At 70.8% G+C, this 55,984-nt stretch carries 52 protein-coding genes (2 of these 52 running past the window's edge); 27 read left to right on the top strand and 25 right to left on the bottom strand.

Going from position 1 to position 55,984, the window contains the following annotated elements; all coding sequences use genetic code 11:
- The 4 genes from ACIRRY_RS27170 to ACIRRY_RS27155 all read left to right on the top strand — a co-directional run.
- A protein-coding gene (locus tag ACIRRY_RS27170; RefSeq protein WP_403977281.1) for a Pls/PosA family non-ribosomal peptide synthetase crosses the window boundary here: on the top strand, positions 1–3,483 show its 3' portion. 381 nt of this gene lie to the left of the window's left edge; only the last 3,483 of its 3,864 coding nucleotides appear in the window; its start codon lies off the left edge, out of view; the stop codon is at positions 3,481–3,483.
- Positions 3,484–3,563: 80 nt separating this feature from the next.
- Positions 3,564–4,907 (top strand): M1 family metallopeptidase, encoded by a 1,344-nt coding sequence (locus ACIRRY_RS27165; RefSeq protein ID WP_403977279.1) that lies wholly within the window; start codon positions 3,564–3,566, stop codon positions 4,905–4,907.
- A 64-nt stretch (positions 4,908–4,971) separates the two neighbouring features.
- Positions 4,972–5,706 carry a hypothetical protein gene (locus ACIRRY_RS27160; RefSeq protein ID WP_403977277.1) on the top strand — a complete coding sequence of 245 codons (735 nt, stop codon included), beginning with the start codon at positions 4,972–4,974 and terminating at the stop codon, positions 5,704–5,706.
- 19 nt (positions 5,707–5,725) lie between these two features.
- A complete protein-coding gene (locus ACIRRY_RS27155; RefSeq protein WP_403977275.1) occupies positions 5,726–6,106 on the top strand; it encodes a YchJ family protein in 381 nt (126 codons plus the stop codon).
- A 5-nt stretch (positions 6,107–6,111) separates the two neighbouring features.
- Here ACIRRY_RS27155 and ACIRRY_RS27150 read toward each other — a convergent pair whose 3' ends face one another.
- Complete coding sequence (locus ACIRRY_RS27150; protein WP_403977273.1) at positions 6,112–6,813, bottom strand: FadR/GntR family transcriptional regulator; 702 nt, start codon at positions 6,811–6,813, stop codon at positions 6,112–6,114.
- A gap of 133 nt (positions 6,814–6,946) precedes the next feature.
- Between ACIRRY_RS27150 and ACIRRY_RS27145 the strand changes: the two genes are divergently transcribed.
- The 4 genes from ACIRRY_RS27145 to ACIRRY_RS27130 all read left to right on the top strand — a co-directional run bounded on the left by ACIRRY_RS27145 (position 6,947) and on the right by ACIRRY_RS27130 (position 10,764).
- Positions 6,947–7,474, top strand: a complete 528-nt coding sequence (locus ACIRRY_RS27145; protein WP_403977271.1) for a gluconokinase — start codon at positions 6,947–6,949, stop codon at positions 7,472–7,474.
- A gap of 80 nt (positions 7,475–7,554) precedes the next feature.
- The gene (locus ACIRRY_RS27140) at positions 7,555–8,952 is read left to right on the top strand and encodes a gluconate:H+ symporter (RefSeq protein ID WP_403977269.1); all 1,398 of its coding nucleotides are present in this window, start codon (positions 7,555–7,557) and stop codon (positions 8,950–8,952) included.
- 10 nt (positions 8,953–8,962) lie between these two features.
- Positions 8,963–9,721 carry an SDR family oxidoreductase gene (locus ACIRRY_RS27135; protein WP_403977267.1) on the top strand — a complete coding sequence of 253 codons (759 nt, stop codon included), beginning with the start codon at positions 8,963–8,965 and terminating at the stop codon, positions 9,719–9,721.
- 17 nt (positions 9,722–9,738) lie between these two features.
- Positions 9,739–10,764, top strand: a complete 1,026-nt coding sequence (locus ACIRRY_RS27130) for an L-idonate 5-dehydrogenase (RefSeq protein ID WP_403977265.1) — start codon at positions 9,739–9,741, stop codon at positions 10,762–10,764.
- Positions 10,765–10,789: 25 nt separating this feature from the next.
- Here the strand turns inward: ACIRRY_RS27130 and ACIRRY_RS27125 are convergent, their stop codons facing one another.
- The 4 genes from ACIRRY_RS27125 to ACIRRY_RS27110 form a co-directional block, all read right to left on the bottom strand.
- Positions 10,790–11,425 carry a cytochrome b/b6 domain-containing protein gene (locus ACIRRY_RS27125; RefSeq protein ID WP_403977263.1) on the bottom strand — a complete coding sequence of 212 codons (636 nt, stop codon included), beginning with the start codon at positions 11,423–11,425 and terminating at the stop codon, positions 10,790–10,792.
- Positions 11,409–12,152, bottom strand: coding sequence for a molybdopterin-dependent oxidoreductase (locus ACIRRY_RS27120; protein WP_403977261.1), 744 nt, complete (start codon positions 12,150–12,152; stop codon positions 11,409–11,411). Before ACIRRY_RS27120 ends, ACIRRY_RS27125 begins: the two co-directional genes overlap by 17 nt.
- 136 nt (positions 12,153–12,288) lie before the next feature.
- Positions 12,289–13,842 carry an APC family permease gene (locus ACIRRY_RS27115; RefSeq protein ID WP_403977259.1) on the bottom strand — a complete coding sequence of 518 codons (1,554 nt, stop codon included), beginning with the start codon at positions 13,840–13,842 and terminating at the stop codon, positions 12,289–12,291.
- 115 nt (positions 13,843–13,957) lie between these two features.
- On the bottom strand, positions 13,958–14,908 hold the full coding sequence (locus tag ACIRRY_RS27110) for a hypothetical protein (protein WP_403977257.1): 951 nt from the start codon (positions 14,906–14,908) through the stop codon (positions 13,958–13,960).
- A 353-nt stretch (positions 14,909–15,261) separates the two neighbouring features.
- Here ACIRRY_RS27110 and ACIRRY_RS27105 point away from each other — a divergent pair, with 353 nt between their 5' ends.
- The 7 genes from ACIRRY_RS27105 (at position 15,262) to ACIRRY_RS27075 (ending at position 20,456) form a co-directional block, all read left to right on the top strand.
- On the top strand, positions 15,262–16,155 hold the full coding sequence (locus ACIRRY_RS27105; protein ID WP_403977255.1) for a DMT family transporter: 894 nt from the start codon (positions 15,262–15,264) through the stop codon (positions 16,153–16,155).
- Between the two features lie 26 nt (positions 16,156–16,181).
- Positions 16,182–16,721, top strand: coding sequence for an NUDIX hydrolase (locus ACIRRY_RS27100; RefSeq protein ID WP_403977253.1), 540 nt, complete (start codon positions 16,182–16,184; stop codon positions 16,719–16,721).
- A gap of 10 nt (positions 16,722–16,731) precedes the next feature.
- A complete protein-coding gene (locus ACIRRY_RS27095; protein WP_403977251.1) occupies positions 16,732–17,124 on the top strand; it encodes a YidH family protein in 393 nt (130 codons plus the stop codon).
- Positions 17,121–17,444, top strand: a complete 324-nt coding sequence (locus ACIRRY_RS27090) for a DUF202 domain-containing protein (RefSeq protein ID WP_403977249.1) — start codon at positions 17,121–17,123, stop codon at positions 17,442–17,444. Before ACIRRY_RS27095 ends, ACIRRY_RS27090 begins: the two co-directional genes overlap by 4 nt.
- A 267-nt stretch (positions 17,445–17,711) precedes the next feature.
- On the top strand, positions 17,712–18,008 hold the full coding sequence (locus tag ACIRRY_RS27085; RefSeq protein ID WP_403977247.1) for a hypothetical protein: 297 nt from the start codon (positions 17,712–17,714) through the stop codon (positions 18,006–18,008).
- 186 nt (positions 18,009–18,194) lie between these two features.
- A complete protein-coding gene (locus tag ACIRRY_RS27080; RefSeq protein ID WP_403977245.1) occupies positions 18,195–19,226 on the top strand; it encodes a phosphotransferase family protein in 1,032 nt (343 codons plus the stop codon).
- A gap of 6 nt (positions 19,227–19,232) precedes the next feature.
- Complete coding sequence (locus ACIRRY_RS27075; RefSeq protein WP_403977243.1) at positions 19,233–20,456, top strand: acyl-CoA dehydrogenase family protein; 1,224 nt, start codon at positions 19,233–19,235, stop codon at positions 20,454–20,456.
- Between the two features lie 78 nt (positions 20,457–20,534).
- Here ACIRRY_RS27075 and ACIRRY_RS27070 read toward each other — a convergent pair whose 3' ends face one another.
- The gene (locus ACIRRY_RS27070; RefSeq protein WP_403977241.1) at positions 20,535–21,101 is read right to left on the bottom strand and encodes an LGFP repeat-containing protein; all 567 of its coding nucleotides are present in this window, start codon (positions 21,099–21,101) and stop codon (positions 20,535–20,537) included.
- A gap of 185 nt (positions 21,102–21,286) precedes the next feature.
- On the opposite strand from ACIRRY_RS27070, the gene ACIRRY_RS27065 reads away from it, so the two are divergent.
- Positions 21,287–23,281 carry a sensor histidine kinase gene (locus tag ACIRRY_RS27065; protein ID WP_403977239.1) on the top strand — a complete coding sequence of 665 codons (1,995 nt, stop codon included), beginning with the start codon at positions 21,287–21,289 and terminating at the stop codon, positions 23,279–23,281.
- Positions 23,278–23,982, top strand: coding sequence for a response regulator (locus ACIRRY_RS27060; protein ID WP_403977237.1), 705 nt, complete (start codon positions 23,278–23,280; stop codon positions 23,980–23,982). Before ACIRRY_RS27065 ends, ACIRRY_RS27060 begins: the two co-directional genes overlap by 4 nt.
- 44 nt (positions 23,983–24,026) lie before the next feature.
- Here the strand turns inward: ACIRRY_RS27060 and ACIRRY_RS27055 are convergent, their stop codons facing one another.
- From ACIRRY_RS27055 to ACIRRY_RS27045, 3 genes are read right to left on the bottom strand one after another with little or no spacing between them, the layout of a single operon-like run.
- A complete protein-coding gene (locus tag ACIRRY_RS27055) occupies positions 24,027–24,620 on the bottom strand; it encodes a TetR/AcrR family transcriptional regulator (RefSeq protein WP_329246618.1) in 594 nt (197 codons plus the stop codon).
- Positions 24,621–24,646: 26 nt separating this feature from the next.
- Complete coding sequence (locus tag ACIRRY_RS27050) at positions 24,647–26,314, bottom strand: class I adenylate-forming enzyme family protein (RefSeq protein WP_403977235.1); 1,668 nt, start codon at positions 26,312–26,314, stop codon at positions 24,647–24,649.
- Positions 26,311–27,075, bottom strand: a complete 765-nt coding sequence (locus tag ACIRRY_RS27045; RefSeq protein WP_403977233.1) for an SDR family oxidoreductase — start codon at positions 27,073–27,075, stop codon at positions 26,311–26,313. Before ACIRRY_RS27045 ends, ACIRRY_RS27050 begins: the two co-directional genes overlap by 4 nt.
- A 164-nt stretch (positions 27,076–27,239) precedes the next feature.
- Between ACIRRY_RS27045 and ACIRRY_RS27040 the strand changes: the two genes are divergently transcribed.
- Together ACIRRY_RS27040 and ACIRRY_RS27035 are read left to right on the top strand one after the other, a co-directional pair.
- A complete protein-coding gene (locus ACIRRY_RS27040; protein ID WP_403977231.1) occupies positions 27,240–28,460 on the top strand; it encodes an exo-beta-N-acetylmuramidase NamZ domain-containing protein in 1,221 nt (406 codons plus the stop codon).
- A gap of 81 nt (positions 28,461–28,541) precedes the next feature.
- Entirely contained in the window at positions 28,542–29,903 is a 1,362-nt protein-coding gene (locus ACIRRY_RS27035; RefSeq protein WP_403977229.1) for a serine-threonine protein kinase, read from the top strand.
- Here ACIRRY_RS27035 and ACIRRY_RS27030 read toward each other — a convergent pair.
- Positions 29,892–32,675 (bottom strand): penicillin acylase family protein, encoded by a 2,784-nt coding sequence (locus ACIRRY_RS27030; RefSeq protein ID WP_403977227.1) that lies wholly within the window; start codon positions 32,673–32,675, stop codon positions 29,892–29,894. The genes ACIRRY_RS27035 and ACIRRY_RS27030 overlap by 12 nt on opposite strands.
- 221 nt (positions 32,676–32,896) lie before the next feature.
- Here ACIRRY_RS27030 and ACIRRY_RS27025 point away from each other — a divergent pair, with 221 nt between their 5' ends.
- Positions 32,897–33,499, top strand: a complete 603-nt coding sequence (locus tag ACIRRY_RS27025; RefSeq protein ID WP_262058384.1) for a hypothetical protein — start codon at positions 32,897–32,899, stop codon at positions 33,497–33,499.
- 154 nt (positions 33,500–33,653) lie between these two features.
- Here ACIRRY_RS27025 and ACIRRY_RS27020 read toward each other — a convergent pair whose 3' ends face one another.
- On the bottom strand, positions 33,654–34,445 hold the full coding sequence (locus ACIRRY_RS27020; protein ID WP_403977225.1) for a G1 family glutamic endopeptidase: 792 nt from the start codon (positions 34,443–34,445) through the stop codon (positions 33,654–33,656).
- 259 nt (positions 34,446–34,704) lie between these two features.
- Here ACIRRY_RS27020 and ACIRRY_RS27015 point away from each other — a divergent pair, with 259 nt between their 5' ends.
- Positions 34,705–35,622: a hypothetical protein gene (locus ACIRRY_RS27015; RefSeq protein ID WP_403977223.1), complete on the top strand. Its 918-nt coding sequence runs from the start codon at positions 34,705–34,707 to the stop codon at positions 35,620–35,622.
- Between the two features lie 36 nt (positions 35,623–35,658).
- Complete coding sequence (locus ACIRRY_RS27010) at positions 35,659–36,387, top strand: 3-keto-5-aminohexanoate cleavage protein (RefSeq protein WP_403977221.1); 729 nt, start codon at positions 35,659–35,661, stop codon at positions 36,385–36,387.
- Here the strand turns inward: ACIRRY_RS27010 and ACIRRY_RS27005 are convergent.
- Entirely contained in the window at positions 36,333–37,067 is a 735-nt protein-coding gene (locus ACIRRY_RS27005; RefSeq protein ID WP_403977219.1) for a hypothetical protein, read from the bottom strand. The genes ACIRRY_RS27010 and ACIRRY_RS27005 overlap by 55 nt on opposite strands.
- 148 nt (positions 37,068–37,215) lie before the next feature.
- Here ACIRRY_RS27005 and ACIRRY_RS27000 point away from each other — a divergent pair, with 148 nt between their 5' ends.
- Entirely contained in the window at positions 37,216–38,301 is a 1,086-nt protein-coding gene (locus ACIRRY_RS27000) for an RNA ligase (ATP) (protein ID WP_403977217.1), read from the top strand.
- A gap of 374 nt (positions 38,302–38,675) precedes the next feature.
- Here the strand turns inward: ACIRRY_RS27000 and soxR are convergent, their stop codons facing one another.
- Entirely contained in the window at positions 38,676–39,158 is a 483-nt protein-coding gene (gene soxR, locus ACIRRY_RS26995; RefSeq protein ID WP_403977215.1) for a redox-sensitive transcriptional activator SoxR, read from the bottom strand.
- 124 nt (positions 39,159–39,282) lie between these two features.
- On the opposite strand from soxR, the gene ACIRRY_RS26990 reads away from it, so the two are divergent.
- Positions 39,283–39,744, top strand: a complete 462-nt coding sequence (locus tag ACIRRY_RS26990) for a MaoC family dehydratase (RefSeq protein WP_403977213.1) — start codon at positions 39,283–39,285, stop codon at positions 39,742–39,744.
- A 36-nt stretch (positions 39,745–39,780) separates the two neighbouring features.
- Here ACIRRY_RS26990 and ACIRRY_RS26985 read toward each other — a convergent pair whose 3' ends face one another.
- The 3 genes from ACIRRY_RS26985 to ACIRRY_RS26975 form a co-directional block, all read right to left on the bottom strand.
- Entirely contained in the window at positions 39,781–40,404 is a 624-nt protein-coding gene (locus ACIRRY_RS26985; protein WP_403977211.1) for a TetR family transcriptional regulator, read from the bottom strand.
- 94 nt (positions 40,405–40,498) lie between these two features.
- Positions 40,499–40,744 (bottom strand): YiaA/YiaB family inner membrane protein, encoded by a 246-nt coding sequence (locus ACIRRY_RS26980; protein ID WP_200690211.1) that lies wholly within the window; start codon positions 40,742–40,744, stop codon positions 40,499–40,501.
- Positions 40,745–40,835: 91 nt separating this feature from the next.
- On the bottom strand, positions 40,836–41,987 hold the full coding sequence (locus tag ACIRRY_RS26975) for an acyl-CoA dehydrogenase family protein (protein ID WP_403977209.1): 1,152 nt from the start codon (positions 41,985–41,987) through the stop codon (positions 40,836–40,838).
- A gap of 87 nt (positions 41,988–42,074) precedes the next feature.
- Between ACIRRY_RS26975 and ACIRRY_RS26970 the strand changes: the two genes are divergently transcribed.
- Both ACIRRY_RS26970 and ACIRRY_RS26965 read left to right on the top strand, forming a co-directional pair.
- Positions 42,075–42,713 (top strand): TetR/AcrR family transcriptional regulator, encoded by a 639-nt coding sequence (locus tag ACIRRY_RS26970; RefSeq protein ID WP_403977207.1) that lies wholly within the window; start codon positions 42,075–42,077, stop codon positions 42,711–42,713.
- A 267-nt stretch (positions 42,714–42,980) separates the two neighbouring features.
- Entirely contained in the window at positions 42,981–43,940 is a 960-nt protein-coding gene (locus ACIRRY_RS26965; protein WP_403977205.1) for a DMT family transporter, read from the top strand.
- A 73-nt stretch (positions 43,941–44,013) separates the two neighbouring features.
- On the opposite strand, the gene ACIRRY_RS26960 is transcribed toward ACIRRY_RS26965, so the two are convergent.
- From ACIRRY_RS26960 to ACIRRY_RS26920, 9 genes are all read right to left on the bottom strand, one after another.
- Positions 44,014–45,096, bottom strand: coding sequence for a Zn-dependent alcohol dehydrogenase (locus ACIRRY_RS26960; RefSeq protein ID WP_403977203.1), 1,083 nt, complete (start codon positions 45,094–45,096; stop codon positions 44,014–44,016).
- Positions 45,097–45,123: 27 nt separating this feature from the next.
- The gene (locus ACIRRY_RS26955; RefSeq protein ID WP_403977201.1) at positions 45,124–46,512 is read right to left on the bottom strand and encodes an aldehyde dehydrogenase family protein; all 1,389 of its coding nucleotides are present in this window, start codon (positions 46,510–46,512) and stop codon (positions 45,124–45,126) included.
- Between the two features lie 51 nt (positions 46,513–46,563).
- Complete coding sequence (locus tag ACIRRY_RS26950) at positions 46,564–46,734, bottom strand: DUF3574 domain-containing protein (RefSeq protein WP_403977199.1); 171 nt, start codon at positions 46,732–46,734, stop codon at positions 46,564–46,566.
- 16 nt (positions 46,735–46,750) lie between these two features.
- The gene (locus ACIRRY_RS26945) at positions 46,751–48,085 is read right to left on the bottom strand and encodes an ABC transporter ATP-binding protein (protein ID WP_403977197.1); all 1,335 of its coding nucleotides are present in this window, start codon (positions 48,083–48,085) and stop codon (positions 46,751–46,753) included.
- Between the two features lie 156 nt (positions 48,086–48,241).
- On the bottom strand, positions 48,242–49,468 hold the full coding sequence (locus ACIRRY_RS26940) for an MFS transporter (RefSeq protein WP_403977195.1): 1,227 nt from the start codon (positions 49,466–49,468) through the stop codon (positions 48,242–48,244).
- A gap of 23 nt (positions 49,469–49,491) precedes the next feature.
- A complete protein-coding gene (locus ACIRRY_RS26935) occupies positions 49,492–50,916 on the bottom strand; it encodes a CitMHS family transporter (protein ID WP_403977193.1) in 1,425 nt (474 codons plus the stop codon).
- 122 nt (positions 50,917–51,038) lie between these two features.
- Positions 51,039–53,279, bottom strand: coding sequence for a molybdopterin oxidoreductase family protein (locus ACIRRY_RS26930; RefSeq protein ID WP_403977191.1), 2,241 nt, complete (start codon positions 53,277–53,279; stop codon positions 51,039–51,041).
- Positions 53,280–53,454: 175 nt separating this feature from the next.
- Positions 53,455–54,075 (bottom strand): TetR family transcriptional regulator, encoded by a 621-nt coding sequence (locus ACIRRY_RS26925; RefSeq protein ID WP_403977189.1) that lies wholly within the window; start codon positions 54,073–54,075, stop codon positions 53,455–53,457.
- 64 nt (positions 54,076–54,139) lie between these two features.
- Positions 54,140–54,703, bottom strand: a complete 564-nt coding sequence (locus tag ACIRRY_RS26920) for a hypothetical protein (protein WP_403977187.1) — start codon at positions 54,701–54,703, stop codon at positions 54,140–54,142.
- 168 nt (positions 54,704–54,871) lie between these two features.
- On the opposite strand from ACIRRY_RS26920, the gene hmgA reads away from it, so the two are divergent.
- A protein-coding gene (gene hmgA / locus ACIRRY_RS26915) for a homogentisate 1,2-dioxygenase (RefSeq protein WP_403977185.1) crosses the window boundary here: on the top strand, positions 54,872–55,984 show its 5' portion. The gene runs 213 nt beyond the window's last position; only the first 1,113 of its 1,326 coding nucleotides appear in the window; it begins with the start codon at positions 54,872–54,874; the stop codon falls past the right edge of the window.

Genomic DNA, 55,984 nt, shown 5'->3' with positions numbered 1-55,984 from the left:
GTGTTCGGCGAGGCCGACGTGCGGGCCGTCATCGGCGCCGAGCACGCGCTGACCGTGCTCGGGCACAGTGACGTCCCGGCCGCACGGCCCGGTGTCGAGCAGGACGCGTGGATCATCTTCACCTCCGGCTCCACCGGCAAGCCCAAGGGCGTCGCCGTCACCCACCGCAGCGCGGCGGCCTTCGTGGACGCCGAGGCGGCCCTGTTCCTCACCGACGACCCCATCGGTCCGGGTGACAGGGTCATGGCGGGGCTGTCCGTCGCCTTCGACGCGTCCTGCGAGGAGATGTGGCTCGCCTGGCGCTACGGCGCCTGCCTGGTGCCCGTCCCCCGCTCCCAGGTCCGCAGCGGCGCCGACCTCGGCCCCTGGCTGGTGGACCAGGACATCAGCGTCGTCTCGACCGTGCCGACCCTGGCCTCCCTCTGGGAGCCGGAGGCGCTCAACGACGTACGCCTGCTGATCTTCGGCGGTGAGGCCTGCCCGCCCGAGCTGGTGCAGCGCCTCGTCACCGAGGGCCGCGAGGTCTGGAACACCTACGGGCCGACCGAGGCGACCGTCGTGGCCTGCGCCTCCCTGATGACCGGCGACGAGCCGATCCGTATCGGACTCCCCCTGAACGGCTGGGAGTTGGCCGTCGTCGACGAGGCCGGGGTGCCCGTACCGATGGGCGGCAGCGGCCAGTTGGTGATCGGCGGGGTCGGTCTCGCTCGCTATCTCGACCCCGAGAAGGACGCGGAGAAGTACGCGCCTCTCGAGTCGTTGGGATGGGAACGGGCTTACCGCAGCGGTGACTTGGTCAAGGCCGAGCCCGAGGGCCTGATTTTCCTCGGCCGTGCCGACGAGCAGATCAAGCTCGGCGGACGCCGGATCGAACTCGGCGAGGTCGACGCGGCCCTCCAGGCCCTGCCCGGAGTCGCGGGCGCGGCTGCCGCCGTACGAACTGCCCGCAGCGGCAACCAACTTCTCGTCGGCTACGTCGTCACGCAGGAGGGCTGGGACCAGGCCGCCGCCGTCGAGAAGCTGCGGGCCGAACTGCCCGCCGCCCTCGTGCCGTTGATCGCGCCGGTCGAGGACCTCCCGACCCGCACCTCCGGCAAGGTGGACCGCAACGCACTGCCCTGGCCGCTCGAAGGCCTGGAGACCGGTGGCGCCAAGGAGCAGCTCTACGGCACGGAGGCCTGGCTCGCCGAGCAGTGGGCCGAGGTGCTGGGCATCCCCGTGAGCACCGCCTCCGACGACTTCTTCGCGATCGGCGGCGGCAGCCTGGCCGCCGCCCAGCTCACCACCCGGCTGCGCACCCGCTACCCGAGCGCGGCCGTCCTCGACATCTACCAGCAGCCGACCCTGCGCAAGCTGGCCCGGCATCTGGAGGACTCGGCGCAGGGCGACGGCACGGCACGCGTGATCGCGCCGGTCCCGACCCGCGCCAAGGTGATCCAACTCCTCGCGCTGGTCCCCCTGTTCACCCTGGTCGGCCTGCGCTGGACGGTGGCACTGGCCGCCCTCGGCAACGTACTCGGCGGCTACGCCTGGCTGCCCACCGCCTCCTGGTGGCTGGTCGCCGCCGGGGCCCTGCTGCTCTTCAGCCCGCCCGGCCGACTCGCGATCTCCGCGGGCGGCGCACGCCTGCTGCTGCGTGGCGTGAAGCCGGGACGCTACGACCGTGGTGGCAGCGTCCACCTGCGGCTGTGGGCGGCGGAGCGGCTGGCGGAGTTCAGCGGGGCGACCGCGCTGACGGGCTCCTGGCTGGAGCGGTACGCACGTGCGCTGGGCGCCAAGGTCGGCCCGGACGTCGACCTGCACTCGCTCCCGCCGGTCACCGGCATGCTCAAGCTGGGCCGCGGTGCCGCCGTCGAGTCCGAGGTGGACCTGTCCGGCTACTGGCTGGACGGCGACCGTCTGGAGATCGGCCCGACCAAGGTCGGCGCGCACGCCGTCGTCGGCACGCGCAGCATGCTGTTCCCCGGCGCCCGGGTGGGCAAGCGGGCCGAGGTGGCACCGGGTTCGGCCGTCACCGGCACGGTCCCGACCGGCCAGCGCTGGGCGGGCGCGCCCGCCGTCAAGCTCGGCAAGGCCAAGCACAACTGGCCCAAACAGCGCCCGCAGCGGGGCACGTACTGGCGCGTGATGTACGGCCTGACGGGCTTCGCGCTCACCATGCTGCCGGTGGTCGCGGGCGCCGTCGCGCTCCTGGTGACCAGCCTGTTCGTGGCATCGGGCGACGGTCTCGGCGAGGCCCTGCGGGGCGCGTCCCTGGCCCTGGTCCCGGCGACGCTCGCCTTCGGGCTGACGTACGCGCTGCTGATCCTGATCGGTGTACGGCTGCTCAGCCTGGGACTGCGCGAGGGTACGCACCCCACGCACAGCCGCATCGGCTGGCAGGCGTGGACCGTGACACAGCTGATGGACCTCTCCCGCGAGACCCTGTTCCCGCTGTACGCCGGGCTGGCCACGCCGGTGTGGCTGCGGTTGCTCGGGATGCGGATCGGGCGCGGCGCCGAGGTGTCGACCGTGCTCGCGCTGCCGAGCCTGACCACGGTCGGTGAGGGCGCGTTCCTGGCCGACGACACGTTGACCGCGCCGTACGAACTCGGTGGCGGCTGGATGCGGATCGGGCGGGCCGAGATCGGTCGGCGGGCGTTCCTCGGGAACTCCGGGATGACCGCGCCCGGGCGGAGCGTGCCGGACGGCGGGCTCGTCGGGGTGCTGTCGGCGACGCCGAAGAAGGCGAAGAAGGGCACGTCGTACCTGGGGCTGCCGCCGGTGAAGCTGCCGCGCAGCACGAGCGGCGGCGACCAGAGCCGGACGTACGACCCGCCGGCCCGGCTGCTGTGGGCGCGCGGGCTGGTGGAGCTGTGCCGGATCGTGCCGGTGTTCTGCTCGGCGGCGCTGGCCGTGCTGACGGTGGCCGCGCTGTGTGCGCTGGGTGCGTGGGCGCCGCTGCTGTCGGGGCTCGTGCTGCTGTCGGTGGGTGCGCTCGCCGGGCTGGTCTCGATCGTGGCCAAGTGGCTGCTCGTGGGGCGGCACCGGGGTGCCGAGCACCCGCTGTGGAGCGGATACGTGTGGCGCAACGAGCTGGCGGACACCTTCGTCGAGGTCGTCGCGGTGCCGTGGCTGGCCGGGTCGGTGCCGGGTACTCCGGTGCTGACGGCCTGGCTGCGCGGGCTCGGTGCGCACATCGGCAAGGGTGTCTGGGTGGAGAGCTACTGGCTGCCCGAGACCGACCTGGTGACCTTGGAGGACGCCTCCACGGTGAACCGCGGCTGTGTGCTCCAGACCCACCTCTTCCACGACCGGATCTTGCGGACGGATACTGTGGTCCTCCGTGAGGGCGCGACGCTGGGTCCTGGCGGAATCGTCCTGCCCGGCAGTGAGGTCGGGGCGCGCACCACTCTGGGCCCCGCATCGCTGGTGATGGCGGCGGAGTCCGTCCCGGACGACACCCGCTGGCTGGGCAATCCGATCGAGTCATGGCGATCCTGAACACAGGTCACGCGGCGTCGGCTTCGGAGGGCGGTGCACGGGTACGAGATACGAGCACAGCGCAGGGAGCAGACGCAGCAGTGACCGTTCAGCAGGCGGCAGGTCCGGACCCGTATTTCCCGGCAAACGGCGATGCCCGCTACCGGGTGCACCGCTATGAGCTGGCGCTGGACTACCGCCCCGGCCCGAACCGTCTCTCCGGCACGGCCCGTATCAACGCCATAGCGGGCCGTGCGCCGCTGCCCGAATTCCAGCTGAACCTGGGTGACTTCAAGATCGGCCGGATCCGCGTGGACGGTCGCCAGCCGCACTACACGCACCGCGGCGGCCGACTCCGCGTCCGGCCCGCGAAGCCGCTGCGGGCCGGAGCCGCGTTCACCGTCGAGGTGCACTGGTCGGGCAACCCCAAGCCGGTCGCCAGTCCCTGGGGCGGGCTCGGCTGGGAGGAGTTGACCGACGGGGCGCTGGTGGCGAGCCAGCCGATCGGGGCGCCGTCCTGGTACCCGTGCAACGACCGGCCCGCGGACAAGGCGTCGTACCAGATCTCGATCACCACGCCGTCCGCGTACGCGGTGGTGGCGGGCGGCAGGCTCCTGACCCGAACGACCAAGGCTTCCACGACCACTTGGGTGTACGAGCAGTCGGCGCCGACGTCGAGTTATCTGGTCGGCCTGTCGATCGGCAAGTACCAGACGGTGCTGCTGGGCGACCCCGGACTCGGCGGCGTCCCGCAGCACGGGCACATCCCGTCGGACCTACTCCCTGAGTTCTCAAGGGACTTCGCGCGACAGCCCGCGATGATGGACCTCTTCCAGGACCTGTTCGGGCCGTACCCCTTCGACGAGTACGCGGTCGTGGTGACGGAGGAGGAACTCGATGTCCCTGTCGAGGCACAGGGGTTGTCGCTGTTCGGCGCCAACCACGTTGACGGGGCCCGGGGTTCGGAGCGACTGGTCGCACACGAACTGGCCCACCAGTGGTTCGGCAACAGCGTGTCCATCGCGGACTGGCGGCACATCTGGCTGAACGAGGGCTTCGCCAAGTACGCGGAGTGGCTGTGGTCCGAGCGCTCCGGCGGCCGTACGGCCCACCAACACGCCGCCGCCGCGCACCGGTTGCTCGCCACGCTCCCGCAGGACCTGCGGCTCGCCGACCCCGGCCGCAAGTCGATGTTCGACGACCGCCTCTACGAACGCGGCGGCGTCACCGTCCACGCGGTGCGCTGCGCGCTGGGCGACATCGCGTTCTTCCGTATGCTGCGCGGCTGGGCCAACCAGCACCGCAACGGCACGGTGACGACGGCTACGTTCACGTCCCATGCGTCCCGGTTCACTTCCGAGCCGTTGGATCAGCTCTTCGACGCGTGGGTCTATGGGACACGGTTGCCTCCTATGCCTTCGGCGGAGACGGGGATCGCGGTCTGAGTTGTCGGCTCCGTTGCGCGTGGGGAACTGACGGAGTATCAAGTGGCTTCACGGGGGTGAGGTCATGGGAGCCGCATGGAGCCGGGGTCTCGCGGAGACGGGTGAGTGGCTGGAGGTCTACGGGGAGACCGAGCCGCGGTCCATCCCGCTGGAGCGGATCCTCGCCACGGACTCGGATGAGGCGCACCCCTTCACGGCCTATCTGTACGTCTGGACGCTCGGGTACTCGAGGGACGCCCGGCGCATGGAGGTCACCCTGCTGTTCCCGGCCGAGGGCGACTGGCGAGTGAAGGATCTCCAGGCCGTCGTGTACCACCTGCCGCCGGTGCAGGAGGAGCGGGCGTGGCGGGACACGCTGGCCAGGGACCTGCAGGTGGCCGGACCCATATTGGGGGCCGTTACAGCTGGCCTGACCGGCTCTCCCGCCTTTCCGGACCTCAACGCGGTGGCGTCCATAGGCGCCCATCTGAACGCACGCAGCGCACCCCAGATACAGAACGACGAGTGGTACGTCAGGAGAGTCCACGACACCGTCGACGAGACCCTGTACCAGGGAGTCGAGTGGACACTCCCGCCCAGCTTCGTGAACCAGATCGGCACCCGCGTCACCGGTGCCCTTCTCGTCCAGTTCATCGGCGCCGCGCACACGCACACAGCTCCTGCCGAACTCCCGACAGCACCACTCCTGGCCCACGCGATGCTCACGCACGGGAAGGAAACCACCCGTCTCCCCGATCCTCGGGCGGACGCCCACGTCCGGTTGCCACTCCGGGTCACCCCCGAGGAACCGCTCACCTAACCCCGGCACAATGGTCCGCATGACCCCACCCACCCCCTGCCCCTGCGGCCTCCCCACCCCCTACGACAACTGCTGCGGCCGCTACCACTCAGGCACCGCCGCCGCCCCCACCGCCGAGGCCCTGATGCGCTCCCGCTACAGCGCCTTCGTGCGGCTCGACGCGCCCTGTCTGCTGCGGACCTGGCATCCGCGGACCCGGCCCGCCGAACCGCTCGACCTCGACCCGGGGATGCGGTGGACGGGGCTGGAGATCCTGGAGACGGGTGGCGGGTCGGCGTTCCACCAGGCGGGGACCGTGACGTTCCGGGCCTCGTACCGGGGTGGGGCGATCCATGAGCGGAGCCGGTTCGAGCGGGTCGACGGGGCGTGGGTGTACGTCGACGGGGAGTTTCTCGACTAGCCCGACTACGGGGCCAGGATGTCCAGTTCCTGAAGAGCGCCGACCGTGATCTCCCGGGTCAGGGTCTCCGCGCGGAGGGCGTCGCCCTCGCGGACCGCCTCCGCGACCTGGACGTGCAGGGTGACGGCGGCCGGGTCGGGGTCCTCGAACATGACCTCGTGATGGGTGCGGCCCGCGAGGACCTCGGTGACGACATCGCCGAGGCGGGCGAACATCTCGTTGCCGGAGGCGGCCAGGATCACCCGGTGGAAGGCCACGTCGTGGACGAGGTAGGCCTCCAGTTTGTGGCCGCGTGAGTTGGCCACCATGCCGATCGCGCACTCGGTGAGTTCCGCGCACTGCTCCGCCGTGGCGAACTTGGCCGCCAGGCCCGCCGCGATCGGCTCGACGGCGGAGCGCAGCACCGTGAGTGAGCGCAGTTGCCGCGGGCGGTCGGCGCCGGCCAGCCGCCAGCGGATGACCTGCGGGTCGTAGACGTTCCACTCGGCCTTGGGCCGTACGGTCACGCCGACCCGGCGGCGGGACTCGACCAGGTGCATGGATTCGAGGACGCGGACCGCCTCGCGCATCACGGAGCGGGAGACCTCGAAGTCCTTGGCGAGCTCGTCGGTGCGCAGGACGCTGCCCGGTGGGTACTCGCCCGCGGTGATGGCGGGACCGAGGGAGTCGAGTACGCGGCCGTGCAACCCGCGGCCCGGAGTGGTCATGCACTCAGCGTACGGGTCGTATCACGGAACCAAAAAGTCAGACTTATATGTCACAGACTCTTGAATTAGTCGTACCTAATCGGTTTCAGTGGGATCGACAACAGGTGTCGTCGACGGAGACAGTGAGGCAGCGATGCGTACCCCCCATGTCGTCGTGGTGATGGGCGTAGCGGGCACCGGGAAGACCACCATCGGTCCCCTGCTCGCGGCCCGGCTCGGCGTTCCGTACGCCGAGGGCGACGACTTCCACCCGCAGGCCAACATCGTCAAGATGTCGGCCGGGCACCCGCTGACGGACGAGGACCGGTGGCCCTGGCTGGACGCCATCGGCTCCTGGGCGCACGGGCGCGCGGGGCTCGGCGGGGTCGTCAGCAGCTCGGCCCTGAAGCGGTCGTACCGCGATCGCCTGCGGGCCGCCGCTCCCGGGGTCGTCTTCGTGCACCTGACCGGTGACCGCGCGCTCATCGAGGACCGGATGGCGCACCGGCACGGCCACTTCATGCCGACCGCGCTGCTCGACTCCCAGTTCGCGACGCTCCAGCCGCTGGAGGCCGACGAGGCGGGTGTCGCCGTGGACGTCAGCGGCAGCCCGGAGCAGATCACCGAGCGGGCGACGACCGCGCTGGAGCAGGTCCCCGAACCGACCGCCCAGCACCCGTAGTCCCACCGTATCCGTAGCCCCCGGTACCCGTACTACCTGGCACCTCTCCCCCTCCCCTCCGTATCCGCAAGGAATCCACCGTGACCAGACTCAGCGTCGAGATGCTGGCAGCGGACCCCGTCGAGCCCATCACCTCGGCCGGCCACGCTCAGCTGGGCATCGCCGTACTGGCGGGCATCGCCGTCATCGTCCTGCTCATCACCAAGTTCAAGATGCACGCCTTCCTGGCGCTGACCATCGGCTCGCTCGCGCTCGGCGCGTTCGCCGGGGCGCCGCTGGACAAGGCCATCGTCAGCTTCACCACCGGACTCGGCTCGACCGTCGCCGGTGTGGGCGTGCTGATCGCGCTGGGCGCGATCCTCGGCAAGCTGCTCGCCGACTCCGGCGGCGCGGACCAGATCGTCGACACGATCCTCGCGAAGGCGAGCCCCCGGTCGATGCCGTGGGCGATGGTCCTGATCGCCTCGGTGATCGGGCTGCCGCTGTTCTTCGAGGTCGGCATCGTGCTGCTGATCCCGGTCGTGCTGATGGTCGCCAAGCGCGGCAACTACTCGCTCATGCGCATCGGCATCCCGGCTCTCGCAGGTCTGTCGGTCATGCACGGGCTGATCCCGCCGCACCCCGGTCCGCTGGTCGCCGTCGACGCGGTCAAGGCCAACCTCGGTCTGACCCTCGCGCTCGGCGTGCTGGTCGCGATCCCGACCGTGATCATCGCGGGCCCGCTGTTCTCGAAGGTCGCCGCCCGCTGGGTGGACGTCCAGGCGCCCGAGCGCATGACCCCTGCCCGCCCCTCCGAGGACCTTGAGAAGCGTCCCGGCTTCGGCGCGACCCTCGCCACGATCCTGCTGCCGGTCGTGCTGATGCTCTCCAAGGCGCTCGTCGACATCATCGTGGACGACCCCGAGCACACCGTTCAGCGGGTCTTCGACGTCATCGGCTCGCCGCTCATCGCGCTGCTCGCGGCCGTGATCGTCGGGATGTTCACGCTGGGCCGCCCGGCCGGCTTCACCAAGGAACGGCTCTCCTCGACCGTCGAGAAGGGTCTGATGCCGATCGCGGGCATCCTCCTCATCGTCGGCGCGGGCGGCGGCTTCAAGCAGACGCTGATCGACTCCGGTGTCGGCCAGATGATCCTGGACATCTCCAAGGACTGGTCGATCCCGGCGCTGCTGCTGGCCTGGCTGATCGCTGTGGCGATCCGGCTGGCGACCGGTTCGGCGACGGTGGCCACGATCTCGGCGGCCGGTCTGGTCGCGCCACTGGCCGCCGACATGTCGTCGGCCCACACCGCCCTCCTCGTGCTGGCCATCGGCGCGGGCTCACTCTTCTTCAGCCATGTCAACGACGCCGGATTCTGGCTGGTGAAGGAGTACTTCGGCCTGAGCGTCGGCCAGACCCTCAAGACCTGGTCCGTCATGGAGACGATCATCTCCGTGGTCGCCGGCGGACTGGTCCTCCTCCTCTCGCTCGTGATCTAGGGGTACGGGAATGAGTCATCCTCTCTTCGACATCAGTGGCCGTACGGCCCTGGTCACCGGTTCCAGCCGGGGCATCGGACTCGCCCTCGCGCAGGGCCTGTTGGAGGCCGGCTGCACGGTCGTCCTGAACGGACGGGACGGTGAACGGCTCACCAAGGCCACCGTCGAACTGTCCGGCGACGTCCACACCGCCGCCTTCGACGTGACCGACGGTCCGTCAGTAGCCGCCGGGATCAGAGACATCGAAGACCGGGTCGGGCCGCTGGACATCCTGGTCAACAACGCGGGCATGCAACTGCGCGCCCCACTCCTTGAGTTCACCGACTCCGACTGGCACCGCATCATCGACACCAACCTCACCAGCGCGTTCCTGGTCGGCCGTGAGGCGGCCCGGCGGATGACGGAACGCGGCCACGGGAAGATCATCAACATCTGCTCGCTCCAGAGCGAGGTGGTCCGCCCCGGCATCGCGCCCTACGCGGCCACCAAGGGCGCGTTGAAGATGCTCACCAAGGGCATGTGCGCGGACTGGGGCCCGTCCGGCGTCCAGGTCAACGGCCTGGGCCCGGGCTACATCGAGACGGAACTGACCCAACCCCTCGTCCAGGACGAGGAGTTCAGCACCTGGGTCCGGAAGCGCACCCCCGCCGGCCGCTGGGGCACCACACGGGACCTGGTCGGCGGGGTGCTGTTCCTGGCGTCGCCCGCCGCGGACTTCGTGAGCGGACAGGTGCTGTACGTCGACGGCGGCATGACGAGCGTGCTGTAGAGAACGGGAGTCCAGACATGCTGGGTTGTGTGATTCATGGTCAGGACGACCTGCGGGTCGAGGAGTTGACGGTCCCGGAGCCCGGCCCCGGCCAGGCCCTGGTCGCCGTCCGCTACGGCGGCGTCTGCGGCTCCGACCTCCACTACTGGCGCCACGGAGGCGTCGGCGACTTCCGCCTCGAGGAACCGATGCTGCTCGGCCACGAGGTGGTCGGCACGGTCGTGTCCTACGGCCCCGGAGGCTCAGGTCCCGCCCCCGGTACGGCGGTTGCCGTGCACCCGGCGACTCCGTGCGGGGTGTGCCCCGAGTGCGCGGACGGTCGGCGCAACGTGTGCCGGGACACCGCGTATCTGGGCAGCGCGGCCCGCTTCCCGCACGTACAGGGCGGCTTCGCGGCCCAAGTCACCGTCCCCGCGGACCAGTTGAGGGCGATCCCGGCAGGCCTGGAGCTGCGCCGGGCCGCCCTCGCCGAGCCGCTCTCCGTCGCGCTGCACGCCGTACGCCGGGCCGGGGACGTGACCGGACGCCGGGTGCTGGTGACCGGCGCGGGCCCGATCGGCTGCCTGGTCGTCGCGGCGGCGAAGGCGGCCGGCGCGGCACACGTCACGGTCACCGATCTCCTCCCGGCGGCGCTGGGGTACGCCACCGCGGCCGGTGCCGACACCGTCGTACGGGCCGATGACCCGGACGACTCCGGGTGGCCGTCGGAGGTCGACGTGGCCATCGAGGCGTCCGGGGTGGTGGCGGGACTCGACACCTGCCTGCGGCTCGTGCGGCGGGGCGGGGTGGTCGTCCAGCTCGGGATGCTGCCGCCGGGGCAGAGCCCCTTCGCCGGGAACCTCGTCGTCAGCCGCGAGATCGAACTCCGGGGCGCGTTCCGCTTCGACACGGAGTTCGACGACGCGCTCCAACTCCTGGCCGTGGAGCCCGCGTTCGACGGTCTGGTCAGTGCGGTGGTGCCGGTACGCGAGGCGGAGTCGGCGTTCGAGTTGGCGGCGGACCGAAGCCGGTCGTGCAAGGTGTTGTTGGACTTCGGGGGCTGAGGGGATAAGCCGGGGGTGGCGGCAACTACGGTTTCCAGAGCGGGTGTTCCCGCTTCGCCCACTCCCGACTGACCGACCCCGTACGCAACCCCGCCCGCGCCTCCGGATCCCCCAGTGCCATCCCGATGTGGCCGCCCAGCACGATGCCGATCGTCAGGGCGAGCCAGTCGTGGACGAAGGTCGCGCTGGTGCGCCACATGATCGGGGTGAGGTGGGTGAACCACATCATCAGGCCCGTGCCGAGCATCACCAGGCTGGCGCCGGCGATCCAGTTGGCGTAGATCTTCTGGCCGGCGTTGAACTTGCCCGCCGGGCGGGCCGATCGGCGTTTGTCGCGCAGCAGGGCGCCGCGCAGCCAGACGCGGTCGTGCGAACCGAAGCGGTTGAGGAAGCCGAGGTTGATGCGGAAGCCTCGGGAGAACAGGCCGAAGAGGACCGGTACGGGGAGCGCCACTCCGGCCAACTCGTGGATGCGGACGACCAGTTCGCGGCGGCCGACGAGTTCCGCGAACTCCGGGATGTACAGGCAGGCAGCCGTGGCGACACAGATGCCCATCAGCGCGGCCGTCGCCCGGTGCACCCAGCGCTCGGTGCGGCCGAAGCGGCGGACGCGGGACGACGGCTCCGTCTCGGGGGCGTGGGCTTCAGCTCGTAGGGTCATCGTCGCGTCCGTTCGACTTGCCGACCCAGGCGTCGACGTCGTAGCCCCGATCCTCCCAGTAGCCGGGCTTCACATGCTCGGTGACCGTGATGCCGGAGAGCCACTTCGCGGACTTGTAGAAGTACATGGGGGCGACGTAGAGGCGGACCGGGCCGCCGTGGTCGTGGCCGAGGTCCTTGTCCTGCATGCGCAGCGCGACCAGGATGTCCGAGCGCCGGGCCTGGTCGAGGGTGAGGCTCTCCGTGTAGGCGCCGTCGAAGCAGGTGAAGCGCACCGCCCCGGCCTTGGCACGCACTCCCGCCGCGTCCAGGAGCCGGGACAGCCGCACCCCCTCGAAGGGGGTCCCGGGGACCCGCCAGCCGGTGACGCACTGGACGTCCTTGACCAGCCGGGTCTGCGGCAGCGCGCGCAGGTCGGCCAGGGTGTAGGACGCCGGCTTGTCGACCAGGCCGTCGACGGTCAGCCGGTAGTTCTGGGCGTTCTTGTTCGGCACGGACGCGGTGACCGAGTAGTAGCGGAAGCCGCCGCCGTTCGGGAGCAGTCCGGTCAGTCCCGTGGGGTCCTTGCCGGAGACGGCGCCGAGGAAGCCCTCCATGCCGTTCTGCAGGGCGGGCGCGATGACGACGCCGAGGGCGCCCAGGCCGAGGGTGCCGAGGAGGACCCGCCGGCCGATCGGCCGGCCCTCCGCCTTCTCCGCACCCTCGGGCTCGGGCTGTTCAGGTTTCACGGATTCATTCGAACACCCGCGACCCCGGCGCGGCCAGGGATCGCGGGTGCCCGTCAGACTTCCGTAACCACTTCTTACGTGCTTCTCAGAGAGTCACTCGTGCTTCTCGGAGAGCCGCCCGAAGAACGTGGATCCGCTACGGCGTCTCCGTCGCCGCCTTGTCGAGCTGGAACGCCTCGTTGCCGAGCCCGATGCGGGCGTGCGCCTCGGGGTTGCGGGAACGCAGCAGCAGGCCCTGGGCCAGGCCGACGAGCACCGCGAGAAGGATGATGCCGGGCAGGATCCAGCTCAGGGACGACTCGGGGCCCGCGCCGACCAGGACGTCGAAGTCCTTGACGGTGTAGACGGCGATGACGACGAGCGCGATGCCGGACAGCGCGGAGGTGACCAGCCGCCAGGCCTGGGCGCCGGCCGCGCCGCGCCGGGCGAAGAAGACGATCACCGAGAGGGAGGCGGCGGCCATCAGCACGATCACGCCGAGGGCGCCGATGTTGCCGAACCAGGTGAACAGGTGCAGGACGGGTGCGGTGGGGTCGCCGGTGGGCTTGTCGTCGGCGATCGCGAAGACGATCACGATCACGGCGGACACGGCGGTCTGGAGCAGCGAGCCGGTGCCGGGGGCGCCGCTCGCGCTCGTCGTGCGGCCGAAGGCGGACGGCAGCAGGCCCTCGCGGCCCATGGCGAAGGCGTACCGGGCGACGACGTTGTGGAAGCTGAGCATGGCCGCGAACATGCCGGTGACGAACAGGATGTGGAGCACGTCGGTGAAGGTGCCGCCGAGCCGGGAGTCGGTGAGGTAGAAGAGCAGGCCCGCGCTCTGCTTCTGGGAGACACCGACGATCTGGGAGGGGCCGGTCGCGACGGTGAGCGCCCAGCAGCTCAGCGCGAAGAAGACGGCGACGCCGCCGACGGCGAGGAACATCACGCGGGGCACCAGGATGTGCGGGCGGCTGGTCTCCTCGGCGTACACCGGGGCCTGTTCGAAGCCGAGGAACGCGGCGATGCAGAAGCACAGGGCGGTGCCGACACCGGCGCCGCTGAGGGTGTCCGGGTTGAAGGCGTGCAGGGACAGGCCCTCCTTGGCCGGGTCGGCGACGGCCGCGATGTCGAAGATGACGACGAGCGCGACCTCGATGATCAGCAGGACGCCGAGCACGCGCGCGTTGACGTCGATCTTCAGCCAGCCGAGCGCGCCGACACCGAGGACGGCCACCAGCGCCGGTATCCACCAGGCGACGTCGACGTGGGCGTAGGTGGAGAACAGCCCGGATACCTCGAAGCCGAAGATGCCGTAGATGCCGACCTGGAGGGCGTTGTACGCGACGAGCGCCACCAGGGCCGCGCTCGCGCCGGCGGTGCCGCCGAGGCCGCGGGAGATGTACGCGTAGAAGGCGCCCGCGTTGTGGACATGCCGGCTCATCTCGGCGTAGCCGACGCTGAAGAGGACGAGAACGACGCCGAGGAGGACGAAGAGCAGCGGCTGCCCTTCGATGCCCATCACCGCGAATGTGGTGGGCATGACACCCGCGACCACCATGAGGGGCGCGGTCGCGGCGAGCACGGAGAGCAGCAGGCCTCCGGTGCCGAGGCGGTCGGCACGCAGGGCGCGCTCCTGCCCTCTGAACGTGCTGATGCCGCTGCCACCGTCGTCCGCGGTGGCGCTGCTCGTGCTGGGTCTGCCCGTCGTCATGGCGGGAACATCCTTTCGGGGTCGCTACAGGAGCGTTGCTACGGTCGCGTTACTTCGCTACGGCGGCGTCGCAACGGGTGCGTCACGACGCTGCCGAGTCGTTGGTACGGGGGCGTTACGACGTACCGAGCGCGCTGTCGCGCGCGGCACGGAAGGCGGTGAGCGGGTCGCGGTCCGGGTAGGACCACGGGGCCGGGGTCGGATGCTCCCCGATGCGGTGGAACAGGGCGGCAGCCTCGGCGCCGCGCCCCTCGCAGGACTTGGCGTGGGCGAGGAAGTTGAGGTCGACCAGGCGGCGCGGATGCCCTTCGTGCTCCCACTCCAGCCACCAGTCGAACGCGGCCTTCATCACCTGCCGCGCCCGGCGTCCGGTCCAGTGCCCGGAGTCGGCCGGGTCGGCGGGTTCCAGGCCGGCGGCGGCCAGCACGCGGTAGCGCTCGGCGTGCGCGATGACCGGCAGGATGGCGAGCGGGGAGTCGGCGGGGGCCTGTTCGGCGGCCCAGTAGGCGAAGTCGTAGACCTCGTGCAACGGATCGACGCCCGCGTCGGCGCGGCGCTCCGCGAGCCGGGCCACCATCAGATGGTGGGCGTGGTGATGGTCGGCGTAGCGGTGGCGGACCTCGTCGAAGAGCTGGACGACGCCCTCGTCGGTGCCGAGGGTGTGCTCCAGGAGGAGCAGTCCGAGCCAGGGCGTCGGATCGTCGGGCAGCCGGGTCGCCGCCGTACGGCAGGCCTCGCGGGCGCGGACCGGCTTCTCCTTGCCCGCGAGCACGCGCTGGACCAGGGCCACGGCGAGCAGGACGGACGCGTCGGCGGACTCGGGTTCGGCGAGGAGCCAGTCGCGGGCCCAGGCGGCGGTGTAGGACTCCAGGGCGAGGACGGTCACCCGGTGGGCGCGGAGGTCCCACTCGTCGCCCGTCTGGGCGAGCAGTCCGCGCGCCGCCTGCCAGCGTCCCTGCGCCAACGCGGCGCGGGCGGCGACGAGTTGATCGTCGTCGAGCGCGGCGTCGAATGCCTGGGACGCCCGCTTGTGACGACGTCCGAGGGGTGGCGGGGGTGGGGACACCCGGGAATTCCTCACGATCCTCACGCGACACTGCGGGATATCGGCACGCTATCGGCCGAACACGCACAGCAAACCCTCCACCAATACTTCACGTCAAGTGCCGTACTGCTGTTACAGGTGTCAACTTCCGTTGCGTGTGCGGCACTTGTGGCGCGGGCCCTTACCCGGGACGGTACGCTCCCAACCGTCCGCGAGTCATCGATGTGGCGTACGCCATGGCGCTCCGGCGCGCGGCGACGGACCATGGCAGAACGGTCCCGCATCCGGGTACTCCCAAAGGCAAGCCGGACCCTGGGGCGCTACAGTCGCCCCAACGCACCCCGTAACCCGGCCTGACGATCGAGGTACGCAGCGTGTCCCCTCTGGTTCTGATGCTCGCCGTGAGCGCGGCCTGTTGCCTCGGCTTCGGGTTCGTGCTCCAGCAGAACGCGGCCCAGCAGGCACCCCTGAGCGACTTCCTCTCCCCGAGGATCCTCCTCGACCTGATGCGGGTGCCGCGCTGGCTCGGCGGCATCGGCCTGATGGTCGCGGGCATGGTGCTCGGCGCGATCGCGCTCGGCAAGGGCGAGGTCTCCCTCGTCGAACCGCTCCTCGCCACGAACCTCCTCTTCGCGCTCGCCCTCTCCCGCAAGCAGACGAGACAACCCCTGGGCCGCCAGGGCTGGGCGGGCCTCGCGCTCCTCGCGGGCGGCGTCACGACCTTCATCGTCGCGGGCGAGCCGCACAGCGGAACCCCGGTCACCGACCCCTTCCGCCACTGGCTGATCATCGGCGTCATGGTGGGCCTCGCCCTCCTCCTCACGACATACGCCAAACGCTCCCGCCTCAGCTCGGGCCCGGTCCTGCTGGCCCTGGCGGCCGGCCTGCTCTACGGCGTGCAGGACGCCCTCACCCGGGTCAGCGGCCAGCGCTTCACCGAGGGCGGCCTGGGCGAACTGCTCACGGGCTGGCAGCCGTACGGCGTCCTCGCACTCGGGGTGACCGGCCTGGTCCTGGTGCAGAGCGCGTTCGAGACCGCCCCCCTCCGCATGTCGCTCCCCGCCCTGACCGCGGCCCAGCCGCTGGCCGGGATCATCTGTGGGGTGGGCTTCCTGGGCGACCGGTTGCGCGCCGACACGGGCGCCCTGGCCTGGGAGGCGGTGGGCCTCGCCGGAATCGTCGTGGGCATCCTGCTCCTGGGCCTGCACCCCGCGATGCCACGCGGCACGACGAGGCCGAAGCCGGCACCGGCCCTCCAGCCGCACTGACCACCGGCCCCTGTTTTGATGAGGGCATGAACCCAGCTGACGAAATCCTCGACATCGTCGACGAACACGACCGGGTCATCAGCCAGTCCCCCCGCGGTGAGGCCTACGCCCAGGGCCTCCGCCATCGCGCGGTCTTCATCCAGACCCGGGACGCACAGGGCCGCGTCTTCGTCCACCGCCGCACCCCCACAAAACTCGTCTTCCCCTCCCTCCACGACATGTTCGTCGGCGGGGTGGTAGGCGCGGGCGAGTCCTACGACGACGCGGCGCTGCGCGAGGCCGAGGAGGAACTGGGCGTCGACGGGCTGCCCCACCCCACCTTCCTCTTCAAGTTCCTGTACGACGACGGAGCCGGGAACACCTGGTGGTCGGCGGTGTACGAGGTGCGCTGCGAACTACCGCCGAGCCCGCAGGTCGAGGAGGTCGCCTGGCACGACTTCCTGACGGAAGGGGAGATCGAGCGACGGCTGACGGAGTGGGAGTGGGTACCGGACGGACTCGCGGCCTACGAACGACTCAAGGAGCACCGGAAGGCACCGGCGCACCGCTCGGAACCGGCCGGATAGGGTCCTGCTCGTGATCGATTTCGCACGGAACGTCCGGCTGTGGTTCGCACCCCAGGAGATCAGCGAGGAAGGGACCACACCCGACTACCGGTTCTCGCTGGCGAACGAACGCACCTTCCTGGCCTGGCTGCGCACCGCGCTCGCGCTGATCGGCGGGGGCTTCGCGGTGGACCAGTTCCTGCCGGACCTGCCCTGGGCCTGGCGGGTCGGCCTGGCCCTCGCACTCCTCGCGGCGGGCGTCCTGTGCGCGCTGCGCGCGGTCAATCACTGGGTGCGCTGCGAGCGGGCGATGCGCCGCGGCGAGGATCTGCCGGTGTCCCGGTTTCCGGCTCTGCTGAGCATCGCCGTGGCGATCGTGGCCGTGGTGATGGTCGTAGTAGTCCTCGCCGGATGGGAAGGATGACCAGACCCCCGACCCCGGACCGCGACCCCGGCCTGCAACCCGAGCGCACCCGCCTGGCCTGGCGCCGTACGACCCTGTCGAGCACGGTCGCCGCCGTCCTCGCCGCGAAGGCCGCACTGCACGACGGAATCCACCCGCAAGGGATCATCATCAGCGCCCTGTGCTGCGCACTCTGGCTGGCCTTCCTCACCATCGCCCACCGCCGCATCACCACCCTCGCAGCCGGCGGCACACCCCCGCCCCTGGTCCCCCGACACGCCACCGCGGCGGTGCTGTGCACGGTGGCCATGGCGGTATGCGCGGTGGCACTCGTGTACTGAAGGGGCTGGACCACGCACCCGCACCCGCCGACGAGACGGAAGCGGGTCGTGGCGGTGCGGTGCGGCGCAGCCCGCCGCGTACCCGGCACCGACCCGTTCGGCCATGTCGACAGACAGCGGGGCCCGACCGGCGGCGGGCTCGCCGTACCGCCACGACCCCGGCCCCACCCACCGACAGCGGCGCCACGCACCCCGGATGCCCCGATATGGGCGATCCCCATGCCACCCTGTCCGACGTCAAGTCCCGCACTTCCGAAGGTGAGCACCATGACCACCCTTCACCTGGAGCACTCCTCCCACACCCACGCGCACGGCCCGGACTGCGGCCACTCCGCGGTGCCGCACGGTGACCATGTCGACTACGCGCACGACGGCCATCTGCACCGCGAGCACGGCGGCCACTGGGACGAGTGCGAGCCGGGCGGCCATGTCTCCCACCAGGAGCACGCGCACCGCCACGGCCAGGACTGCGGGCACGAGAGCGTGCTGCACGGCGACCACGTCGACTACGTCCACGACGGTCACCGGCACGCCCTGCACGACGGCCACTGGGACGACCACTGAGCCGACCCCCACAGCCCGGAACGGCCTGAACGCGTCACCCCACAGCTCCCCGCCGCCCCGGCGCGGGGAGCTGTCGGCTTATCGTGGCCCCGGTCACGTTTCGCTCCCCTACTGGACGACATACCGACCGGTCGGCATGATGGAACGAGTCAGCCGAGTCCCGCCATCCGTTCGTAGGAGTGATGTATGAGCCCCGACCACCCTCCCGGACTCGATCTCGACCGGCTGCGCGGTCTGCTCGACCGCGAGCGGCCCGGTCTGGTGACCGGCCCGTTGTCCGGCCGGCTGATCGAGGGCGGACGGTCGAACCTCACCTACGCGCTCACCGACGGCGAGGCGAAGTGGGTCGTACGGCGCCCCCCGCTCGGCCACGTCCTGGCCACCGCGCACGACATGAAGCGCGAGCACCGCGTGATCAGCGCCCTGCACCCGACGAACGTCCCGGTGCCGAGGCCGGTGCTGCTGTGGGAGGACGACGAGGTGCTCGGGGCGCCGTTCTACGTCATGGAGTTCGTCGAGGGCACCCCGTACCGCACCGCCGAGGAGCTCGCCCCGCTGGGCCCGGAGCGCACCCGGAGCGCGGTCATCGAACTGGTCGACACGCTGGTCGAGTTGCACGCGGTGGACCCCGCCGAGGTGGGCCTGGCGGACTTCGGCCGCCCCGAGGGCTTCCTGGACCGCCAACTGCGGCGCTGGGGCAAGCAGTTGGACGCCTCCCGCAACCGCGAGCTGGCCGGCGTCGAGGAGTTGCACGCGGCCCTGGGCCGCCGCCTGCCCACCTCCCCCGCACCCGCGGTCGTGCACGGCGACTACCGCCTCGACAACGTCCTCATCGGCACAGAGGACGGCGTCGACAGGATCAGGGCGATCCTCGACTGGGAGATGTCCACACTCGGCGACCCGCTCACCGACCTGGGCCTGCTGGTGATGTACAGCATCCCGCTGGAGCTGCCCAACTCCCCCATTTCCACCACCGCTTCGGCCCCCGGCCACCCCGCACCGGCCGAGCTGATCGAGCGGTACGCCGCGCGCTCGGGGCGCGACGTGTCGGCGGTCGCCTGGTACACGGCGTTCGCGTGGTTCAAGCTCGCCGTGATCCTGGAGGGCATCCACTACCGCTACACCCTGGGCCAGACGGTCGGCCGCGGCTTCGACCGCATCGGCGAACTGGTACCCGTCTTCATCGAGCACGGCCTGACCACCCTTCAGGAAGGCTGATCCACCATGGACTTCGCGTTCGACGCACACACCGAGGAACTGCGCGCCAAGCTCCTGGCCTTCATGGACGAGTACGTCTACCCGGCCGAGCCAGTCGCCGAGGAGCAGCGCGCCCGGCTCGCCTCGCCCTGGGAAACCCCTGCCGTGGTCGGGGAGTTGAAGGCGGAGGCCCGCAGGCGGGGCCTGTGGAACCTCTTCCTGCCGGACGCCGAGTACGGCGGCGGCCTCACCAACCTCCAGTACGCCCCGCTGGCCGAAATCACCGGCCGCTCCCCGCACTTGGCACCCACCGCGCTGAACTGCGCGGCGCCGGACACCGGCAACATGGAGGTGCTGTACCAGTTCGGCGACGAGCAGCAGAAGAAGCAGTGGCTGGAGCCGCTGCTGGCCGGCGAGATCCGCTCGGCGTTCGCGATGACCGAGCCCGAGGTGGCCTCCTCGGACGCCACGAACATCACGACACTCATCGAGCGAGCCTCCGACGGTACGGACGACTACGTCATCACCGGCCGCAAGTGGTACATCTCCGGAGCGATGAACCCGGACTGCAAGATCTTCATCGTGATGGGCAAGACGGACCCGGACGGCGCCGACATCCGCCGCCAGCAGTCCATGATTCTCGTCCCCCGCGACACCCCCGGCGTCACCGTCAAGCGGGCGATGCAGGTCTTCGGCTACGAGGACCACTCGCACGGCGGCCACGCCGAGGTCGTCTTCGACCACGCGCGGGTGCCGGTGACGAACCTGATCGGCGAGGAGGGCGGCGGCTTCGCCATCGCCCAGGCGCGGCTCGGCCCGGGCCGTATCCACCACTGCATGCGGCTCATCGGCATGGCCGAGCGGGCCATCGAGCTGATGTGTCAACGGGCCGTCTCCCGCGTCGCGTTCGGCAAGGCGCTGGCCCAACAGGGCGTCGTCCACAACTGGATCGCGGACGCGCGGGTCGCCGTCGAGCAACTGCGGCTGCTGGTCCTGAAGACGGCCTGGATGATGGACACCGTGGGCAACAAGGGTGCTCACGCGGAGATCCAGGCCATCAAGATCGCCACCCCGCGCACGGTCGTCGGCATCCTCGACAAGGCGATCCAGCTGCACGGCGCGGGCGGCGTGAGCCAGGACTTCCCGCTGGCCGAGCTGTACGCGAGCGCCCGCACCCTGATGCTGGCCGACGGCCCGGACGAGGTGCACCAACGGTCGCTGGCGCGGCGGGAGTTGAAGAAGTACCTGTAGCACGACGACGGGGCCGGAAGACGAAGGGGCTGGAAGGGGTGCGGCACCCCCTCCAGCCCATTTCCCCCGAGGTGTCGGTCAGTTGGGCGTGCTCGCCTTCAGCGTCCAGCCCTGCCGGCAGGTGTGGCCGAAGGTGCCGATGTCGCAGCCCTCGACCGTGAAGACGTAGGCGCCGGTGTTCCGCTCCTGCACCCGGATCCGGCCGGCCGTCCCGCCACCGAACTCCCGCTGGGTGCCACCGGGGTCGGAGGCGCTCGTCCAGCGGACCAGGAACGAGTCGTAGCGGTGCTCCGGGGCCGTCGTACCCCAGTTGAAGTAGGCGTAGCCGCGGTCCTCCCACGCGGCGACGACCATGTTCGAGCCCTGGCGCGGCGACCAGGTGGCGGTGCCGTAGGTGAAGTACTGGCGCTTCCCCGCGTAGGCGCCGTTCAGGTACACGTCCCGGGTGCCGGTGGTCGGGCAGCCGAGCCAGCCGCTCGCTCCGCCGAGCGCGCTCCAACGCTGGTAGATGTGCGGCTCGTTGACCGCGATTCCGCACACGGCCCGCGCCGGTGTCTGCGCGGCGGCCGGCACCGCGGCCGTACCGCCGAGAGCGAGCAGGGAGCCCAGGACAACGCCGGTCAGGCGCCGCTTCGTTGACAGCATGGTGTTTCCCCCGTTGGTTCCTGTCGTACGTCCGGCGGTGGGCCCGCCGTTCCGCTGCTCCGAGCATCACGGCTGCAGGGGCCGGGAGTTGAGGGGAAGCACTCGGGCGACACCGGGGACCTCTCCCGGGTGGACCGGGAAGCGTTCCCAGGACACCCGGGCGCCGCACCCCCACGATGGGACGCATGGACGACCGCGACGGGCGCACCCGGCCACCTGCGGCGACGGCGTACGTGCTGCTGGGACTGGCCGCACTCCAAGTGGCGGCCGGGGTGGTCGCGTTGGTGGCGGCGGAGGTCTCCGCCGCGGACCTGGTCCACTACGACATGGTCGTCGATCTGGCGGTCGGGCTCGCCTACCCGGTCTGCGGCACGGTGATCGCGCTGCACCGGCCGCGCAATCCCATCGGCTGGCTGCTGATCGCCTACGGGGTGGGCCACGCGTTCACGGGCATGTCGATCGGACTGGCCGTCGAGGGACTGCGGTTGGGCTGGCCGCCGGACGTCCTGCACGCGGTCACGACCGTCGGCCGCCACACCTGGATCGCCGGCAGCTCCACGGCGTTCGTGCTCGTGTTCTTCCTGTTCCCCGACGGCCGGCTGCCCGACCGCCGCTGGCGCTGGGCCCTGGCCGCCCAACTCCTGTCCTCCCCACTGGACTTCGCGATCTGGGCACGGGACGACTGGGGCCTGTTCCGCGGCACGTCCGCCCAGCCCTCCTACCTCCCGGTGCCGGACGGCTGGATGCCCGCCCTTCGGGACGTCGAGACCGCCAAGGCCTGTCTGGTGCTGACCGCCGTGTTCGCCGTCATGGCCGTGCGCTACCGACGCGGCGGCGAGCAGGACCGCCGCCGGCTGCTGTGGCTGATCGCGGGAATCCTGCCGCTGGCGGTCAGCGTGGCCCTGCAGATCCTCGGCTTCCCGGCGGTCTACACGTCCTGCTGCACCCTCTTCCTGCCGGTCGCCATCATGATCGCCGTGGTCCGCGAGGAACTCCTCGACATCCGCCTCGTCGTCTCCCGCAGCCTGCTCTACGGCGCGCTCACGGTCGGCGTGGTGGTCACCTACGTCGGCCTCGTCACCTCGGTCCAGTCCCTCCTGAACCCCGACCCCGCGCTGCTCGGCCCGGCCCTGATCACCGTCACCCTCGCCGTCGTCTTCGAACCCGCCCGCCGCCTGGTACAACGCCTGGTCGGCCACGCCCTCTACGGCGACCGACACGACCCGGTGCGCGCGGTCTCCCGCATCGGCGAACGGCTGGCCGGCACCGGCGTCGACGCGGTACCGGAGGCGGTCGGCGAGGCGCTGCGGCTGCCGTATGTGTGCGTGGAGTCGAAGTCCGGGGTGACGGACGGGAGTTGGGGCGAGGCGGGCGAGCGCATCCACGCCATACCCCTCGACTACGACGGCCGGACCGTCGGCGCGCTGGTGATCGGACTGCGCCCCGGCGAACAGCAGCCCGACACCGCCGACCTGGCCGTCCTGGAGCTGCTCGCCGTACCGCTGGCCGCCGCGCTGCACGCCACCGACCTCACCCGGCAGTTGCAGCACTCCCGGGAACGGATCGTGGCCGCGCGCGAGGAGGAGCGGCGCCGGATCCGCCGCGATCTGCACGACGGCCTCGGGCCGACCCTCGCCGGAGCCGCCTTCCAGGCCGACGCCGTACGCAATCTGCTGACGTTCGATCCGGAGCGGGCGGCGGTGCTGCTGGCCGAGTTGCGGTCGGAGGTCGGGGGCGCGGTCGCGGAGGTGCGCCGGCTGGTGGACGGGCTACGGCCGCCGGATCTGGACCAGTTGGGGCTGCTGGGCGCGTTGCGGGAGCGTGCGGTGCGGCTGTCCTGGCGGGCGGACGGCACCCCGATCCAGGTACGGGTCCGGGCTCCCGAGCGGTTGCCCGCGCTGCCCGCCGCCGTCGAGGTCGCCGCGTACCGCATCGCGATCGAGGCGCTGACCAACGCGGCCCGGCACGCCCGTGCCTCCCGGGTGGACCTGCTCATCGAGATCGGCGAGGGGCTGCGCCTTGAGGTGTGCGACGACGGTTCACCGGCGGACGAGGAGACCGCGTGGACCCCGGGCGTGGGCATCACGTCGATGCAGGAGCGCGCGGCGGAGCTGGGCGGGCGGTGTGTGGCGGGGCAGGGGCGGGTGGTGGCGACGCTGCCGTTGGGAGAGGTGTTGTGACGGGACGAGAACCTGAGGGCGAGGACGACGGCGACGGGGACGCGCTGCGGGTGGTCCTCGCCGACGATCACCCGGTGGTCCGTACCGGGCTCGCCGCCCTGCTGGAGTCCGTGCGGGACGGGACCCCGCGTGTGCGGGTCGTCGGGGTCGCCGCGAGCGGGCGGGAGGCAGTACGGGCGGCGGTGACCCTGCGTCCGCACGTGGTGGTGATGGACATCCGGATGCCCGACCTCAACGGCATCGAGGCGACCCGGGAGATCGGCCGGGTGGCGCCCCGGGTGGCCGTGCTGATGCTCACCATGGTCGAGGAGGACGACTCGGTGTTCGCCGCGATGCGGGCGGGCGCGCTGGGCTATGTCCTCAAGGGCGCGGGCCAGGACGAGATCGTCCGCGCGATCCGGGCGGTGGCCGCGGGTGAGGCGATCTTCGGCCCCGGTGTCGCCCGGCGCGTGCTCGGCCGGCTCAGCGCACCCCCCGACCGCCCCGACCCGTGCCCGACCCTCACCCCGCGCGAACGGGACGTCCTCGCCCTGATCGCCGAGGGGCAACCCAACTCGATCGTGGCCGCCCGCCTGGGTCTGTCCCCGAAGACGGTCAGCAACCACATGTCGGCGGTCCTGGCCAAGCTGGGCGTAGCGGACCGCACGCAGGCGGTGGCGTGGGCACGGGAGGCGGGGCTGGGGCCGAGCTCCGAGCCGTAGGCCCACGAACGTAGGCAAACAGCCGTAGGCAAACAGCCGTAGACCTACGGTCGCAGTGCCCGCATCAGCAGGTCCGCGAGGTGGTCGGCGACCTGTTGGGGGGTCATGGGGCCGCCGGGGCGGTACCAGGTCGACAGGTGGTGGACCGAGCCGAAGTGGTAGTCGACGACGAGGTCCGCCGGGGTCGCCGTGGAGAAGACGCCCTCGCGCTGGCCCTCCTCGACGAGCCCGCGGAAGCGCTCGTGGTAGCGCCGGCGCTCGGCCCGCACCTGCTTGTTCTTCTCCGGGCTCAGATGGTGCATGGACCGGAAGAAGATCGACGCGTCGTCGAGATTGTCGATCGTCGTCACCACGACGTCGGCCGCCGCGGCCCGCAGCCGCTTCTCGATCGGCTCGTCGGCGTTCGCGAACACCTCAAGGCGCTCCTGCTGGACGCGCAGCACGCGCGCGTACACCTCGTGCAGGAGGTCGTCCTTGGAGCCGAAGTAGTGGTACAGCGCCCCCTTGGTGACGCCCGCGGCCTCGACGATCTCCTGCACCGAGGTGCGGTCGTAGCCCTGCTCGGCGAAAAGTCGGGTGGCGGCGGCGAGGAGCCGCTGCGGGACGGGGGCCCCGTCTCCGTCGGTCGTCCTGGGCACTGCCGCCACCTGCCTTTTCTGGCTGTTCACTCGCTGTCGTGCGACCGGGAACGCAGTTCCCGTCGGAGGATCTTCCCACTTGCCGTCTTGGGCAGGTCGGGCAGGATCTCCACCTGGCGCGGGTATTTGTAGGCGGCCAGTCTCTCCTTGCAGTACACGGCGAATTCATCGGGGTCGGTTTCGGCACCCGGCCGGAGACTGATGTACGCCTTCACGGTCTCGCCCCGGTACCCGTCGGGCACCCCGACGACGGCCGCCTCGCGCACCGCCGGGTGGGTGTACAGCACGTCCTCGACCTCACGCGGCCACACCTTGAACCCGGACGCGTTGATCATGTCCTTCTTGCGGTCGACGACGTACAGCCAGCCCTCCGGGTCCATGAACCCGATGTCCCCGGTGCGCAGTTCACCGTCCGGGAAGGTCTCGGCGGTGGCCTCGGGACGCCGCCAGTACCCGGGCACGACCTGCGGCCCGCGCACCACGATCTCGCCCTGTTCCCCGAAGGGCACCTCCTCGCCCTGGTCGTCGACGATCCGTACGACGGTGTCGGGCCCGGACACGCCCACCGCCAGCGTCCCGGACGCGGGGTCCACGGGCGCCTCCAGCTGGGGCGGCACGGAGGCGCAGGGCGCGGTGCACTCGGTGAGGCCGTAGCCGTTGCGGATGTACGGCCCGAAGCCGGCCCGGAACTTCTCCACGAGGGCGGGCGGCAGCGGCGCGCCGCCGGAGGAGATAGTCCGGAAGGACGCGAAGTGGTCCGGGGTCACGGCCGGGTGCGCGGCGAGCGCCATGAAGGCGGTCGACGGGCCGACCGTGTAGTGCGGCCGGTGCTCGGCGAACGCGTCGAGCACGACCCCGCCCTCGAACCGGTACACCAGCACCAGCGAGCCACCGCTGACGAGCGAGGCACCGAGCTGGCACACCATCCCGGTGATGTGGAACAGCGGCGCCATCGCGAAGTACACCGGCGCGTCCGGCAGTCCGAGCCCGGTGCGCTGGCGTTCCGCGTTGTAGAGGATGTTGCCGTGGGTGTTGGTGGCCCCCTTCGGGGCACCGCTCGTCCCCGAGGTGTAACTGATCAACGCGACGTCGGAGGGGGCGAGTTCACGCCCTTCGGGCGCCCTGTGCCCCGCCTTGGCGACGGCCACCAGGTCCTCGGCATCGGAGGCCTGCGGCAACCGCTCGAAGGTGAGCACGCGCGCGTCCCCGCGCGTCTGGAAGTCCAACTCGCAGGCGGTGAGCACGATCCGCACGGGCGACTCGGCCGCCGTCTCGCGCAGATACGACTCCCAGGCCCGGTCGGAACAGATCAGCGCGGCCACCTCACCGTCCCGCAGGACATGGGTGACCTCCCCCGACTTGTACATCGGGTTGACGGGGACGACGATCGCGCCCGCCTTCCAGGCGCCGAGCAGGGCGATCACGAAGTGCGGCGAGTTCTGCAGCAGCACGGCGACCCGGTCACCGCGCTCAAGACCCCGCGCGGCCAGATACCCGGCGACCGAGTCACTCAGCTCGTCGACCTCGCGATAGCCGAGCCGCCCGTCGAAGTAGGTGAGGAAGGTGCGGTCGGGCGTCTCGGCGACCACCCGACGCAGGGCATGCACCAGCGAGTCGTCCGGACTGACGGGACCACGCTGGGCCTCGTTGAGCAGGCCGAGCCAGGGCTGGGCGGCGTAGCGGGAGTCGGTCACTCTCCGGCCTCCCACTTCTGCTGGATGTGGTTCATGGTGGTCAGCCAGCGATCCGGTTCGGCGGCCCTCGCCTGGTAGTACCCGGCGACCTCGGGGTGCGGCAGGATCAGGAAGCGCTCCTCCGCGATTCCCTTCATCAGAGCGTCGGCCACGGCGTCGGGCTCGATGGCCGTCGGCTGAAGCACCAGGTCACCCGCGCTGCCGGTGGCGGCGAGCATGTCGGTACGGACACCCTGCGGGCAGATCGCGTGGACCTTGATCCCCCGGTGCCGGTACGTCAGGGACAGCCACTCGGCGAAGGCGTACGCGCCGTGCTTGGTGACGCTGTAGGGCGCGGCTCCGATCATGGTGAGCAGCCCGGCGGCCGACACGGTGGACACGAACCGCCCGTCGCCCCGCTCCAGCCACCCCGGAATCAACGCCTCCGCGGCCCGCACATGAGCCATGACGTTCACGTCCCAGGCCTGCGCCCAGACGCCCTCACCGGCGGCTTCCGACCCACCGGAGCCGACCCCGGCATTGGCGCAGTAGACGTCGACGGTCCCACCGAGAGCGTCCCGGGCCGCGCCGACAACAGCGGAGGCATCCCCCGGCACGGCGATCCCGCCGATCTCGTCGGCGACGGCTTTCGCCCGCTCACCGTCCAGATCGTTGACGACGACCCGGGCCCCCTCGGCTGCGAACCGCCGAGCGAGCGCGGCCCCGATGCCACCCCCGGCTCCCGTGACGACTACCCCGGCACCCTGAACGGCTTCCACCATCAATCTCCTTCGACCGCGGCTCCCCTGCCCAGCCAGACTAACCGGTCGGTATGTAACACCGGAAGGGCGGATGCCCTTGTCTTTAGGGGCGCGAGGAACTGCGCGACCAGCCACAACGAACGCGCATCCGACCCACAACCCGCGGCAGCCAATACGGTGCCAACATGCCCCTCACCAGAAGAACTCTCCTGGCAGCAACCCCGGCGGCAACCCTCACCCCAGCACAACCCAAGAAGACCGCACTACGCACCGGCTTCGAAATCCTGGCCGCACACGACTACGCCCAGCTCAGTGGCCAACGAATCGGCATCGTCACCAACCCCACCGGCATCACCAGAGACACCGCCCACATCGTCGACGTCATGCACGCCGGCCCCCACGTGAACCTGGTCGCCGTCTTCGGCCCAGAACACGGCTTCCGAGGCACCGCACAAGCAGGCGGCTCCGAAGGCCGCTACACAGACCCGGCCACCAGACTCCCGGTCTACGACACGTACTTGAAGAGCGGCCGGCCCCTCGCCGACATCTTCACAACCGCCGGCGTCGACACCGTCGTCTTCGACATCCAGGACGTGGGCGCCCGCTTCTACACCTACATCTGGACCCTGTACGACTGCATGGAGGCGGCCGGACTCGCCGGCAAACGCTTCGTCGTCCTCGACCGCCCCAACCCGGTGACCGGAAGAGCGGCCCAAGGCCCGGTCCTGCACCGGGAGTTCGCGACCTTCGTCGGCCGACAGCCGATCGCGCAGACGCACGGCATGACGGTCGCCGAACTGGCGCGGCTGTTCAACGGGGAGTTCCTGACGAAGCCCGTACCCCTGGAGACCGTACTGATGACGGGCTGGAAGCGGTCGGAGTTCTACGACGCCTGGTCGCTTCCGTGGGTGCCGCCGAGCCCCAACATGCCGACGCCGGACACCGCGCTCGTGTACTCGGGGACGTGCCTCTTCGAAGGAACGAACCTGTCCGAGGGGCGCGGCACCACCCGCCCCTTCGAACTGCTCGGCGCGGAGGGCATCGACGGCCGCTGGGCAGCGCTGGCCAATCAACTGGGTCTCCCTGGCGTGCACTTCAGGGAGGCGTACTTCGCGCCGACGTTCTCCAAGTTCCAGGGCAAGACCGTCGGCGGGGTCCAGATCCATGTGCACGACCGGGCCGCGTACGACCCGGTCCGTACCGGTATCGCGCTGCTGGTGACCGCCAAGAAGGTCTGGAGCGGCTTCAGTTGGCGCTCGGACCACTGGATCGACCGGCTCACCGGGTCCGCGCGGGTGCGTACGGCGATCGACGCGGGGGCGAGCACGGACGAGGTGGTGGCGGGCTGGCAGGCGGAGTTGAAGGCGTTCCGACGGGTTCGAACTGAATACCTCCTCTACAAGTGACTCGCGACGTATGGCCAATCTTCACCGGTAGCGGGACGATGCGCCCACATCGCACCACTTCGGGGAACGAGGAGGCCGGCCATGGCGGATCCGGCGATGAGTGTGAGCCCCTACTGGGAGTTGACCTTCGACGCCGACGGCGACGTCGACCAGCGAGAACGCGATCGGCTGCTGAGCGAGGTGCGGCAGCGCGGGGTCGGTGACCTGATCGTCTTCTCGCACGGGTGGAACAGCCAACGCGCCGGCGCGACCCTGCTCTACAGCCGGTTCTTCGCGCCGGTTCCGCGCCTCGCGCCGAAGGCGCGGATCGGGTACGTGGGCGTGATCTGGCCATCCATGGAGTTCCCGGACCAGCCGATTCCGGATTTCCCCCGATCACCGGCCGCCGTAGCGGGGTCGACGCGGCCGGCGCTCGACGACGAGACGCGGCACGCGCTCCTCGACGCCTTCCCGGGCAAGGCGCCGGTGATCGACCAGATCGCCCGGATGCTGGACCAGCAGCCGCCGCAGGACGCCGAGTTGGAGGAGTTCGGGCGGCTGGTGCGGACGCTGGTGGACGTGGTGGCGCCGGGGCCGCAGGCGCTGTTCGGCGCGGACACGCTGGCCGAAGGGGTGCCGCAGAGCGAGCCACGGATGTTCGCCGTCGGCCGCACGGCGGAGGTCTGCGACCAGTTCGCGCAGGCCCTGGACCGTCTCACGAACCCTCAATCCCCGCCCCCGGCCGCCGAGTTCGCACTGCCGAACCCGTGGAAGGGTGCGCGGGAGCTGCTGCGGCAGGCTGCCTACTACGCGATGAAGCGGCGCGCGGGCACGGTCGGCGAGCGGGGCCTCGGCCCGGTGGTCGGGCGGCTCGCGGCGGTGGCGCCGGAGGTGCGGGTGCATCTCGTGGGGCACAGTTTCGGCGGGCGTCTGGTGTCGTTCGCGCTACGGGGTCTGCCCGAGGGAGTGCACTCGGTCAAGTCGGTGACGCTGCTCCAAGGGGCCTTCTCCCACTACGCGTTCGCCGCCCGGCTGCCGGACGACCCGCGTACCGGGGGTGTGCTCCAGGGTCAACAGAACCGCGTGGACGGGCCGTTGGTGTGCTGCTACTCGCACTGCGACTCGGCGCTCGGCACGATCTACCCGCTGGCCTCGCGGATGGCGGACGACGACTGCTCGTTCGCCGGCGTCGACATCGCCCGGGTGCTGGGCGACAAGTGGGGCGCGATGGGCCACGACGGGGTGCGGGCGGTACCGGGCACGCACTCGCTGACGCTGGCCGAGGCGCTCAACTCGCCGCTCCCGGCATCGGGTTGTGTGAACGTCGACGTCTGCTCGGTGGTGTGCCAGGGCGGTCCGCCGAACGGGGCGCACAGCGACATCGTGCACCCCGAACTCGCACGGGTGGTGCTGGCGGCGGGCCGGATCGACCGGCCCGCCGCCGCTACGGCGTCACCGGTGTGAGGTGAACTCCACCACTTGCTGGAAGGTGGGCCGGTTCTGCCAACTGATGTTGTAGTGCTTGATGCCGCCCAGCGTGCGCTGGACGATCGAGTCGGCGCACCACTGGTCGCCCGCCGAGCACAGGGTGTCCCCGGGGTAGACCGTGGCCGCGGTGGCGCCGGCCGCCGTCTTCAGTGTGCTGATCAGGATGTCCCGGCAGGCACTGAGGCTGCCGCCGCCGCAGTACTGCTGGGCCAGCGGTCCGGACACGGTCTGCCCGAGCACCGACCGGAGGTCCTTGTCGACGTAGCTCCACCAGCCGTACTGGAAGGAGCTTCCGGCGTGCGACCCGGTCGGGCCGTGGGCGGCCGAGGGGGTCTCGTCGATGTACAGGTTGTTGGTGAGCGCGGTGTACAGGCTGTCGCCGAGGCCCGGTTGGAACTCGGCCTTCACCAGCGCCGGCCACCAGGCGTCCAGGATTCGGATGGCGTCGGCGTTGGCGTAGGTCTTGGAGCCGGCCGAGGTCTCCGTGCGTTTGCCGCCGGCGGTGAGCCAGGTCTGGAGCTTGGTGACGGCCGCGGCGGCGGTGGTGTCGGTGACCGTACTGCTGTTGATCACCTTCAGCATGTCGGGCAGCACGTCCTCGGCGCGCAGGTCGGTGAGCGAGGCGTCGGACATCGCCTTCACCAGCGCGGATCTGGTGATCCCGCCGGCCGCGACGAGTTTCTTGACCCGGTCGTCGAGGAGATTGCCGCGATGGACGGACCCGTCACCCCAGCTCGCTGTCGTGTAGTTGAGGGCCTGTTTGTTGTTCCAGGAGATGTAGTAGTCCTGGTCGATGGAGTTGGGGTGCGCGGAGGCCGGGGTGTAGTCGGAGGTGTTGGTGGTGGGGTTCCAGTTCTGCCACTCGTAGGCGGCCTGGCCCCAGACCGGGAACTCGCTGTCGACACCGCTGGCCCGCACCGGGTTGTTGCCGCTGTTGTAGTACGCGGTGTGCGAGGAATCGGCGTAGAACCAGTTGAACGTGAAGTTGATGTGCTGCGCGGCGGTCTGGAAGGTCTGCGGACTCTTCACGTAGTCCGGGTCGTTGAGCATCTGGAAGCCGATGATCGAGTCGGCCTCGTGCATGTAGGAGGAGCGCAGGGTGGTGTAGGCGACCTTTTTCCCGCCGACGGTCGCCCGGTACTCGACGGGTCCGTACTCCGTCTTCCACACCCTCATCGTGTACGACCCGGCGGCGGTGCCGTCGGCCGTGGTGGGCGCCCAGGTGTTCTTCTGCTCGATCTCCTCCATCGGCGTGCAGGTGCCGTGGAAGAGGTAGTGGTAGTCGTCCTGGCAGAGTTCGACGGCGTAGGTGTCGATGATGTCCTGGCCGGAGGTCGTGGCGGACCACGCGTAGTCCTGGCCGCGGCCGAGTTCGACGTACATGCTCAGACCCGCGAAGGAGGCGCCGCGGGCGCTGATGCCCGGGCCCTGGATCTCCTGGAGCATGAGCAACTGCGGTGCGAAGTAGCCGGTCTGCGGTCCGAAGACGGCGATCGGGTGGCCGCTCGCGGTGGATTTGCCGCTCACCACAAGGGCGTTGGACATCCCGCGCTTGGCGGAGCTGAGGGCGGTGGCGGTCGCCGCGGCGGAGGCGGCGTTCGCGCTCTGGTCGGCGCCGGTGCCCGTGGCGTCGTAGACGAGTGGCTCGGTCGCCACCGAACCGGCGTCCGGCAGGGCCTCACCCTGGGCGGTGGTGGGCTTGGTGCCGTACGGGAAGCTCTCGCCGTTGTGGACGGTGAGCGCGGCCTCGGGGTCGTTGCGCTCGCGGAAGGACTCCCAGACCTTGGTGCCCTGCTCCACGCCGTACTTCTCCTGGGCGGCGAGCAGGGAGATCGCGTTGTTCACCTCGCCGCCGCCGCCGGAGCCGAACAGGGTGCCGATGACGGAGGCCAGCGCGACCAGGTCGGTGATCTTGAAGTGGTCGATCGTGCCGGCGTTGGTGATCGAGTCCTTGTGGCCGGTGAGGACGTACTCGCCGGGGAAGTAACGACCGCTGTCCGAGGCGTCGATGTAGGCGTTGATGCCGGCCAGATAGGCGTTGGCGTCGGCGAGTGCCTGCTGGCCGCGAGCGCCGTTGTTGTTGACGGCGTTGTCGATCTGGGACTGCAACTCGGCTTCGGTGTAGGGGGCGTTGCGGTAGAACTCCTGCTCAAGGCCCTGGTTGGAGGCCGCGCCGCCGGCGAAGGTGGTCAACTGACCGCGTCCGACGTGCCGGAAGACGTCCATCAGCCACAGCCGGTCCTCGCCGGCGGCGTATCCGGCGCCGTACTCGGTGCCGTAGCGCGTGGTGCCTGTGATGTGCGGCACACCGGTCGCCTTGTCGCGGACGATGGTCACATCGGTGCGGCCGCTGGGGTTCTCGGTCGAGGCGACGTTGGCGGCGGGGACCCCGAACGAGGCGTCGTTGAAGAAGGTGTTGATCTTCGCGTCGGTCAGCGTGGCGGCGCCCGTGGCCAGGTTGGCGTAGGGGCCGAGCTGGTCCTCGGCATGGCTGGGCTGACTGCCGAAGACCTGGTTCAGGAGGATCTGGGCGAGGGTGGCGTTGCCGTTCTCGCCGGCCGGGAGGATGTCAGAGCACTGGCCGCCGCAGTAGTCGTTGGAGGCCGTGGCCGCCACAGCGGTGCCCTGGGCAAGAGGAGACAAAAGGGCGGCAATGAGGGCGCATACGGATGCGGCCTTCAGGAACCCGGGGAATCTGCCGGGAGTTCTCAGTCTGTCGAGCAAGTTACGTGGGGTGCGCCGAGGCATGGCGGCTCCTACCGACGGGGGTGTGGCCGGACGTTACCGCCGGTATCCCCGGGATTGAAGATGAACATGCGTCAAGTTTTGGATGAGCGTGCGCCGCTTATGGGGGCCATCGGAAATCGGATGGAGCCAAATCGCTTGTCGATACGTCTATTCGGCGACGTCCGTTCGACGACGCCGAGGTGACCGAAGTACAGGTGCAGGTGTGACGGAGGTGCAGGGCGATGGCCGGTTTCCGGAGTCTGGCGAGACAGGTGCGAGATCCCCGGTGCGATCTGGCGCTGCGGCGCTACTCGCTGCGCAAGTGCCTTGAGCGGTTCGCCCCTTATGGGCACAGGGCGACCTGGGACCACTTGAGTTCCCGGGCCGGGTTCGGACCCGAGGACCGCTCCCCCGACCCGGCGCGGCTCGTGGCCGCACTGGACGAGCTGGAGGAAGCGCGCAAGGTCTGGCTCGCCTATGAGGTCGGGTTCGCCGAACGCCGCAAGAAGGAGAAGCACGACGGGCTCCGCCGCCCGGGCACCGTGGACGACTGGCACCGGCTGACCTGGGGCGGCTTCGGTGTCGCCTGGTGCGACGACCCCCGCCTCCACCCCCATCAATCACTGGCCGAGGTGCTGCGACGGCTGATCGCCGCCCTGGAGCGTGAACCGGGTTCCGTGTGCCCGGTGTGCGCCGGGGAGCGCCTCCAGTGGAAGTACGACCTGGCCCACGAACCCTCCTCGGGCCCGGTCTGCACGGACTGCGGCATCGTCGTCCCGCGTCCGGTGCTCACGCCCGAGGCCCTGGCGTACGCCAGGCGCGGACGGCTGCTCATGTCGGCCTGAACCGGGGCGATCTACGAAGGGCGCCAGGGGTGCGCCGGGGATGCCGCACCCCCTTCTGTCCCAGCCGGTTTGCGCTTGCCGGTGCAACGGCCGAGGCTGCCGACGGCGTTCCGTCGACAGCCCCGAAGAGGTGTGCCTCAGGTGTCGGCCGGCGTCAGCTGGCCTTCCAGACGTCCGCGAAACTGCCGCCGGAGATCGAGCCCGGCTGGGCCCGTACGGCGGAGCTGCTGCTCTTCGTCATGACGATCTCGTTCGGCGAGAAGGTGTCGAGGTTGCTGCCGTCGGCCTTGGCGCCGGTGAAGGTCACGGTGCCGAAGTTCGCGAGGCTCGCGACCGAGCCGCCGACTTCGGGGGCCTCGGCGACGACCTCGGCGGAGGCGTTCTTGAAGCCGGAGGAGCCGGCGTGCGTGGTCGTCTTCGTCCAGCCCTCGGTGGAGTCGGCGAGGGTCATGGTGAAGGTGGAGCCGGTGTAGGTCACGGTCGCGGTGAACTTGTCGCCGCCCTTGACGGTGACACCCGAGTACGCGCTCTCGGAGGCGGGCAGCACCTCCCACCAGGCGCCGTAGGTGGCCTTGCCGCCGATGCAGTCGGCTTCCGTACCGGTCTGCTCCAGCGCGGAGTTGCTGTAGCCGTCGAGGCCGACCCAGAAGGAGGAGTACGTGGTGGCCGAGGAGCAGGTGACGGTCGGCTGGGTCCATGCCGAGGTCACCGACGTGTACGCGCCGGTCGAGCCCGTGGCCGCGTAGCCGGACCAGTTGGTGGACGAGACGGTGGCGTTGACCTTGCCGGGCCGCGCGAGCCCGTGCAGCGTGTGACTCTCGTGGCTCGCTATGGCCTGGGTGAGCTGGGCGGGGGTGTTCGAGGCGGCCAGCGAGGGGGTGGCGAGGGCGGCGGTGAGGGCGGCGGCAGTGACGAGAACGAACCCGGCGGAAGATCTCGGGGACATGACTCTCCGTCATTCGAGGGGGTGGGGGGCTGCCGTGACGGCAGTGGACAGCAGCTTCCGCAAGGCCTCATGAGCATGGCAAGACGGTCAAGCCCCTTCAGTCTTGCGGGAATTGACGGCGCAACAACTGAGAAATCTGACAGGTTCATTCAAATTTGATCAATCACCGGGCAAGACTGACCAAACTTCAGGGCAACGCTCTTCCGCCCCACGGCGGCCCTGACCTGAGCTGGAGTACGTGACTTCCAGACCGGGGTACATGGCGTCCGGATCCGAGACGATGCCGTTCCACGAGGCCTTGCGCGCGGCCATCGCGGCCAGCGGCCTGAGCCTGGACCGGATCCAGGACCGGCTGCTGCGCCGCGGCACCCCGGTGGCGTCGGCGACGCTCAGCTCCTGGCAGTCCGGGCGCTACCAGCCGGAACGTCAACGGTCGTTGGCGGCACTCGCCGTACTGGAGGACGTCCTACGGCTGCCGCCCGGCGCGCTGACCGGCCTGCTCGGCCCGCCCCGGCCGAGGGGACGCTGGCTGCCACCGGACGGCGACCACCCCGCTCTCGCCCGGGCCTGGTCGGACCACCACGACCTCACCTCCGCCCTCGCCCCGCTCGACACCCGCTGGGACGACAGCCTGACCAGGCTCAGCTGCCACAACCGGGTCGACGTGGACGCCGGCCGCAGCGTCCGCTCGATGACCAGCCACCGGCTGCTGCGCGCCGAGGCGGACGGCGCGGACCGCTGGATCGCCCTGTACCGCCTGGACGCCCCGGGCCCGTTGCCGCGGTTCCGGCCGGCGGCCCCGGCCCGGCTGGGCACCGTCGTCGAACTGCCCGCCGAGGGGCTGGTGGCCGCGGAGCTGCTCTTCGACCGCCCGCTCGCGCGCGGCGAGACCGTGATCGTCGACTACACCGTGGAGCATCGGGACCCGCGCCCCTACTCCCTGCGTGCCGAGACGACCATTCACGTGCCGATGCGCGAACACCTCCTTGAGGTCCGCTTCGCGAAGGGGGCGTTGCCGCGCGCGTGTTACTCGTTCCGCACGAACGGGCTCGACTCCCACGCGGGTTTCGGGCGGCCCAGAGAGCAACGGCTGCGGGTGGACGCGTCGGGGTCGGTGCACGCGGTGGCGTTGGGGGTGGGGCCCTGCCGGGTCGGGATCCGGTGGGTGTGGGCGTGAGAGGGCGTTGTCAGTGGTGGATGGCACCATCGAGGCATGGTGCAGGTCTGTCTCAACGGGGCCCGTGGGGCCGCCGACGGCTGGATGGTGCCGGTCTCGCCCGGAGCGTTGGCCGATGCCGCGGTGGAGGCTGTCGCGGCGGGCGCCACGGATGTCCACCTCCACCCCAAGTCCCCTTGCGGGGACGACACGTTGTCGCCACGCGTCCTCGCGGTGACACTGGACGCGATACGGGCGCGGGTGACCGTGCCGGTCGGCGTGACCACCGGCGCCTGGGCCGAGCCGGAGCCCGCCGACCGGCTGGAGCGGGTGCGCGGCTGGACGGTGCTGCCCGACCACGCCTCGGTCAACTGGCACGAGCCGGGGGCCGAGGAGGTCGCGACGGCGCTGCTGGCCCGGGGTGTCGGCGTGGAGGCGGGTATCTGGTCGGGGACGGACGGCGCCGCCCGGTTCGCCGTCTCCCCGCTCCGCTCGAAGGTGCTGCGGGTCCTCGCGGAGGTGACGGACCCCGACGCGGACACGGCCGAGGCGTCCGCCCGCACCCTCCTCACCGAGTTGGGCACCGAGCACGGCCGCCCGGTGCTGCTGCACGGCGAGGACGGCGGCGCCTGGCCGGTGCTCCGACTGTCCGGACGGCTGGGGCTCGCGACCCGCATCGGCCTGGAGGACACCCTGTTCCTGCCGGACGGTGAACGGGCCCTGTCCAACGCTCAGTTGGTCGCCGAGGCGTTGGTCCAGTACGGGTGGGCCCAGCGCTCGTCGTAGGGCAGGGCGAGGAGTTCGGCCTGTACGGCGAGGTCGGCCTCGCCCTGCGCGCGGAGGCGGGCGGCACCGGGACCGGCCAGCCAGGTGCGCAGATCCGCCACGCCGGAGTCCTCGCCGTCGTCGTACCACCACGGGAACGGGGAGAAGTCGGACAGCAGGTCGTAGAGCCAGCTCTCGGTGCAGCGCGCGAGGTGCGCGTCCGCGACCGGGCCCGGTGTCCACCCGTCGAGGAACGGCAGCACGGCTCCGGCGATCGTGACGCAGGTCTTGAAGGTGTCGTCGATGTCGTAGGGCGGCTCGGGCAGGGTGAGGGTGTGCTGCCACCAGGCGTGCAGGAAGGCCTCGATCGCGGTGGCCTGCTCGGCCGGCCAGGAGCGCCAGTCCACCCGGCTGAGTCCATGGTCGCCGTAGCCGATCGAGCCCAGGGTGCCCTCGGCCATCGCCCGGGCGGCCTGCGGCAGCAGGCGTCGCATCACGGCCGGGTGGTCGTCGAAGTGGTCGGGCACCTCGAAGAGGTAGTACCGCACCACGTCCAGGGGCACGCGGGTGTACGGCGTGCGCAGGAACGCGGTCTCCTCGGGTGCGTGGCAGTATCCGCAGCCGGTCTCGTGCGGGCTGGCGAATCCGTTGAAGACCGTGTCGATGTCCGCGAGGGCGGCGGCAAGTGCGACTGAAGCCATGGGAGTTGGTCCCGTCGGTACTCCGTGCACGGCGTCGCCGCCGGCCGAAGAGACCGACGCTAGCAGCCACAAATCCCTTCGCTCCACCCCTTTCGGATCAGGACAGTTGAGGGCGATGAAACCCAACTGAGTAGCCCGAGGAGCCCCGATGTCGACGCTGCGCGTCACCGCCGAAGTGCTGACCGTCCACGACCACCCGAACGCCGACGCCCTCGAACTGGCCCAGGTCGGCCTGTATCGAGCCGTCGTCGCCAAGGGGACGTACCGCACCGGTGACACCGCCGTCTACATCCCCGAGCAGTCCGTGCTTCCGGCTGCGCTGATCGAGGAGTTGGGGCTGACGGGACGTCTCGCGGGGAGCAACGCCGACCGGGTCAGAGCGGTACGCCTGCGCGGTGAGCTGTCGCAGGGCATCGTGTGCCGGCCGAAGGCCCTCGCCGACGTCGATCTGGCCCGGGCCGCCCTGGACGGCACCGACTTCGCGGAGCGGCTCGGCATCGTCAAGTGGGTGCCGCCGATCCCGCCCACGATGAGCGGTGACGTCGAGTCCGCGCCCGATCTGCTGCCCTGGGTGGACATCGAGAACATCCAGCGGTTTCCCGGCATCTTCGAACCGGGCGAGGCTGTGGTCCTGACCGAGAAACTGCACGGCTCCGCCTGCCTGTTGACCTACTTCGCCGGGAACGAGGGCGACGGCAAGGGTGGCCGCGTACAGGTCTCCTCGAAGGGCTTCGGCGCCAAGTCCCTTGCCCTGACGGAGGATCCGCGCAATCTGTACTGGCGGGCGATCCACGGCCACGGCGTCCCCCGGGCCGCCGCCCGTCTCGCCGAACGGCTCGGCGCGCGCCGGGTCGGCATCTTCGGCGAGGTGTTCGGCACGGGGGTGCAGGACCTGACGTACGGCGCCGACGGGCGACGCGAGACGCTCGGGTACGCCGTGTTCGACGTCTCCGCCGAGATCGACGGAGAGGTGCGCTGGCTGGACGCGGGCGAACTGCTCGACGGGGAGCTGCCGTTGGTGCCCCGGCTGTACGAGGGGCCGTACGACATCGAGCGGGTGCTGGCGGTCGCGAGCGGGCGGGAGACCGTGTCCGGGCGGGGGTTGCATCTGCGCGAGGGGGTCGTGATCCGGCCCGCCGCGGAGCGGTACAGCCCGGTGACCGGCGGTCGGGCGATCGCCAAGGCGGTGAGCGCGGCGTATCTGACACGGAAGGGCGGCACCGAGTACGAGTGAGGGGCCGGCGCGGCGCCGTTCAGCGGCGGGCCTTGCGAGTGAGGCCCGGGAGGTTGCCGTTCAGCGGCGGGCCTTGCCCGTGAGAGGCGAGCGCGTTGCCCTTCAAGGGGCGGGCCTTGCGCGTGCGGCCCGTGCCTGTCGCCGTGCAGCGGCGGGCCTTGCCCGTGAGAAGCGAGCGCGTTGCCCTTCAAGGGGCAGGCCTTGCGCGTGCGGCCCGTGCCTGTCGCCGTTCGGGCCTTGCGCGCGAGGCCCAAGTGCGTGGCCTTCGGCGGGTCGCCTTGCGTGTGGCGCCCAACTGCGTTGCCCGCAGGGGCGGTACGCGCCCCGCCCCGTCTCCCTCAGCCGTGCGCCTCAGGATCCCTGTCCGTGTCGCCTCACCTGGTCCGGGGCTGCCTGTGTCCCGTCGGTTCCGTCATCAGGCGGGAACCCGCACCCCGTTCGCCGACCACATCGTCCGGGTTGGACAGGACGCAGGTCGCCAGGGAGAGGCAGCCGCAGCCGATGCAGTCGGTGAGGTGGTCGCGGAGGCGGTTGAGCTGCTTGATGCGCTCGTCGAGTTCGGAGCGCCAGGCCTCGGAGAGACGGGCCCAGTCCTCGCGGGTCGGGGTGCGCTCCTCGGGGAGTTCGGCGAGCGCCTCGCGGATGGTGGCCAGCGGGATGCCGACGCGCTGGGCGGCCCGCACGAAGGCGACCCGGCGCAGGGTGTCCCTGGTGTACCGGCGCTGGTTGCCCGTGGTGCGGCGGCTGCTGATCAGGCCCTTGGCCTCGTAGAAGTGCAGGGCGGAGACGGCGGCACCGCTGCGGGCGGCGAGTTGGCCGACGGTCAGCTCATGGATCTTCTCGGGAATCTGGGGCACCCCTCGAACCCTACCCATCCACCGGCGCCGGTGTTCCGTTGACAGCGGCCCGGCATACGACCATGCTAAGCAGTTGCTTAGGCATGGCGACACATATGAGCTGGATGACGTGAGAGGCCGGGACATGGCAGAGCCGAGGATCTTCACCTCCGTCGACGACCTGCGGGCGGCGGTCGGGGAGCAGTTGGGGCACACCGACTGGGTGGAGGTGGACCAGACGCGGATCGATCTCTTCGCGGACGCGACGGGCGACCACCAGTGGATCCACGTGGACCCGGAGAAGGCGGCGGCCGGCCCCTTCAAGACGACGATCGCGCACGGCTATCTCACCCTGTCGCTGCTCCCCCTCTTCGGACCGCAGCTGATCAAGGTCGAGGGCGTGAAGATGGGCGTCAACTACGGGACGAACAAGGTCCGTTTCCCCGCCCCGGTCCCGGTCGACTCCCGGCTGCGCGCCACCGCGAAGATCACCGGCGTCGACGACGTACCGGGCGGCGTCCAGGTGACCGTCGCGTTCACCGTGGAGCGCGAGGGCGGCGACAAGCCGGTGTGCGTGGCCGAGTCGGTGTCGCGCTACTACCTCTGAACTACTCCTGGGCGGCCAACCCCCGCGCGGCGACGGCTACTTGACCCCCACCATCCGCAGCACGAGGTCGGCGTAGAGCGCGCCGACCTCGTCGGGCGTCCGGGGGCCCTCGAGGCTGAACCAGCGGGCCACGTCGATGCACAGCGACAGGATCGCGAGGGTCGTGCCCTTCACGTCCGGCACGTCGAAGGAGCCGTCCGCCACCCCGTCCTCGACGATCCCGCGCACCTCGGCGTCGACCTGCCGGCGCAGCGCGAGGATCTCGGCGCGGGCGTCCGGGCCGAGCGAGTCCAGTTCGTACTGCACGACCCGCGCGGTGGTACGACCGCCCGCGTGCCAGCGCACGAAGGAGCTCACGGCGTCGGCGAGCCGCTCGGCGGCGCTGCCCTCGCGCCCCGCCGCCGTACGCAGGATCTCCAGGGCCTTCTCGTGGCCGATCCTGCTGATGCGGTGGAGCAGTTCTTCCTTGGTCTTGTAGTGGATGTAGAGCGCGGCCGGGCTCATCCCGGCACGGCCCGCGATGTCCCGGGTGGTCGTCGCGTGGTAGCCGCGCTCGGCGAAGGCCTCCACGGCGGCGATCAGCAGTCGCCGGGCCGCGTCGGGCGTGACCTCTGCCCAGGCCTGCGGGTCGCCCGCGGTGGTCTCCTCCGCCGTACTCATCGCTCGTGAACCCCTCTTCGATGACCCTTGATGACGCTCGATGACAAGGGGACCACCATACCGCCGAACCTGAGCGAGCGCTTAGTCTCCCCGCTCAGAGCTTTTCGAACGGGTTGTAAGGGGTGCGCGCCGCATCCTGCCGGTCCCGGATCACTTTGGCGAGGGTGAAGGAGGAGGTGACGAGATACAGGACGGCGATCGCGAGGAAGGCCCGCACCCAGGCGTCGGCCTGGAGCTTGAAGATGCCGATGGCGGTCGCCGCGATGGCGACGGCGAAGGACGCGACGGCCTGGCCGTAGAAGGCGGCCGTGTTCTGCGGTTTGCCCGATGCTTCACTCATGGGCCAAGCGTCGTCGGCCACGGCCCGTGAGGCATCCGCTCAGATACTCAACTCGCGTACTCAGAAGGACCTTTCCCGGGAAGCGCCGGCCTCAGAAGGCCGAAACCCCGGTCAGCGCACGCCCGATGAGCAGTTTCTGGATCTGGCTGGTGCCCTCGTAGAGGGTCATCACGCGGGCGTCGCGCAGCAGTTTGCCGGCCGGGTACTCGTCGATGTAGCCGTAGCCGCCGAAGACTTGGAGCGCGTTGTTGGCGGCGCGGACGGCGGCCTCGGAGGCGAAGAGCTTGGCCTTGGAGGACTCGGTGGCGAAGGGGAGCCCGCGGTCTATGAGGTCGGCGACCCGCCAGGTCAGCAGTCGGGCCGCGTCCACGTCGACGGCGATGTCGCTGATGAGTTCCTGGACGAGTTGGTGATGAGCGATCGGCTTCCCGAACTGCTCGCGCTCACCGGCGTAGCGGACCGCCACGTCCAGCGCGGCCTGGGCGATGCCGACGCAGCCCGCCGCGACCGACATCCGGCCCTTGGCCAGCGCCGACATGGCGACGGAGAAGCCCTTGCCCTCGGGGGCGAGCATCGCCGACGCCGGGACCCGTACGTCTTCCAGGACCAGTTCGGCGGTGGCCTGGCCGCGCAGGCCGAGCTTGCCGTGGATGGTGCGGCGGGTCAGGCCGGGGGTGTCGGTCGGGACGAGGAAGGCGGAGACGCCCTTGTGGCCGGGGGCGTCCGTCGAGCGCGCGAAGAGCAGCACCACATCGGCCCAACTGCCGTTCGTGATGAACATCTTGGTGCCGTTGATGACGTAGTCGTCGCCGTCACGGACCGCCCGGGTGGTGAGATTGCCCGCGTCGGAACCGGTGCCGGGTTCGGTGAGGCCGAAGCAGCCGACGTACTCGCCGGAGGTGAGCCCCGGCAGCCACCGCCGCTTCTGCTCCTCGCTCCCCCAGCCGGCGATCGACTTCGCGACCAGCCCCAGCGACACGGAGACGATGCCGCGCACGGAGGAGTCCCCGCGGCCGAGTTCCTCGGTGACCAGGCAGTACGCGAGATGGTCGCCGCCCGAGCCGCCGTACTCCTCGTCGATGGTCAGTCCCAGGAAGCCGACTCCGCCGAGCTTCTTGACGATCGACCGGTCGACCTCCTCCGCGCGGTCCCAGGCGATGACGTGCGGGGCGATCTCACGGTCCACGAAGTCCTTGGCGAGCCGCCGCACGGCCTCCTGCTCCTCGCTCAGTCCCAGGTCCATCGCGCGTCACCCCAAAGCCGTATGCCGATTGCCGCACATTTAAATTAGCACTGCTAGTTTCGCTCTCGCAGCCCTACTATGTGCGCCATGGCCCGACCGCGCAAGCCCCTCCTCAGTACCGACCGGATCATCGAGACGGCCAGTGTGCTGGTGGACGCGGAGGGGCTGGCGGCTGTCTCCACGCGTCGGCTCGCCGCCGAGCTGGGGGTGAGCGGGCCCTCGCTGTACAACCACTTCCGCACGAAGGACCAGATCCTGGAGGCCGTCGCGGACTCGGTGAGCGCGCAGGTCGATCTGTCGATGTTCGAGGACGGGCGGGACTGGCGTACCGCGCTGCACGACTGGGCCGTGTCCTATCGGTCCGCGCTGCGTGACCACCCGAACATCGTGCCGGTGCTGGCCACCGGGCCGGGGCGGCGGCCCGCCGGGCTGCGGCTCGCGGACGCGGTCTATGGGGGGATGGTGGAGGCGGGGTGGCCGCCGGCGCAGGCCACGTCCATCGGGGCGTTGATGCGGTACTTCGTCATGGGGTCGGCATTGGGGTCGTTCGCCGGGGGGTTCGTGGACGACGAGAGTGCGTACGATCCGGCCGACTATCCGCATCTTGGGCAGGCGCATCTTCTTGCCGAGCAGCAGGAGAAGGTGGATGAGCGGGCTTTTGAGGTGGGGTTGGCTGCGCTGCTGGATGGGTTGGCGGGGCAGTTCGACGAGGTCGTCGGTAGGTAGGGGCGGCCAGCGGGGGTGGGAGCTTCTGTCGTATGCCGGGTGCAGGCCCGTGGGGGCTGGTCGCGCAGTTCCCCGCGCCCCTTCGGAGCGCGTCCACGTGCACCCCTCAGGGGCGCGGGGCTGTATCGATGTGCGGCTCCGCCGCGTGGGCGCGACCAGCCACGACGCACCCGCACCCGGCATACAACGGAACCCCCACCCCCTCCCCCGACCATCGCGTCCGATTTCCGCCAGCCGTGTCGCCCCGGCGCCGCCTAGCCTCGACACATGACGAAACCCCTCCGCCGTACCGAACGGGCAGCCGCCGCGGCCGCTGTCGTCACCGTCGTGCTGTGGGCCTCCGCGTTCGTGTCCATCCGGAGTGCGGGCAACGCCTACTCACCGGGCGCGCTGGCGCTGGGGCGGCTGGCGAGCGGGGCCCTGGCACTGGGCGCGCTCTCTCTCGTACGGCGGGAAGGGGTGCCGCCGCGGTCTGCGTGGCGGGGGATCGCGATCTCGGGCGCGCTGTGGTTCGGCTTCTACATGGTCGTCCTGAACTGGGGCGAGCAGCAGGTCGACGCCGGTACCGCCGCCCTCGTCGTGAACATCGGACCGATCCTCATCGCCCTGCTCGGCTCCCGGCTGCTCGGTGACGCGATGCCGCCGCGGCTGCTCGCGGGGATGGCGGTGTCGTTCGCCGGTGCGGTGACGGTGGGGTTGTCGATGTCGGGCGAGGGCGGTTCGTCCGTGCTCGGCGTCGTGCTGTGTCTGCTCGCGGCGGTCGCCTACGCGGGTGGGGTCGTCGCCCAGAAGCCGGCCCTGGGGCGGGCCAGCGCGCTCCAGGTGACGACGTTCGGGTGTCTCGTCGGGGCGGTGCTGTGTCTGCCGTTCGCCGGACAGCTCGTGCACCAGGCGGCCGACGCGCCCGTCTCCGCCACGCTCAACATGGTCTATCTGGGCATCTTCCCGACCGCGCTCGCCTTCACCACGTGGGCGTACGCCCTGGCCCGGACGACCGCCAGCAAGATGGGCGCGACGACGTACGCGGTGCCCGCGCTGGTCGTCCTGATGTCGTGGCTGGCGCTCGGCGAGGTACCGGGTTTGCTCACACTGGCGGGCGGGATGCTGTGCCTGGCGGGCGTGGCGGTGTCGCGGTCCCGGCCGGGCGCGAAGGCCAGGGCGAGGGCGGGAGCGAAGGCGGAGCAGGCTGCGGCGACGGGAGAGCCACAGCCCGAACAGGTGCCATGAGCAAGGGAGTTCAGGCGGCCGGGTGTCATGGATCGGGGAGTTCGGCCCCAGCCGGCGCCGCGCACAAGGCCGTTCAGAACACCACCAGCGCCCGTCCGCCCTTCCCCGCCACCATGTTCTCGAACGCCGCCGGGATCCCCTCCAGCGCGATCCGTTCCGTCACCAGTGCCCCCAGGTCCAGGCGTCCGGCCCGCACGTGTTCGGCGAGCACCGGCAGGTCCTTCGCCGGGTCGGAGTTGCCGTAGACACAGCCGCTCAACGTCCGTCCCCAGTGGAAGAGTTCGAGGGCGTTGAAGGTGACCTGCTGGTCCTTGCCGCCGATGCCGACCACCGTGGTGCGGCCGCCTCGGCGGGTGGACTCCCAGGCGGTGCGGATGGTGACCGCCCGGCCGACGCATTCGACGGCGACGTCGACGCCCTGCTTTCCGGTGAGGGCACGGATCTCCCGGGCCGTGGTGTCGGAGGCGACCACGTACTCCGTCGCCCCGGCCGCGCGCGCCAACTCCTCCTTCTCCGGGGAGACATCGACGGCCACGATCGTCGTGGCGCCCGCGATCCGGGCCGCCTGGAGCGTCGACAGACCCACTCCGCCGACGCCGAACACCGCGACCGTCTCGCCCTCCCGCACCCGCGCCGAGTGGTGGACGGCGCCGTAGCCGGTGAGGACGGCACAGCTGAGGAGGGCCGCGTCCGTCAACGGGATTCCGTCCGGGAGGGGCAGGACACAGGCCGCTGATACGACCGTCTCCTCGGCGAACGCCGCTACGTTCAGGCCGGGGTGGAGGTCGGCGCCGTCAGAGGTGCGGTGGGCGTAGACGTCGGCCGCGCCGTTGAGCGCGTTGGCGCAGAGCCAGACCTCGCCGAGCGTGCAGGCGTGGCAAGTGCCGCAGGACGGGGCCCAGTTGAGGACGACGGAGTCGCCGGGTGAGATGTGGGTGACGCCCTCGCCCACGGCCACCACCGTGCCCGCGCCCTCGTGGCCGAGGACCGCCGGGACCGGTACGCGCATGGTGCCGTTGGTCAGGGACAGGTCGGAGTGGCAGACCCCGGCGGCGGCGAGGCGGATACGGACCTGGCCGGGGCCGGGCTCCGGGAGGTCGATCTCGGCGATCTCCAATGGAGCACCCACGGCGGGCAGTACGGCGGCGCGGACCATGCGAGGCCTCCTGGAGGGGCAACGGGATCAGAACTGAAGGGACTTGGTCTGGAGGTACTCGGACAGCCCGTGCGCGCCGAGTTCCCGGCCCACCCCCGACTGCTTGTAACCCCCGAACGGGGCACGGGGGTTGAACCGCCCGCCGTTGATGTCGACCTGGCCCGTCTCCAACCTCCGTGCGAACGCCACCGCTTCCGCCTCCTCACCGGCCCACACGGCGCCCGCGAGGCCGTAGACCGTGCCGTTGGCGATGCGGACGGCATCGTCCTCGTCGTCGTAGCGGAGGATCGAGAGGACCGGGCCGAAGATCTCCTCCTGCGCGATCGTCATGTCGGGGGTCACGTCGGCGAAGACGGTCGGGGAGACGAAGTAGCCCTGCTGGTGCGGGGATTCGGGGCCGCCCGCCACCAGCCTCGCGCCCTCCGCCACCCCCTTCTCGATGTAACTCCGCACCCTCGCCCGCTGCTTGGCGTTGACGACCGGGCCGATGCGGTCGCCGTACTTGGCGGCGGCGGTCGCGGCCAGTTCCACGGCCTCGTCGTACTGGTCGCGGTGAACCAGCATCCGGGTCCAGGCGCTGCAGGTCTGGCCGGAGTTGGACATCACGTTGGCGACACCGACGTTGACGGCCTTGGCGAGGTCGGCGCTGGGGAGAATGACGTTGGCGGACTTGCCGCCGAGTTCGAGGGCCACCTTCTTGATCGCGGCGCCCGCCGTGGCACCGATCTGGCGGCCCACCGCCGTGGAGCCGGTGAAGGAGACCAGGTCGATGCCCGGGTGCTCGGCGAGGGCCTGGCCGGCGATCGGGCCGAGGCCGGTGACGAGGTTGAAGACACCGGCCGGGAGGCCCGCCTCGTCGACCGCTTCCGCGAACAACTGGGCCGTGAGCGGGGTGTCTTCGGCCGGCTTGAGCACCACCGTGCAGCCCGCCGCGAGGGCGGGAGCGACCTTGGCGACGATCTGGTGGAGGGGGTAGTTCCAGGGGGTGATCGCGCCGACCACGCCGATCGGCTCCTGGTAGACGGTCGAGTTGCCGACCTTCTCCTCGAAGGCGTGGGTCGCGGCGAGTTCGGCGTACGAGCCCGCCACCGCGATCGGCACGCCCGCGTGGACGGCCTGCGAGAAGGCGAGCGGTGCGCCCAGTTCGGCGGTGACCGTCTCGGCGATCTCGTCCTTGCGGGAGACGAGGACGTCCCGCAGTGCCGTCAGGCGTACGGCTCGTTCGGCGGGCGGGGTCGCGGCCCAGCCCGGGAGGGCGGCACGGGCGGCCCGTACGGCGGTGTCGACGTCGGCGGCGGTGCCGGCCGGGACCCGGCCGATCACCTGCTCGTCGACCGGGTTCACCACGTCGATGACCTCCCCGCTCGCCGCGGGGCGCCAGCCGCCGTCGATGTACATGCCGTCGTGTGCCTTCATCGTGCTGCCTCCCGGGCGTGACGTCGTCGTCCGCCTCACAAACTAGCGGTGTTAGTTTTGTGGCGCCAGGGACCCGGAGTCACGGACGCCTCGGAATTCGGCCCGGGTCCGGTCGTCCACCCGGCCCACCGACTCCTGCGCGAACGCCTTCTCGTACGCCCGCCGGATCTCCTCGATCCTCCGGTCGGTACCGAAGAAGAGCCGCGTCTCGACGTACGGCACCTATCCGTACCGGGCGTCACTCGTCCAAGTCGGGCAGCCGCGCCGGGGCCGGGGAGATCCGTTCGCCGTGCTGGTCGAAGACGAACAGATGGGCGATGTCGACGAGGAGCGGGACCTGCATGCCGTAGCGGAGTTCGATGTCGGGGGTGGTGCGGACGACGAGGTCGCCGGGGAGGCGGCCCTCGGGCGGTACGAGGTCGGGTTCGAGGTCGGCCGGGTGGTCCAGGGTGACGACCGGTCCGGCGCGCAGCGCGCCCGCTCGTCCCCGCAGCCGGTCCAGGACACCGCCCTCGCGTCGGCGGCGCCGGGCCGGGCGGGCGGGGCGCGGGGCCTCCAACTCCGGTACGACGGCAGGCCGGGAGCCGGTGTTGAAGTGGACGAGAACCTCGTGGCCCTGGAACTCCACGTGCTCGACGAGGCCGCTGATCGCCACCTCGCCGGGGCGGGCGGCGGCGGGCTTGGCGATACGGATGGCCTCGGAGCGCAGACCGACGATGACCTCGCGGCCTTGCTGGACACGGAGCAACTGGTGGTCCAGGCACAGGGGTTCGGGCAGTCGGAGGTACTGCTTGCCGAGGCTGATGGTCATCGCGCCGTCCAACGGGGCCCGGACCAGGCCGCGCAGCAGGTTGATGCGCGGGGTGCCGATGAAGGCGGCGACGAAGACGTTGCGGGGCAGCGCGTACACCGAGCGCGGGGTGCCGACCTGCTGGAGGACTCCGCCGCGCAGCACGGCGACCCGGTCGCCCAGCGACATGGCCTCGGCCTGGTCGTGGGTGACGTAGACGGTCGTGACCCCCAACTTCCTTGTGAGGGCGGAGATTTCGGCGCGCAGGTGGTTGCGGAGTTTGGCGTCGAGGTTGGAGAGCGGTTCGTCCATCAGGAACGCGGAGGGGTGGCGGGCGATGGCCCGGCCCATGGCGACGCGCTGACGTTCGCCGCCGGAGAGCTGGCTGGGGAAGCGTTCCAGGAGATCCTCGATGCCGAGCATGCGGGCGGTGGCGTCCACGCGCGGGCGCGGGTCCTCGCCGGGGGTCTCGATGCGCAGCGGGAAGCCGATGTTGTCGCGGCTGGTCATGCTCGGGTAGAGGGCGAAGTTCTGGAACACCATCGCCATGTCCCGTTCGGAGGGGGCGAGTTCGTTGGCGTACTCGCCGTCGAGTCGCAGGTCGCCCTCGGTGATCTGTTCCAGACCGGCGATCATGCGCAGCACGGTCGACTTGCCGCACCCGGACGGCCCGAGCAGGACGAGGAACTCCCCCGGCGCGATGTCCAGCGAAAGCCGGTCCACCACGCGGGCGCCTCGCGTGTAGCACTTGCTCACGTCGTGCAGGGAGATGGCGCGTGTCATGACGAGTGCCCCCGGGGGCTCCGCGATCCGATCACCTCGTACGGGTCGTACGAGGCTTGTGAGTCACGGAAGCTAACGGAATGTGCGCACCCGGGGGAAGAGACCGGACGGGATCGAGCGGGTCGGTCCGGGTGGTGAGAAAACGGACGATCGCGTTCAGGGGACGCGGCGCGGCGCCGGGGTGTCGGCCGACCCGAATCGCCGCAGTTTCCGGGGTGGTCGCGCCGGGGAGCGCAGCGCGACCCCGGCCGAGAGCACCAGCAGCGCCCCGAGCATCACGAACGGCGCGGCCACGCCCGCCACTCCGGCGACGAGGCCCGCGCCCGCGGGTGCGGCGACCTGGCCGAGGCGGTTTCCGGTGAGCCGTAGGGCGAGGGCGGTGGAGCGGGCGTCGTCGGGGGCAGCCTGGACGACCGTCGTCATGGAGAGGGGCTGGCCGACACCGAGGCAGAAGCCCAGGACGGCGAGCATCAGGCCGATGGCCCAGACGGGAAGCGGGAGGGCGATGCCCGCGCACAGGACGCCGGCCAGGAGACAGGTCGCGGTCAACAGGGCCGCTCGGCCGAGGAGTTGGAGGAGCGGGGTGAGGACCAGTCGGCAGGCGATGGTGGCCGCCGCGCGGATACTCAGCAGGACGCCGATGACGGAGGGCGCGATGCCCCGGTGTTCGCCGACCACCGGGAGGTAGGCGGTGAGGATGTCGGTGGCGGACAGCACGGAGAGGCTGATGAAGATGCCCGCGGGCACGCCCCGGGCGCCGAGGATGCCGCGCATGGGCACGCGATCGCCTTGTTCCGTACGGGACTTGACGGTCGTACGGTCCTCGATGCGCCACAGGGACGTGAACGACACGGCGGCGCCCGCGCCCGCGACCAGCAGGGCGAGCGCGCTGGTGCCGGCCATGTCGGAGCCGCCGATCAGGGCGCCCGCGGCGATGGGGCCGATGAGCTGGCCGAGGGAGGCGCCGATGGTGAAGTGGCCGAAGTTGCGGTCCTGTTCGTGCGGGGCGGACTGGCGGGCGACCAGCGACTGGGCGCCGATCACGAAGCAGAGATGGCCCAGGCCCATCACTCCGCTCCACATGGCCATCGTCCAGAGGGAGTCGGCCAGTCCGCTCAGTGCGCAGCCGCCGGAGATCAGGACCACGCCGACGGGCAGCAGGGGTGCGCAGCGGCCGTGGTCGGTGCGGCGGCCGAGCGGTACGGCCGCGAACAGCGGGAGCAGCGCGTACACGCCCGCGATGACACCGATCGCCCGCTCGTCGGCACCGAGCGCGAGGGCCCGGTAGGAGACGGCGGGGCGGGCCATCGACACCGCCCCCTGCGTGAAGCTGAAGGCGATGACGAGGCGGAGCAGCCAGCCTCGGTTCCTGCCGGGCGCCATGGTCAAGTCCCTTGGTGTGGAGGTCAGATGATGCCGAAGAGGATTCCTGCCCCGAGCACCACGAGTGATGTGAGCGCGGCCCACTTGACCACGAACCTGGTGTGGTCGCCGAACTCCACCTTGGCCATGCCGACCAGGACGTACACGGCGGGCACCAGCGGGCTCGACATGTGCAGGGGCTGGCCGACGAGGGAGGCTCGGGCGATCTCCAGGGAGGAGACGCCGTGTGCCTGGCCGGCCTCGGCGAGCACGGGGAGGATGCCGAAGTAGAAGCCGTCGTTCGACATGAAGTACGTGAGCGGGATGCTGAGCACGCCGGTGACGAAGGCCATGTGCGGGCCCATGCCGTCGGGGATGTTGTCGACCAGCCAGGTCGCCATGTGGTCGACCATGCCGGTGCCCTGGAGGACGCCGGTGAAGACGGCGGCGGCGAAGACCATGCCGGAGACGTTGAGGACGTTCTCGGCATGGGCGCCGAGGCGGGCCTTCTGGTCGGGCATGTGGGGGAAGTTGACGGTCAGGGCGAGCGCGGCGCCGAGCAGGAAGAGGACCGGGATCGGCAGCCACTCCATGATCATGGCGGTGAGCAGGGTGACCGTGAGCAGCGCGTTGAACCAGTAGAGCTTGGGGCGCAGGGTCGGGCGGTTCGGGTCCAGGCCCTGGAAACCGTCGTCCTCGTCGGGGAGTTCGGCGTCCGCGTCCGTGCCGGAGCCCGAACCGCCGGTGGCTTTGGGGGCGTTGCCGACATCCGAACCGCCGGTGCCCGTGCCGGCGCCCACGAGAACCGTCTCCGACTCGGCGGGCTCCTCCACGAGCACCTCGTCCAGCGTCAGCACGCCGAGCCGCTTGCGTTCGCGGCGGCCGAGGACGTAGGCGAGGACGAGAACCCCCAGCAGACCCGTGGCGAGGGCCGGGATCATCGGGACGAAGATGTCGCTGGCGCTGAGCTTGAGGGCGGTCGCGGCGCGGGCGGTCGGGCCGCCCCAAGGGAGCGTGTTCATCACGCCGTTGGCCATCGCGGCGACCCCGGTCATCACGACCAGGCTCATCTTCAGGCGCTTGTAGAGCGGGTACATCGCCGAGACGGTGATCATGAAGGTGGTCGAGCCGTCGCCGTCCAGGGAGACGATCGCGGCGAGCACCGCCGTACCGACCACGATGCGCAGGGGATCAGCCTTGCAGAACTTCAGGATCCCCCGGACGATCGGGTCGAAGAGGCCCACGTCGATCATCACGCCGAAGTAGACGATCGCGAACATGAGCATCGCCGCGGTGGGCGCGAGGCTGGTGACGCCGTCGATGACGTAGTCGCCGAGCTTGCCGCCCTTTCCGACGAAGACGCAGAACAGCGCCGGTATCAGGACGAGCGCCGCGATCGGCGACATCTTCTTCAGCATGATCAGGACCAGGAAGGTCGCGATCATGGTGAAGCCGAGGATGGTCAGCATGAGTGGAACACCTAACGTTCGCCTTTGAACTCCCACCAGGGGCGGCGGTCCGATGACGTTAGGTCGCGCAAAGCCGCGTTAACAAGATGTTGACGCGCGAGCAATAAGCGCAGAACTCCAGGTCACAGGGGTGCGCTGAGGGCGGCGACCTCCACGGGCACTCCGTTGAGCACCGCGTTGCCCGACAGCGGGTCGAGCAGACTGCCGTCGAGGAGCTGGTTCACGTTGACGCCCGGATCGGCGGCGGCGTGGCTCATCCGGGTGCCGGGGCGGTCGTGTCCCCAGCCGTGCGGGAGGCTCACCACACCGCGCCGCAGACCGTCCGTGATCTCGGCGGGGGCGGTCACCTCTCCCCCGGCGCCCTTCACCCGGACCGGCGCTCCGTCGACCACGCCGAGGCGCTCCGCGTCGTCGGGGTGGATGTGCAGGGTGCAGCGGTTGGTGCCGCCGGTGAGGGCGGGCACGTTGTGCATCCAGCTGTTGTTGGAACGGAGGTGACGGCGACCGACGAGGACGAGCCCGTCGGCGCGGTCGCTCATGGCCTGCCGGAGCCGGGGCAGGTCGTCGACGATCGGCCGCGGCAGCAACTCGACCTTGCCGCTGCGGGTCTTGAGCGGCTGCGGCAGGCGGGATGCCAAAGGCCCCAGATCGATTCCGTGCGGGTGCGCGAGCAACTGCCGGAGGCTGAGTCCCTCCGGTCGTACGCCGAAGCCGTCGCCGTAGGGGCCCAGGCGCAGCATCATGTCCAACCGGCGTTCGGGACCGGTGTCGCCGGTGAGCTGTGCGCCGATCTCGCTCGGATCGCGGCCGTGGACGGGCGAGTTGGGGTCGGTGACGGCCTTGCCGAGGGTCTGGTCGATGACCATCGTGTCGACGGCGGCCGGGTCGGCGCCGTGCATGCCGGTCGCGGCGAGGATCAGCCGGGCCAGGATCTCGGTCTCGGCCATCCGGCCGGGCTCCAGCGGGATCGCGGGACGGGTGTAGCGGACCTGGTTGCGCACGGCGAGGGTGTTGAACGCGAAGTCGTGGTGCGGGCTCTGGGAGGGCGGGGGCGGCGGCAGCACCACGTCGGCGTGGCGGGCGGTCTCGTTGAGGTACGGGTCGACGCTCACCATGAAGTCCAGTGAGTCCAGGGCCTTGTCGAGGCGGGCGCCGTCCGGAGCGGAGAGCACCGGATTGGAGGCCACGGCGATCAGCGCGCGGATCGGTTCGCCCTCGGCGGTCGCGGTGTCGATCTCCTCGGCGAGCGCGGAGAGCGGCAACTCACCCTTGGCCTCCGGGTGTTGGCTCACCCGTGAGTGCCACCGCCCGAGCGCGAAGCCGCGGCCGGGTCCGGCGGGCCGGGGTGTCCGGTCGGTGGCGGCCTGCGGGAAGAGCGCGCCGCCGGGCCGGTCGAGGTTGCCGGTGAGGATGTTGAGGACGTCGACGAGCCAGCTGGCGAGGGTGCCGTGCGGGACGGTACAACTGCCGATACGGCCGTAGACGACGGCAGTTGGGGCAGCCGCGAGTTCACGGGCGAGGGCGCGGATCTCGTCGGCGTCCACGTCACAGGCTTCCGCCACGGCCTCCGGGGTGAAGTCCCGTACCTCTTCGCGGAGTTCATCGACCCCCTGCACATGCGGGGCCAACTCCCCCAGTTCCACGAGGTGTTCGTCGAAGAGGACGTACGTCATCGCGGCGAGCAGCAGGGCGTCGGTGCCGGGGCGGACCGCGATGTGCCGGTCGGCGAGCTTGGCGGTGCGGGTGCGGCGCGGGTCGATGACGGTGAGGGTGCCGCCGCGGGCCTTGAGCGCCTTGAGCTTGCCGGGGAAGTCGGGGGCGGTGCACAGACTCCCGTTGGACTCAAGGGGGTTGGCGCCGATGAGGAGCAGGTGGTCGGTGTGGTCGAGGTCGGGCACCGGGATCGCGTTGGCGTCGCCGTAGAGGAGTCCGCAGGAGACGTGTTTGGGCATCTGGTCGACCGTGGACGCGGTGAAGACGCTGCGGGTGCCGAGGGCACCGAGCAGGACCTGGGGGTAGAGGGCGCCGGCCATGGTGTGCACGTTGGGGTTGCCGAGGACGACGCCGACGGCGTTCGGGCCGTAGCGCTCGACGACCGGGCGCAGGCCCGCGGCGACCGCGTCGAACGCCTCTTCCCAGGTGGCCTCGCGCAGTTCGCCGTCCCGGCGGACGAGCGGGGTGCGCAGCCGGTCGGGGTCGCTGTCGACGGCGCCGAAGGAGGCGCCCTTGGGGCAGATGAACCCCCGGCTGAACACGTCGTCGCGATCGCCTCGGGCGCCGGTCACCCGGGTGCCCTCGATGGTGAGGGTCAGCCCGCAGGTGGCTTCGCACAGGGGGCAGATACGCAGGGCGGTGCGGGACACGGGGCCTCCCATGGGCGACGTTGCCTCTTGGCGGTGAGCATACCGACCGGTATGAACGGTGGCGAGGGGTGCCGGGGATGAGGTCGGAAAACCGCGGAACGTGACCGTCGGTTCGCCGGTCGGTCGAACCGCCGGGCCGTCAGGTCGCCGGGCCGCCGGGCCGCCGGGCCGCCGGTCAGTCCAGCACGCGCGCCAGATACGCCCGGAGCATCTGACGGGTCTCCCCGATGACCTTCTCGTCGCCCTCCGGATCGACCCGGAACGCCAGGTGGACGAGGGCGTCGGCGGTTTCCACGGCGACCAGGAACGTACGGCGGAGGTCCTCGTCGGGCTCGCGCGCCAGGTAGCCGGAGAGGAGGTCGGTGAGGCGGTCGGCGACACGGTGGTTGGGTTCCGCGTGGCCCGAACCGATGGGGATCTGGTTGCCGAAGTCGACGAGCGAGAACCCGGGCGCGGTGCGCTTCATGGCGATGTACTCGTCCAGGACGGCGTCCACCGCCGCCCGCCAGCCCTCCCCGTCGGCGGCCTCCTTGAGGCGCTCGGTGACCCGCTCCGTGTAGCGCTCCAGGTTGCGCAGGGCCAGAGCGTCGGCCATCGCGCGCTTGTTCCCGAAGAAGCGGTAGACCGAGCCGATGGGGACGCCCGCGCGCAGGGCCACGGCCCGGGTGCTCAGCGCGTCGTAACCGACCTCGTCGAGCAGGTCGGCGCAGGCGTCGAGAATCCTGGTCAGCCGTTCGGCGCTGCGCCGCTGCACGGGCGCACGACGGAGCGATGTCGTGTGGGGCACGGGCCTCATGATGCCTTTCCGTCGCGGCCAGGTGAAGCTCGCACCTCAGTACGGAACTGGGTGCCCATAGCACTCATTCCGGCCCCCGCGTCGGTGCGGACGGGGGTGTCCCGCTGCCGTCCGGCGTGGCCTGCGCCGCCGACGCCGTGACGTCCGCCGTGCTCTCCACCGGTTTGCCGTGGACGGCCCACACGGTGCCGTCGTCGGCGTAGAGGCGCGCGGTGACGTGATGGGTGCCGTGCGGGACGAGGTCGGCCGCGATGCGGTACTCGGGGACGCGGAGCCGGGCGACGGTGCGGCCGTCCACCAGGAGGCGCACCGTGCCGCGGCCCGCGACGGCGACGGGCTTCGCGCCGGCGGGCGAGAAGCGGAAGTCGTGGACGGTCAGCGTGACGTCCCAGCTGTCCTCGGCGGCGTCCGGCTCCACCTCGATACCGACCCCTGGCGCGCCCTTCTTGTTCACCTCGCGGTAGTGCCGGCCCTGCTCGTCGGTGTCGTCGAGCACCTTGCCCACCGGTGACGGTGACACCCGGTCGCCCTTCTGTGCGGGGGTGCCCCCGGAGCCGCAGCCCGCCGATCCGGCCAACAGCAGGGCACAGACCGCGAGCGCGGTGAGGAGTGCGCGCGACCACGACATGCTGGGGAGACTAGAACACCGGTCTGACAGCCGGATCCCCCTTGAGGCTGGTTCTTCGCCCCCGGAAGTCGGATTTTCGGCCGCCCTCCGTCGTCCTCTTGCGCCGGCGAAACCGCAATCCTACGGTGATACATAGGAATCAGCCGGCGCAGAGGGCTAGGAGCAGAGATGAGCGGGGACGTCCGCAGGACCGCCGAGGGACTGACCTACCTCACCGGATTCGGCAATGAACACAGCTCGGAGGCGGTGCCGGGCGCCCTGCCCGAGGGCCGCAACGCCCCGCAGCGCGCCCCGTTCGGCCTCTACGCCGAGCAGCTCAGCGGTACGGCGTTCACCGAGCCGAGGGCGTACAACCGCCGCTCGTGGCTCTACCGCGTCCGCCCCTCGGCCGCGCACCCCGTGTTCACCCGCGCCGACAACGGCGGAATCCGTACGGCGCCCTTCACGGAGACGGTCCCCGACCCGAACCGGCTGCGCTGGAACCCGCTCCCCGAGCCCACGCCCGGCACCGACTTCCTGGCCGGCCTGTGGACCCTGGGCGGCAACGGCGACGCGACCCAGCGCACCGGCATGGCCGTGCACCTCTACCACGCCGACTCCTCCATGGACCGGGTCTTCAGCGACGCGGACGGCGAGCTGCTGATCGTCCCGGAGCGCGGCGGGCTGTTGCTGCGCACGGAGTTCGGGCTCCTCCATGTGGAGCCGGGACATGTGGCGTTGATCCCTCGTGGGGTGCGCTTTCGTGTGGAGCTGCTGGACGCTTCAGCCCGCGGATATGTGTGCGAGAACTATGGGGCGCCCTTCCAGCTCCCCGACCTCGGCCCGATCGGCGCCAACGGCCTCGCCAACGCCCGGGACTTCAGGGCACCGGTCGCCGCGTACGAGGACGTCGAGGTCCCGGTCGAGGTGGTGAACAAGTTCTGCGGCAACCTCTGGACGGCGACCTACGACCACTCGCCCCTCGATGTCGTCGCCTGGCACGGCAACCATGTGCCGTACGCCTATGACCTGCGCCGTTTCAATGTGCTCGGCTCCATCTCCTACGACCACCCCGACCCGTCGATCTTCACCGTGCTGACGTCCCCGTCGGACACCCCGGGCCTGGCCGGCGTGGACTTCGTCGTGTTCGCCCCGCGCTGGCTGGTGGGCGAGGACACGTTCCGGCCGCCGTACTTCCACCGGAACGTGATGAGCGAGTACATGGGGCTCATCGAGGGCGCGTACGACGCGAAGACGTCCGGTCCTGGGGGATTCGTGCCCGGGGGCGGCTCGCTGCACAAC

The sequence above is a fragment of the Streptomyces sp. NPDC101776 genome (assembly GCF_044766845.1).
Classification (GTDB): domain Bacteria; phylum Actinomycetota; class Actinomycetes; order Streptomycetales; family Streptomycetaceae; genus Streptomyces.
Note: the sequence above shows the minus strand (reverse complement) of the source record. Positions and strands in the feature narration are given on the sequence as shown.

Bases quoted from the DNA above. Each gene is read 5' to 3' on its own strand.
- ACIRRY_RS27160 (WP_403977277.1), top strand. From the start codon at position 4,972: ATGGGAGCCGCATGGAGCCGGGGTCTCGCGGAGACGGGTGAGTGGCTG.
- ACIRRY_RS27155 (WP_403977275.1), top strand. From the start codon at position 5,726: ATGACCCCACCCACCCCCTGCCCCTGCGGCCTCCCCACCCCCTACGAC.
- ACIRRY_RS27150 (WP_403977273.1), bottom strand. From the start codon at position 6,813: ATGACCACTCCGGGCCGCGGGTTGCACGGCCGCGTACTCGACTCCCTC.
- ACIRRY_RS27145 (WP_403977271.1), top strand. From the start codon at position 6,947: ATGCGTACCCCCCATGTCGTCGTGGTGATGGGCGTAGCGGGCACCGGG.
- ACIRRY_RS27135 (WP_403977267.1), top strand. From the start codon at position 8,963: ATGAGTCATCCTCTCTTCGACATCAGTGGCCGTACGGCCCTGGTCACC.
- ACIRRY_RS27130 (WP_403977265.1), top strand. From the start codon at position 9,739: ATGCTGGGTTGTGTGATTCATGGTCAGGACGACCTGCGGGTCGAGGAG.
- ACIRRY_RS27125 (WP_403977263.1), bottom strand. From the start codon at position 11,425: ATGACCCTACGAGCTGAAGCCCACGCCCCCGAGACGGAGCCGTCGTCC.
- ACIRRY_RS27115 (WP_403977259.1), bottom strand. From the start codon at position 13,842: ATGACGACGGGCAGACCCAGCACGAGCAGCGCCACCGCGGACGACGGT.
- ACIRRY_RS27100 (WP_403977253.1), top strand. From the start codon at position 16,182: ATGAACCCAGCTGACGAAATCCTCGACATCGTCGACGAACACGACCGG.
- ACIRRY_RS27090 (WP_403977249.1), top strand. From the start codon at position 17,121: ATGACCAGACCCCCGACCCCGGACCGCGACCCCGGCCTGCAACCCGAG.
- ACIRRY_RS27085 (WP_403977247.1), top strand. From the start codon at position 17,712: ATGACCACCCTTCACCTGGAGCACTCCTCCCACACCCACGCGCACGGC.
- ACIRRY_RS27080 (WP_403977245.1), top strand. From the start codon at position 18,195: ATGAGCCCCGACCACCCTCCCGGACTCGATCTCGACCGGCTGCGCGGT.
- ACIRRY_RS27075 (WP_403977243.1), top strand. From the start codon at position 19,233: ATGGACTTCGCGTTCGACGCACACACCGAGGAACTGCGCGCCAAGCTC.
- ACIRRY_RS27070 (WP_403977241.1), bottom strand. From the start codon at position 21,101: ATGCTGTCAACGAAGCGGCGCCTGACCGGCGTTGTCCTGGGCTCCCTG.
- ACIRRY_RS27065 (WP_403977239.1), top strand. From the start codon at position 21,287: ATGGACGACCGCGACGGGCGCACCCGGCCACCTGCGGCGACGGCGTAC.
- ACIRRY_RS27045 (WP_403977233.1), bottom strand. From the start codon at position 27,075: ATGGTGGAAGCCGTTCAGGGTGCCGGGGTAGTCGTCACGGGAGCCGGG.
- ACIRRY_RS27040 (WP_403977231.1), top strand. From the start codon at position 27,240: ATGCCCCTCACCAGAAGAACTCTCCTGGCAGCAACCCCGGCGGCAACC.
- ACIRRY_RS27035 (WP_403977229.1), top strand. From the start codon at position 28,542: ATGGCGGATCCGGCGATGAGTGTGAGCCCCTACTGGGAGTTGACCTTC.
- ACIRRY_RS27030 (WP_403977227.1), bottom strand. From the start codon at position 32,675: ATGCCTCGGCGCACCCCACGTAACTTGCTCGACAGACTGAGAACTCCC.
- ACIRRY_RS27025 (WP_262058384.1), top strand. From the start codon at position 32,897: ATGGCCGGTTTCCGGAGTCTGGCGAGACAGGTGCGAGATCCCCGGTGC.
- ACIRRY_RS27020 (WP_403977225.1), bottom strand. From the start codon at position 34,445: ATGTCCCCGAGATCTTCCGCCGGGTTCGTTCTCGTCACTGCCGCCGCC.
- ACIRRY_RS27015 (WP_403977223.1), top strand. From the start codon at position 34,705: ATGGCGTCCGGATCCGAGACGATGCCGTTCCACGAGGCCTTGCGCGCG.
- ACIRRY_RS27010 (WP_403977221.1), top strand. From the start codon at position 35,659: ATGGTGCAGGTCTGTCTCAACGGGGCCCGTGGGGCCGCCGACGGCTGG.
- ACIRRY_RS27005 (WP_403977219.1), bottom strand. From the start codon at position 37,067: ATGGCTTCAGTCGCACTTGCCGCCGCCCTCGCGGACATCGACACGGTC.
- ACIRRY_RS27000 (WP_403977217.1), top strand. From the start codon at position 37,216: ATGTCGACGCTGCGCGTCACCGCCGAAGTGCTGACCGTCCACGACCAC.
- ACIRRY_RS26990 (WP_403977213.1), top strand. From the start codon at position 39,283: ATGGCAGAGCCGAGGATCTTCACCTCCGTCGACGACCTGCGGGCGGCG.
- ACIRRY_RS26985 (WP_403977211.1), bottom strand. From the start codon at position 40,404: ATGAGTACGGCGGAGGAGACCACCGCGGGCGACCCGCAGGCCTGGGCA.
- ACIRRY_RS26980 (WP_200690211.1), bottom strand. From the start codon at position 40,744: ATGAGTGAAGCATCGGGCAAACCGCAGAACACGGCCGCCTTCTACGGC.
- ACIRRY_RS26975 (WP_403977209.1), bottom strand. From the start codon at position 41,987: ATGGACCTGGGACTGAGCGAGGAGCAGGAGGCCGTGCGGCGGCTCGCC.
- ACIRRY_RS26970 (WP_403977207.1), top strand. From the start codon at position 42,075: ATGGCCCGACCGCGCAAGCCCCTCCTCAGTACCGACCGGATCATCGAG.
- ACIRRY_RS26965 (WP_403977205.1), top strand. From the start codon at position 42,981: ATGACGAAACCCCTCCGCCGTACCGAACGGGCAGCCGCCGCGGCCGCT.
- ACIRRY_RS26960 (WP_403977203.1), bottom strand. From the start codon at position 45,096: ATGGTCCGCGCCGCCGTACTGCCCGCCGTGGGTGCTCCATTGGAGATC.
- ACIRRY_RS26955 (WP_403977201.1), bottom strand. From the start codon at position 46,512: ATGAAGGCACACGACGGCATGTACATCGACGGCGGCTGGCGCCCCGCG.
- ACIRRY_RS26945 (WP_403977197.1), bottom strand. From the start codon at position 48,085: ATGACACGCGCCATCTCCCTGCACGACGTGAGCAAGTGCTACACGCGA.
- ACIRRY_RS26940 (WP_403977195.1), bottom strand. From the start codon at position 49,468: ATGGCGCCCGGCAGGAACCGAGGCTGGCTGCTCCGCCTCGTCATCGCC.
- ACIRRY_RS26935 (WP_403977193.1), bottom strand. From the start codon at position 50,916: ATGCTGACCATCCTCGGCTTCACCATGATCGCGACCTTCCTGGTCCTG.
- ACIRRY_RS26925 (WP_403977189.1), bottom strand. From the start codon at position 54,075: ATGAGGCCCGTGCCCCACACGACATCGCTCCGTCGTGCGCCCGTGCAG.
- ACIRRY_RS26920 (WP_403977187.1), bottom strand. From the start codon at position 54,703: ATGTCGTGGTCGCGCGCACTCCTCACCGCGCTCGCGGTCTGTGCCCTG.